Source organism: Pseudomonas sp. PSB11 (assembly GCF_014596605.1).
GTDB lineage: Bacteria > Pseudomonadota > Gammaproteobacteria > Pseudomonadales > Pseudomonadaceae > Aquipseudomonas > Aquipseudomonas umsongensis.
The window spans coordinates 57,672-115,342 of the sequence record NZ_NOIO01000017.1; the positions used below are offsets into that span (position 1 = coordinate 57,672).

General features: G+C 59.2%; 50 protein-coding genes (2 of these 50 cut by a window edge). 19 read left to right on the forward strand and 31 right to left on the reverse strand.

Annotated features, from left to right (window positions below):
- From CGA21_RS19205 to CGA21_RS19235, 7 genes are all read left to right on the forward strand, one after another.
- A protein-coding gene (locus tag CGA21_RS19205; protein ID WP_020797619.1) for a branched-chain amino acid ABC transporter substrate-binding protein crosses the window boundary here: on the forward strand, nt 1-406 show its end. Its footprint begins 728 nt before the window's first position; 406 of the gene's 1,134 nt are visible here — the last part of the coding sequence; the start codon falls outside the window, past its left edge; its stop codon occupies nt 404-406.
- A 239-nt stretch (nt 407-645) separates the two neighbouring features.
- The gene (locus tag CGA21_RS19210) at nt 646-1,560 is read left to right on the forward strand and encodes an ABC transporter permease subunit (protein WP_008058951.1); all 915 of its coding nucleotides are present in this window, start codon (nt 646-648) and stop codon (nt 1,558-1,560) included.
- Nucleotides 1,561-1,563: 3 nt separating this feature from the next.
- A complete protein-coding gene (livM, locus tag CGA21_RS19215) occupies nt 1,564-2,847 on the forward strand; it encodes a high-affinity branched-chain amino acid ABC transporter permease LivM (protein ID WP_110753956.1) in 1,284 nt (427 codons plus the stop codon).
- Nucleotides 2,844-3,716: an ABC transporter ATP-binding protein gene (locus tag CGA21_RS19220; protein WP_020797617.1), complete on the forward strand. Its 873-nt coding sequence runs from the start codon at nt 2,844-2,846 to the stop codon at nt 3,714-3,716. The genes livM and CGA21_RS19220 overlap by 4 nt, the downstream gene beginning before the upstream one ends.
- Nucleotides 3,713-4,429 carry an ABC transporter ATP-binding protein gene (locus CGA21_RS19225; RefSeq protein ID WP_188264805.1) on the forward strand — a complete coding sequence of 239 codons (717 nt, stop codon included), beginning with the start codon at nt 3,713-3,715 and terminating at the stop codon, nt 4,427-4,429. Before CGA21_RS19220 ends, CGA21_RS19225 begins: the two co-directional genes overlap by 4 nt.
- 837 nt (nt 4,430-5,266) lie before the next feature.
- The gene (locus tag CGA21_RS19230; protein ID WP_110753954.1) at nt 5,267-6,037 is read left to right on the forward strand and encodes an SDR family oxidoreductase; all 771 of its coding nucleotides are present in this window, start codon (nt 5,267-5,269) and stop codon (nt 6,035-6,037) included.
- Between the two features lie 171 nt (nt 6,038-6,208).
- Entirely contained in the window at nt 6,209-7,114 is a 906-nt protein-coding gene (locus CGA21_RS19235) for a cation diffusion facilitator family transporter (RefSeq protein WP_188264806.1), read from the forward strand.
- Between the two features lie 74 nt (nt 7,115-7,188).
- Here CGA21_RS19235 and CGA21_RS19240 read toward each other — a convergent pair whose 3' ends face one another.
- From CGA21_RS19240 to CGA21_RS19270, 7 genes are all read right to left on the reverse strand, one after another.
- The gene (locus CGA21_RS19240; protein ID WP_110753950.1) at nt 7,189-8,322 is read right to left on the reverse strand and encodes an AGE family epimerase/isomerase; all 1,134 of its coding nucleotides are present in this window, start codon (nt 8,320-8,322) and stop codon (nt 7,189-7,191) included.
- A 156-nt stretch (nt 8,323-8,478) separates the two neighbouring features.
- Nucleotides 8,479-9,051, reverse strand: a complete 573-nt coding sequence (locus tag CGA21_RS19245) for a HupE/UreJ family protein (RefSeq protein ID WP_188264807.1) — start codon at nt 9,049-9,051, stop codon at nt 8,479-8,481.
- A gap of 29 nt (nt 9,052-9,080) precedes the next feature.
- Nucleotides 9,081-9,695, reverse strand: coding sequence for an urease accessory protein UreG (ureG, locus tag CGA21_RS19250; RefSeq protein WP_008058937.1), 615 nt, complete (start codon nt 9,693-9,695; stop codon nt 9,081-9,083).
- A 23-nt stretch (nt 9,696-9,718) separates the two neighbouring features.
- Complete coding sequence (locus CGA21_RS19255; protein ID WP_188264808.1) at nt 9,719-10,393, reverse strand: urease accessory protein UreF; 675 nt, start codon at nt 10,391-10,393, stop codon at nt 9,719-9,721.
- Nucleotides 10,390-10,890, reverse strand: a complete 501-nt coding sequence (gene ureE, locus CGA21_RS19260; RefSeq protein ID WP_110753291.1) for an urease accessory protein UreE — start codon at nt 10,888-10,890, stop codon at nt 10,390-10,392. Before ureE ends, CGA21_RS19255 begins: the two co-directional genes overlap by 4 nt.
- Before the next feature lie 223 nt (nt 10,891-11,113).
- Nucleotides 11,114-11,746, reverse strand: coding sequence for a TetR family transcriptional regulator (locus CGA21_RS19265; RefSeq protein ID WP_020797609.1), 633 nt, complete (start codon nt 11,744-11,746; stop codon nt 11,114-11,116).
- A 171-nt stretch (nt 11,747-11,917) separates the two neighbouring features.
- Nucleotides 11,918-12,334, reverse strand: a complete 417-nt coding sequence (locus CGA21_RS19270) for a hypothetical protein (protein ID WP_020797608.1) — start codon at nt 12,332-12,334, stop codon at nt 11,918-11,920.
- A gap of 376 nt (nt 12,335-12,710) precedes the next feature.
- Between CGA21_RS19270 and CGA21_RS19275 the strand changes: the two genes are divergently transcribed.
- Nucleotides 12,711-14,780 (forward strand): AsmA family protein, encoded by a 2,070-nt coding sequence (locus tag CGA21_RS19275; protein WP_188264809.1) that lies wholly within the window; start codon nt 12,711-12,713, stop codon nt 14,778-14,780.
- A gap of 76 nt (nt 14,781-14,856) precedes the next feature.
- Here CGA21_RS19275 and CGA21_RS19280 read toward each other — a convergent pair whose 3' ends face one another.
- From CGA21_RS19280 to CGA21_RS19290, 3 genes are all read right to left on the reverse strand, one after another.
- On the reverse strand, nt 14,857-15,564 hold the full coding sequence (locus CGA21_RS19280) for a hypothetical protein (protein WP_188264810.1): 708 nt from the start codon (nt 15,562-15,564) through the stop codon (nt 14,857-14,859).
- Between the two features lie 79 nt (nt 15,565-15,643).
- On the reverse strand, nt 15,644-16,423 hold the full coding sequence (locus tag CGA21_RS19285) for a hypothetical protein (RefSeq protein ID WP_188264811.1): 780 nt from the start codon (nt 16,421-16,423) through the stop codon (nt 15,644-15,646).
- A 229-nt stretch (nt 16,424-16,652) separates the two neighbouring features.
- Nucleotides 16,653-17,555, reverse strand: a complete 903-nt coding sequence (locus CGA21_RS19290) for a LysR substrate-binding domain-containing protein (RefSeq protein ID WP_110753286.1) — start codon at nt 17,553-17,555, stop codon at nt 16,653-16,655.
- Between the two features lie 120 nt (nt 17,556-17,675).
- Between CGA21_RS19290 and CGA21_RS19295 the strand changes: the two genes are divergently transcribed.
- The 3 genes from CGA21_RS19295 to CGA21_RS19305 all read left to right on the forward strand — a co-directional run bounded on the left by CGA21_RS19295 (nt 17,676) and on the right by CGA21_RS19305 (nt 19,618).
- Nucleotides 17,676-18,314 (forward strand): FMN-dependent NADH-azoreductase, encoded by a 639-nt coding sequence (locus CGA21_RS19295; protein WP_188264812.1) that lies wholly within the window; start codon nt 17,676-17,678, stop codon nt 18,312-18,314.
- Nucleotides 18,315-18,620 (forward strand): DMT family transporter, encoded by a 306-nt coding sequence (locus CGA21_RS19300; protein WP_110753284.1) that lies wholly within the window; start codon nt 18,315-18,317, stop codon nt 18,618-18,620.
- 107 nt (nt 18,621-18,727) lie between these two features.
- A complete protein-coding gene (locus tag CGA21_RS19305; RefSeq protein ID WP_188264813.1) occupies nt 18,728-19,618 on the forward strand; it encodes an esterase/lipase family protein in 891 nt (296 codons plus the stop codon).
- A gap of 6 nt (nt 19,619-19,624) precedes the next feature.
- Here CGA21_RS19305 and CGA21_RS19310 read toward each other — a convergent pair whose 3' ends face one another.
- Nucleotides 19,625-20,512 (reverse strand): DMT family transporter, encoded by an 888-nt coding sequence (locus tag CGA21_RS19310; RefSeq protein ID WP_188264814.1) that lies wholly within the window; start codon nt 20,510-20,512, stop codon nt 19,625-19,627.
- 95 nt (nt 20,513-20,607) lie between these two features.
- Between CGA21_RS19310 and CGA21_RS19315 the strand changes: the two genes are divergently transcribed.
- The 4 genes from CGA21_RS19315 to CGA21_RS19330 all read left to right on the forward strand — a co-directional run bounded on the left by CGA21_RS19315 (nt 20,608) and on the right by CGA21_RS19330 (nt 27,619).
- The gene (locus CGA21_RS19315; protein WP_177411663.1) at nt 20,608-21,390 is read left to right on the forward strand and encodes an AraC family transcriptional regulator; all 783 of its coding nucleotides are present in this window, start codon (nt 20,608-20,610) and stop codon (nt 21,388-21,390) included.
- A 205-nt stretch (nt 21,391-21,595) separates the two neighbouring features.
- Entirely contained in the window at nt 21,596-26,023 is a 4,428-nt protein-coding gene (locus CGA21_RS19320; RefSeq protein WP_188264815.1) for a dermonecrotic toxin domain-containing protein, read from the forward strand.
- Between the two features lie 85 nt (nt 26,024-26,108).
- The gene (locus CGA21_RS19325; protein WP_110753279.1) at nt 26,109-26,417 is read left to right on the forward strand and encodes a PsiF family protein; all 309 of its coding nucleotides are present in this window, start codon (nt 26,109-26,111) and stop codon (nt 26,415-26,417) included.
- 188 nt (nt 26,418-26,605) lie between these two features.
- The gene (locus CGA21_RS19330; protein WP_110753278.1) at nt 26,606-27,619 is read left to right on the forward strand and encodes an AI-2E family transporter; all 1,014 of its coding nucleotides are present in this window, start codon (nt 26,606-26,608) and stop codon (nt 27,617-27,619) included.
- A 124-nt stretch (nt 27,620-27,743) separates the two neighbouring features.
- Here CGA21_RS19330 and CGA21_RS19335 read toward each other — a convergent pair whose 3' ends face one another.
- The gene (locus CGA21_RS19335; RefSeq protein WP_110753277.1) at nt 27,744-29,018 is read right to left on the reverse strand and encodes an Hsp70 family protein; all 1,275 of its coding nucleotides are present in this window, start codon (nt 29,016-29,018) and stop codon (nt 27,744-27,746) included.
- 296 nt (nt 29,019-29,314) lie between these two features.
- Between CGA21_RS19335 and CGA21_RS19340 the strand changes: the two genes are divergently transcribed.
- Nucleotides 29,315-30,259, forward strand: coding sequence for a DnaJ C-terminal domain-containing protein (locus CGA21_RS19340; RefSeq protein WP_033040324.1), 945 nt, complete (start codon nt 29,315-29,317; stop codon nt 30,257-30,259).
- Between the two features lie 23 nt (nt 30,260-30,282).
- A complete protein-coding gene (locus CGA21_RS19345; protein ID WP_110753276.1) occupies nt 30,283-30,588 on the forward strand; it encodes a chaperone modulator CbpM in 306 nt (101 codons plus the stop codon).
- On the opposite strand, the gene CGA21_RS19350 is transcribed toward CGA21_RS19345, so the two are convergent.
- A complete protein-coding gene (locus CGA21_RS19350) occupies nt 30,554-31,738 on the reverse strand; it encodes a sensor histidine kinase (RefSeq protein WP_188264816.1) in 1,185 nt (394 codons plus the stop codon). The genes CGA21_RS19345 and CGA21_RS19350 overlap by 35 nt on opposite strands.
- Before the next feature lie 382 nt (nt 31,739-32,120).
- Here CGA21_RS19350 and CGA21_RS19355 point away from each other — a divergent pair, with 382 nt between their 5' ends.
- Nucleotides 32,121-37,253, forward strand: coding sequence for a dermonecrotic toxin domain-containing protein (locus CGA21_RS19355; protein WP_317451696.1), 5,133 nt, complete (start codon nt 32,121-32,123; stop codon nt 37,251-37,253).
- Nucleotides 37,254-37,300: 47 nt separating this feature from the next.
- Here CGA21_RS19355 and ureC read toward each other — a convergent pair whose 3' ends face one another.
- From ureC to urtA, 11 genes are all read right to left on the reverse strand, one after another.
- The gene (gene ureC / locus CGA21_RS19360; protein ID WP_110753273.1) at nt 37,301-39,001 is read right to left on the reverse strand and encodes an urease subunit alpha; all 1,701 of its coding nucleotides are present in this window, start codon (nt 38,999-39,001) and stop codon (nt 37,301-37,303) included.
- Between the two features lie 130 nt (nt 39,002-39,131).
- On the reverse strand, nt 39,132-39,440 hold the full coding sequence (locus CGA21_RS19365; protein ID WP_188264818.1) for an urease subunit beta: 309 nt from the start codon (nt 39,438-39,440) through the stop codon (nt 39,132-39,134).
- Nucleotides 39,440-39,973, reverse strand: a complete 534-nt coding sequence (locus CGA21_RS19370) for a GNAT family N-acetyltransferase (protein ID WP_110753272.1) — start codon at nt 39,971-39,973, stop codon at nt 39,440-39,442. Before CGA21_RS19370 ends, CGA21_RS19365 begins: the two co-directional genes overlap by 1 nt.
- A gap of 6 nt (nt 39,974-39,979) precedes the next feature.
- Nucleotides 39,980-40,513, reverse strand: coding sequence for a GNAT family N-acetyltransferase (locus CGA21_RS19375; RefSeq protein ID WP_033041287.1), 534 nt, complete (start codon nt 40,511-40,513; stop codon nt 39,980-39,982).
- Between the two features lie 9 nt (nt 40,514-40,522).
- Nucleotides 40,523-40,825 (reverse strand): urease subunit gamma, encoded by a 303-nt coding sequence (gene ureA / locus CGA21_RS19380; protein WP_007937143.1) that lies wholly within the window; start codon nt 40,823-40,825, stop codon nt 40,523-40,525.
- A 49-nt stretch (nt 40,826-40,874) separates the two neighbouring features.
- Nucleotides 40,875-41,714, reverse strand: a complete 840-nt coding sequence (locus tag CGA21_RS19385; protein WP_188264819.1) for an urease accessory protein UreD — start codon at nt 41,712-41,714, stop codon at nt 40,875-40,877.
- A gap of 30 nt (nt 41,715-41,744) precedes the next feature.
- On the reverse strand, nt 41,745-42,443 hold the full coding sequence (urtE, locus tag CGA21_RS19390; RefSeq protein WP_188264820.1) for an urea ABC transporter ATP-binding subunit UrtE: 699 nt from the start codon (nt 42,441-42,443) through the stop codon (nt 41,745-41,747).
- Between the two features lie 156 nt (nt 42,444-42,599).
- Complete coding sequence (gene urtD / locus CGA21_RS19395) at nt 42,600-43,472, reverse strand: urea ABC transporter ATP-binding protein UrtD (protein WP_110753269.1); 873 nt, start codon at nt 43,470-43,472, stop codon at nt 42,600-42,602.
- Complete coding sequence (gene urtC / locus CGA21_RS19400; RefSeq protein ID WP_188264821.1) at nt 43,469-44,548, reverse strand: urea ABC transporter permease subunit UrtC; 1,080 nt, start codon at nt 44,546-44,548, stop codon at nt 43,469-43,471. Before urtC ends, urtD begins: the two co-directional genes overlap by 4 nt.
- The gene (urtB, locus tag CGA21_RS19405; protein WP_188264822.1) at nt 44,548-46,050 is read right to left on the reverse strand and encodes an urea ABC transporter permease subunit UrtB; all 1,503 of its coding nucleotides are present in this window, start codon (nt 46,048-46,050) and stop codon (nt 44,548-44,550) included. Before urtB ends, urtC begins: the two co-directional genes overlap by 1 nt.
- A gap of 162 nt (nt 46,051-46,212) precedes the next feature.
- A complete protein-coding gene (urtA, locus tag CGA21_RS19410; protein WP_020797581.1) occupies nt 46,213-47,478 on the reverse strand; it encodes an urea ABC transporter substrate-binding protein in 1,266 nt (421 codons plus the stop codon).
- 285 nt (nt 47,479-47,763) lie between these two features.
- Here urtA and CGA21_RS19415 point away from each other — a divergent pair, with 285 nt between their 5' ends.
- Complete coding sequence (locus tag CGA21_RS19415) at nt 47,764-51,066, forward strand: hypothetical protein (RefSeq protein WP_188264823.1); 3,303 nt, start codon at nt 47,764-47,766, stop codon at nt 51,064-51,066.
- Nucleotides 51,067-51,137: 71 nt separating this feature from the next.
- Here the strand turns inward: CGA21_RS19415 and CGA21_RS19420 are convergent, their stop codons facing one another.
- The 7 genes from CGA21_RS19420 to CGA21_RS19450 form a co-directional block, all read right to left on the reverse strand.
- Nucleotides 51,138-52,514, reverse strand: a complete 1,377-nt coding sequence (locus CGA21_RS19420) for a PepSY-associated TM helix domain-containing protein (protein ID WP_110753265.1) — start codon at nt 52,512-52,514, stop codon at nt 51,138-51,140.
- A gap of 103 nt (nt 52,515-52,617) precedes the next feature.
- A complete protein-coding gene (locus CGA21_RS19425; RefSeq protein ID WP_110753295.1) occupies nt 52,618-54,735 on the reverse strand; it encodes a TonB-dependent copper receptor in 2,118 nt (705 codons plus the stop codon).
- A gap of 73 nt (nt 54,736-54,808) precedes the next feature.
- Nucleotides 54,809-55,267, reverse strand: a complete 459-nt coding sequence (locus CGA21_RS19430; protein WP_110753264.1) for a DUF2946 domain-containing protein — start codon at nt 55,265-55,267, stop codon at nt 54,809-54,811.
- 21 nt (nt 55,268-55,288) lie between these two features.
- Nucleotides 55,289-55,768 carry a copper chaperone PCu(A)C gene (locus CGA21_RS19435; protein ID WP_188264824.1) on the reverse strand — a complete coding sequence of 160 codons (480 nt, stop codon included), beginning with the start codon at nt 55,766-55,768 and terminating at the stop codon, nt 55,289-55,291.
- A gap of 47 nt (nt 55,769-55,815) precedes the next feature.
- Nucleotides 55,816-56,214 carry a DUF2946 domain-containing protein gene (locus CGA21_RS19440; RefSeq protein WP_188264825.1) on the reverse strand — a complete coding sequence of 133 codons (399 nt, stop codon included), beginning with the start codon at nt 56,212-56,214 and terminating at the stop codon, nt 55,816-55,818.
- Between the two features lie 349 nt (nt 56,215-56,563).
- Nucleotides 56,564-57,292: a cobalt-precorrin-6A reductase gene (locus tag CGA21_RS19445; protein WP_110753261.1), complete on the reverse strand. Its 729-nt coding sequence runs from the start codon at nt 57,290-57,292 to the stop codon at nt 56,564-56,566.
- A protein-coding gene (locus tag CGA21_RS19450) for a cobalt-precorrin-5B (C(1))-methyltransferase (protein WP_188264826.1) crosses the window boundary here: on the reverse strand, nt 57,289-57,671 show its 3' portion. The gene runs 715 nt beyond the window's last position; 383 of the gene's 1,098 nt are visible here — the last part of the coding sequence; its start codon lies beyond the right edge, outside the window; it ends in the stop codon at nt 57,289-57,291. Before CGA21_RS19450 ends, CGA21_RS19445 begins: the two co-directional genes overlap by 4 nt.

A 57,671-nucleotide genomic window follows, 5' to 3' on the forward strand; every position in this document is an offset into this window, starting at 1 on the left:
CCTGAAAGACGTCAAGTTCATGTCCGACGACGGCATCGTGACCGACGAACTGGTGACCACCGCTGGCGGTCCGCAATTCGTGGATGGCGTGCTGATGACCTTCGGTGCCGACCCACGCCTGCTGCCAGACAGCAAGACCGTGGTAGACGCTTTCCGCAAGGCCGGTACCGAGCCTGAAGGCTACACCCTGTACGCCTACGCTTCGGTGCAGACCCTGGCGGCTGCCTTCAACGGCGCCAAATCCAACAAGGGCGAAGAAGCGGCTGCGTGGCTGAAGAAAAATCCGGTCAAGACCGTCATGGGCGAGAAGACCTGGGACAGCAAGGGCGACCTGAAAGTCTCCGACTACGTGGTATACCAGTGGGACAAGGATGGCAAATACCACCAGCTGGAAAAACAGAAGTAAGGGCTGACTCAATCACCTGAACCCCACAGATCCTCGTGGGAGCGGGCTTGCCCGCGATGGCGGACTTGCAGGAGACAACTTTGTCGAATGTTCAACCGCTATCGCTGGCAGGCCAGCTCCCACAGGGGACGGTGTGGGACGGGCTGATCGTGACTGACATTGCTCCGACGTATATCTGTATTTTCCTTAGAAGAACCGCACCGGCAGGTGGACAGGTTCTCATTGCGTGAGATTGCGTTATGGATGGTATTTTCCTGCAGCAACTGGTCAACGGCCTGACCCTCGGGTCGGTCTATGGCCTGATCGCCATCGGCTACACAATGGTCTATGGCATCATCGGCATGATCAACTTCGCCCACGGCGAGGTTTACATGATTTCCGCTTACCTCGCGGCAATCAGTCTGGCTCTGCTGGCATACTTCGGTATTGAATCCTTCCCTCTGCTGATGCTCGGCACCCTGATCTTCACCATCGTCGTCACGGCGGTGTATGGCTGGGTCATCGAGCGCGTCGCCTACAAACCCCTGCGTAACTCCACCCGATTGGCACCGCTGATCAGCGCCATCGGTATCTCGCTGATCCTGCAAAACTATGCGCAGATCGCCCAGGGCGCCAAGCAACAAGGTGTTCCAACCTTGCTCAGCGGGGCGTGGCGCGTGGAAGTCGGCACTGGTTTCGTGCAGTTGACCTACACCAAGGTGTTCATCCTGGTCGCAGCGTTTGTCGGGATGGCCCTGCTGACCTACGTCATCAAGTACACCAAGCTCGGCCGCATGTGCCGTGCAACCCAGCAAGACCGCAAGATGGCTTCGATCCTGGGGATCAACACCGACCGGGTGATTTCCTATGTGTTCATCATCGGTGCAGCGATGGCGGCCCTGGCCGGCGTGCTGATCACCATGAACTACGGCACGTTCGACTTCTATGCCGGCTTCATCATTGGCATCAAGGCGTTCACCGCCGCGGTGCTCGGCGGGATCGGCTCACTGCCAGGCGCCATGCTGGGCGGGATCATCCTCGGGATTTCCGAGTCGCTGTTCTCTGGCCTGGTGAACTCGGACTACAAAGACGTTTTCAGCTTCTCGCTGCTGGTTCTCGTACTGGTCTTTCGGCCCCAAGGCCTGCTCGGCCGTCCTCTTGTGTCGAAGGTGTAAGCGATGTCCTCAACCACTAAAAAAACCATTGATATCAAGAAAAGTCTGGTTGACGCGATTCTTGCCGGCCTCATTGCCCTGATCGTGTTCGGGCCGATTGTCGGTGTCGTTCTCGATGGCTACGGCTTCAACCTGGAAACCACCCGCGTGGCGTGGATTGTCGCCATTGTCATGGCCGGTCGCTTTGCCTTGAGCATGTTCCTGCAAACCCCCAAGGGCTTGAGCATCCTCGAAGGTTTTGAAAGCACGGGTTCCGGGGTGCATGTGCTGGCGCCGGATTACAAATCGCGGTTGCGCTGGATCATCCCGTTGATGATCGTCATCGCCGTGGTGTTTCCGTTTTTCTCCAACTCCTACCTGCTGGGCGTGGTCATCCTCGGGCTGATCTATGTGCTGTTGGGGCTTGGGCTGAACATCGTAGTGGGCCTGGCCGGCCTGCTCGACCTCGGTTACGTGGCGTTCTACGCCATCGGCGCCTATGGCCTGGCGCTCGGTTATCAGTACCTGGGGCTGGGCTTCTGGACGGTGCTGCCCCTGGCGGCGATCACCGCCGGGCTGGCGGGTTGCATCCTCGGGTTTCCGGTGCTGCGCCTGCACGGCGACTATCTGGCGATCGTGACCTTGGGTTTCGGTGAAATCATCCGGCTGATCCTCAATAACTGGCTGACCCTGACCGGTGGTCCGAACGGCATGCCGGCACCACTGCCGACCTTCTTCGGCCTGGAATTCGGCAAGCGTGCGAAGGACGGGGGCGTGCCGTTCCATGAGTTCTTCGGCATCGCCTACAACCCGGACGTGAAGTACTACTTCATCTACGCGGTACTGTTCATGGTCGTACTGGCTGTGTTGTACATCAAGCATCGCCTGACTCGCATGCCCGTTGGCCGTGCCTGGGAAGCGCTGCGCGAAGATGAAATCGCTTGCCGTTCCATGGGCCTGAACCACGTGCTGGTCAAGCTCTCGGCATTCACCATCGGCGCTTCGACGGCCGGCCTGGCCGGCGTGTTCTTCGCCACCTACCAGGGCTTCGTCAACCCGACCTCGTTCACCTTCTTCGAATCGGCCCTGATCCTCGCCATCGTGGTGCTCGGCGGCATGGGCTCGACCATCGGCGTGGTGATTGCGGCCTTCGTATTGACCGTTGCCCCGGAACTGCTGCGTGGCTTCGCCGAATACCGCGTATTGCTGTTCGGCATCCTGATGGTGTTGATGATGATTTGGCGACCGCGCGGCCTGATTCGGATCAGCCGTACCGGTGTGGCCCCGCGTAAAGGAGTAGCGCCATGAGCGAAGTCGTACTCTCCGTAGAGAAGCTGATGATGCACTTTGGCGGCATCAAGGCGTTGAATGATGTCAGCCTGAAGGTCAAGCGCAACTCGATTTTCGCCCTGATCGGCCCCAACGGCGCCGGCAAGACCACGGTGTTCAACTGCCTGACCGGGTTCTACAAGGCCTCCGGTGGCAAGATCGAACTGAACGTGCGGGGCCAGCGAACCAACGTCATCAAAATGCTCGGCGAACCGTTCAAGCCTACCGATTTCGTCTCGCCAAAAAGCTTTATCAGTCGCCTGCGCTACAAGATGTTCGGCGGCACCCACTTGGTGAACCGCGCCGGGCTGGCGCGGACTTTCCAGAACATTCGCCTGTTCAAGGAAATGTCGGTGCTGGAAAACCTGCTGGTGGCCCAGCACATGTGGGTCAACCGCAATCTGCTGGCGGGCATCCTCAACACCAAGGGCTACCGCAAGGCCGAAAGCGATGCGCTGGACCACGCCTTCTATTGGCTGGAAGTGGTGGACCTGGTGGACTGCGCCAACCGCCTGGCCGGTGAACTGTCCTACGGCCAGCAACGTCGTCTGGAAATCGCCCGGGCCATGTGCACCCGTCCGCAGATCATCTGCCTCGACGAGCCGGCCGCCGGCCTCAACCCTCAGGAAACCGAAGCGCTGAGCGCGATGATCCGGCTGCTGCGCGACGAGCATGATCTGACCGTGGTGCTGATCGAACACGACATGGGCATGGTAATGAGTATTTCCGACCACATTGTGGTGCTGGACCACGGCGTCGTGATCGCCGAGGGCGGTCCCGATGCGATTCGCAACGACCCGAAAGTGATTGCCGCCTACCTGGGTGCCGATGAAGAGGAGGTGGTATGAGCAAACCCATCCTCGAACTCAAGGACCTGGACGTGTTCTACGGGCCGATCCAGGCCCTGAAGAACGTCTCGCTGCACATCAACGAAGGGGAGACCGTCAGCCTGATTGGCTCCAACGGCGCCGGCAAGTCGACCCTGCTGATGTCGATCTTCGGTCAGCCGCGCGCGGCGGACGGACAGATCCTTTACCAGGGCGTGGACATCACCCACAAGTCGTCGCACTACATTGCCTCCAACGGCATTGCCCAGTCGCCGGAAGGACGGCGGGTGTTCCCCGACATGACCGTCGAGGAAAACTTGCTGATGGGCACCATCCCCATCGGCGACAAGTACGCCAACGAAGACATGCAACGCATGTTCAAGCTGTTCCCGCGCCTTGAGGAGCGGCGCACCCAACGGGCGATGACCATGTCCGGTGGCGAGCAGCAGATGCTGGCCATCGCCAGAGCCCTGATGAGCCGGCCGAAATTGCTGTTGCTCGATGAGCCGAGCCTTGGGTTGGCGCCCATTGTGGTCAAGCAGATCTTCGCGACGCTGCGGGAGCTGGCCAAGACCGGCATGACCATTTTCCTGGTCGAGCAGAACGCCAACCACGCGCTACGGCTGTCGGACCGAGCCTATGTGATGGTCAACGGCGAGATCCGCATGAGCGGTACAGGGAAGGAGTTGTTGGTCAACGAGGATGTGCGTAACGCCTATCTTGGCGGGCACTAAACCTTAGCGTCCAATGAAAACGCCCTGACGAAATCAGGGCGTTTTTTTTCGCCCCTGTAAAAGCAGGTAGGAGCTGTCGAGTGAAACGAGGCTGCGATTTTTTGATCTTGTTTTTTAAGAATCAAGATCAAAAGATTGCAGCCTGCGGCAGCTCCTACAAGAGCGGTGGTGTGAGGTAACTTCAAATTGTGGAAAACAAAATTGTCGAGCTCCTGAAGTGCGACATAAAGCCGCCGCAATTAGTTGTTTTTTCACAGTTTTGACTTGTCCCCGTTTGCTGTGGAACTGGCTGTGAATAACGTGGGAGTAGCTGGCTGAGCGCCTTTGAATCCGTGGCTTGCAGCGCGATGGTTGTTTTTTGATCAGGCGCTTTTTCTTGTCTTCAAGGCAGCGTTGTCAACCTTTTTCTTAGCGTGAAACGTGCGCCTGAATGCAGTGAACAAGCCTGTGGATAAGTCTGTGGTTAAACTCTGGAAAGACCTGGCTGAGGGCCGTAGTTACTGGCTTGGCGCCATCGCAGGATTGACCGCGCGGTCGGGAAATTGACCCTGGGCTACACAGCAGGCCGATTGGGGTCAAGCAAAAAAGTTTCAAATCGGTCCGCAAAGCCTTGTGGATAGCGGCTTTCAGCTTTTCCACTTGCCCCCGGAATGTGTGGATGGGGCTGTGGATAAGGTGCGTGCATATGGCTGCAAGCCACGGCCAGCAAGGCGTTGCAAGTTTTGTTCGTTTTTTGTACAGAAAGCGCGCCGGTTGCCGCTGTGCGCAAGGCCGGGCATGCTGCCTGCTGATTTTCTATTCCAATGGCTGCCGATCAGCCGTAGCAAGGAGAACACCATGTCCAACACCCTGTTTATTACCGGCGCGACTTCCGGTTTTGGTGAAGCCTGTGCCCGTCGTTTTGCCGAGGCTGGCTGGAAACTGGTGCTGACAGGGCGTCGTGAAGAGCGCCTTAACGCCCTGTGCGCCGAACTGTCGAAGCAGACCGAGGTGCACGGCCTGGTGCTTGATGTGCGTGACCGCAAGGCCATGGAAGAAGCCATTGCCAACCTGCCGCCATCCTTCGCCAAGCTGCGTGGACTTATCAACAATGCTGGCCTGGCCTTGGGGGTCGATCCGGCGCCCAAATGCGACCTGGACGATTGGGACACCATGGTCGATACCAACGTCAAAGGCCTGATGTACAGCACCCGCCTGCTGCTGCCACGCCTGATCGCTCACGGTCGCGGCGCCGGTATCGTCAACCTCGGCTCCATTGCCGGCAACTACCCCTACCCGGGCAGCCATGTGTATGGCGCGAGCAAGGCGTTCGTCAAACAGTTCTCCCTGAACCTGCGCTGTGACCTCCAGGGCACCGGCGTGCGGGTCAGCAACATCGAACCGGGCCTGTGCGAAAGCGAGTTCTCGCTGGTGCGCTTTGCCGGTGACCAGGAGCGTTACAACGCCACCTACGCTGGTGCCGACCCGATCCAGCCGCAGGACATTGCCGAGACCATTTTCTGGGTCCTCAATGCCCCGGCGCACATCAACATCAACAGCGTCGAGCTGATGCCGGTGAGCCAGACCTGGGCCGGGTTTGCGATTGAGCGCAGTGGTGGCAAGGCGTAAGACCGCGGTACCGCCCTTCGCGAGCAGGCTCGCTCCCACAGGGACTTTGGTGAACCTGTGGGAGCGAGCCTGCTCGCGAAGGGGCCGGAACTGACAACGCCGGACATCAGCTAGACTCCTCACCCAACAACCTCGCCGCGCCCTGCGGTTCAAGGTTTTCGAGGAGACCATGTGAGCAATCGAGGCGAGCAGGCGCTGCTCAAGCAATCGACCTTCCTGATGCTGGTGGTGACATTCGCCGGGATCATCACCGGGTTTGCCTCGGGTGCCCAATCCATCCTGTTCGATGGCTTCTTTTCGCTGGTAGCAACCTTCATCAAGGTCCTGATGCTGATCACCGCCAGGTTGATCGCCAAGGAAAGCAATCAACGCTTCCAGTTCGGCTCCTGGCACCTGGAACCCATGGTGCTGGTGATCGAAGGCAGTTTCCTGTTGCTGGTGGCCATTTATGCCTTTCTCAACGGCGTGTTCGGCATCATCAGTGGTGGACGCGAGGTCGAGCTTGGCTTGGTGATCGTCTACGCGGCGGTATTCACCATCGTCGAGCTCATTTATTTTTTCTACGTCCGCCATCGCAATCGCACGCTCAAGTCATCGCTGATCCAGTTCGACAACATCAGTTGGCTGGTGGACGCGATGCTCTCGGCCGGCCTGTTGGTGAGCTTTCTTATTGCGCTCTTGCTAAAGACCCAGGGCTACGAAAAATGGGCGTTGTATGTCGACCCGATGATTCTGATTCTGCTGGCCCTGGGCATGCTCCCTCCGGCGTTCAAGATCATCGGCCCCGCGTTACGCGATGTGCTGGGAATCGCCCCGGATCAACTGGATGACAAGGTGCGCCAGGTGATGGAAGAGGCGAAGACCGAGCATGGTTTCGACGACTATGTTTCCTACGTGCAGAAGCACGGTCGGGCGTGTTTTATCGAAATTCACATCGTGTTGCCGACAAATTATCCGCTGCGCAGCGTGGCGCAACTGGATGCGCTACGAGAGGAAATCTCCGCGAAGCTCGGCAAGCCTGATGCGGCGAGGTGGCTGACCATCAGTTTTACCGGGGATCGCAAGTGGATTGCGTGAAACCCGGTGAATTCTTCGCAAGGTAGGCGCGAGCGGTGCGGCGACCTGACTTGCCCGCGAAAGCGACCGTTCAGTCAACCAAGATACGCCGCCAACCCGCGATAACAGGTCGCCAAGTGATAGGGCGTAGTCGACGGCATGTCCCGTCGGCTCACTTCACCGTGTTCGTCACGGCATTCATACCAGCCGCCCGCGTGCAATGAGCGCTGCTGCAACGCCTGCAATTGGCGCAGCACCGAAGCCTCACTGCCCGGACGCAGGGTCAAGGCGCGCAGGTATTCGGCCTGGGCCCAGATCCGTTGAGTCGCGTCCCGTGAGCCGCCATCCGGACCCAGGTCCAGCATGGCCCGCACGGCACCGGTGTGTGGGTCGACGCCCATTTGTTCGGTGAAGGCAAAAGCGCGATCCAGCGAAGCATGTAGTGGTGAACCACGCAGCAGATCGGACGACTCAAGCAGGAAATACCACTCGAACTGATGCCCGGGTTCGAACCAGTTATCCACAGCACCCAGCGGTTTTTCCATCAACACGCCGTGCTGCGGCTCGATAAACCGCAACTGCATCCCTGTGCATAAGTCCACGAGCGCCTGTTGCACAGCGAGGTCTTCACGCACCGACAGCGTGGCAAGGAAGGCTTCAGCCAGGTGCATCAACGGATTTTGCAGCGGTCCGCTGTTCAACGATGACCAGTCACGATCGAGGCTCGCTTCGTAGAGGCCGTCGCCGCTGGCGAAACGTTGCGCGATCACTTCCAGGGCCGCGTTGAGCACCGATTCCACCAGCGGCTCGCGGACTTTGTCCCAGTAATGGGCGCAGGCGAACAGAATGAATGCGTGGGTGTAGAGGTCTTTACGCTGATCCAGTGGCGCGCCCTGCGAGTCGATGCTGTAGAACCAGCCGCCATGCTCGGCATCGTGGAAGTGCCGCTGCAAGGAACGGAACAGCGCTGCCGCGCGCTCTTGAGCGCCTGGCACCTGGCCGATCAGGCTGGCAAACAGATACAACTGCCGCGCGCAGGCCATGGCCCGGTAGCGTTGTGGAGGCAACGGGTGGTGCTCGGCGTCCAGCGCCTCATAGGGCAGCGCCAACTCGGCATTCCAGCCGGGACCTTGCCATAGCGGCACGATCACGTCCTGGAAGTGCTGTTGCACCGAGGCAAACAGGGCGGTCAGTTCAGGCAGGGAGGCGGAGCGGGAAACAGGCGGCATTGGCTGGCGTCGTCACGGCAGGGTTGATTGCGCGACATGTTAGCAGGCCTTAGAGCTGCGTTGTCTCTCAGGCTCGCTCCCACAATGAAACAGTGTACGCAGGGCAAATGTGGGAGCGAGCCCGCTCGCGAAGACGCCATCACGGGCAATAGAGATTTAGCTTGCCAACAACCACACTCCGGTCGCCGCCGAAGCCGCCCCCGCTAGTCGAACCAGCGGAGCAGCAGCTCGCGGCAACACCCGCACCACCGCATAACCTGCGGCATGTAATGCTGCTGTTGCCACTACGAAACCAGCGGCATACGTCCAAGGGCTCGTCATGTCCGGCAACTCCAGGCCATGGGCCACACCATGGAACAGCGCAAACAACGCCGTTGCGGCCATTGCCAGGCTCAAAGGTGGACGCACCGCCAAGGCCACCGCCAGGCCCAGCGCCAACACAGACGCGGCAATGCCACCTTCCAGCGCCGGCAGTTCCAGCCCTTCAAAACCCAGCAGCCCGCCGATCAGCAGGGTGACAACGAAGGTGCACGGCAGCGCCCAACGCGCAGTGCCTTTGTGCTGAGCCGCCCACAGGCCGACCGCGAGCATTGCCAGCAGATGATCGAGTCCACCGAGCGGGTGGCTGATGCCCGCGACCAAGCCATTGTCCCCGTGCCCTGGGTGGGCCAACGCAATGGCCGGTGTCAACAGCAGGGTCATGGCGCCCAGAATGCGTTTCAGTGTCATGCAGTAGCTTCCTTGTTGATAAGTCATGCTCAGGCTGCCGTCAGCAGTCCCTGGCGTTCGATGAAAGCGATGATCGCGTCCAGGCCCTGGCCGGTTTTCTGGTTGCTGAACACGAACGGCTTGCCGTTGCGCATACGCGTGGTATCGCTGTCCATCAGCGTCAGCGAAGCGCCCACCAGGGGGGCCAGGTCAATTTTGTTGATCACCAGCAGATCGGACTTGCAGATTCCCGGCCCGCCTTTGCGCGGCAGCTTGTCGCCAGCGGACACGTCGATCACGTAGATGGTCAGGTCGGACAGCTCCGGGCTGAAGGTGGCCGAGAGATTGTCGCCACCGGACTCCACCAGGATCAGGTCCAGCCCCGGAAAACGGCGGTTCAATTGATCCACGGCTTCAAGATTGATCGAGGCATCCTCGCGGATCGCCGTGTGCGGGCAACCACCGGTTTCCACGCCGATGATGCGTTCCGGCGCCAGCGCTTCGTTGCGCACCAGGAAATCAGCGTCTTCGCGGGTGTAGATGTCGTTGGTCACCACCGCCAGGTTGTAGCGTTCGCGCAGGGCCAGGCACAGGGCCAGCGTCAGGGCGGTTTTACCGGAACCGACCGGGCCGCCGATACCGACGCGCAAGGGTTGTGTGTTCATGTGATTCTCCAAAATAACAGGCCCTAGGAACGGAACAGACGGCTGTACTGGCGCTCGTGGGCCATGCACGCCAGGGACAGGCCAAACGCGGCGCTGCCAAAATGTTCGGGAGTGGTTCGGGTGGCATCCTGCTGGGCCTGCTGCAGCAGCGGCAGCAGTTCACTGGTCAAGCGCTGCGCAGCCTGCTGGCCCAGTGGCAGGGTTTTCATCAGTACCGCCAGTTGGTTTTCCAGCCAGCTCCAGAGCCACGCGGCCAGTGCGTCCTGCGGGCTGATCTGCCAGGCGCGCGCGGCCAGCGCCCAGCCCAGGGCCAGGTGCGGTTCGGGTCGTTGTGCAAGGAGAGCGCGGGCCGCTGAGTCGAGTTCAGGCAGGCCATTGAGCAGTTGCTGCAAGGAGTAGCCCATTTGCCGGCTTTCCTGATGCAGTTCGCGGGTTTCCCGGCTGGCACGGTGTTCTTCGCAGCGCTGCAGCAGTTCGCTCCAGTTCTCCTCGACCGCGGCCACGCAATGGGCGAGCAGCAGCGGCGCCTCGAAGCGGGCGAGATTGAGCAGCAACTGATCGCTTATCCAGCGCCGCGCGCTGTCGGGATCGTGCACTTGGCCGTTGTCCACCGCCATTTCCAGGCCTTGGGAATAGCTGTAGCCGCCAATCGGCAATTGCGGACTGGCCAGGCGCAGCAGGGCCCATGCAGGGTTCATGGGCGCACGCCGAACTGATGCAGTTTTGGCGGGTAGTTGAAATCTTCGTCGCCGTGGCGGGAGTGGTGGTGACCGCCGCCGTAGGCGCCGTGTTCAGGTTGAAAGGCCGCTTCGATGGGTTCGGCTTGCGCGCCAAGTTGTTCGAGCATGGCCTTGAGCACATAGTCGTCGAGCAGGCGCAACCAGCCGTCGCCCACTTGCAGGGCAACATGGCGATTACCCAGGTGATAGGCGGCACGGGTCAATTCGTAGGCATTGGCGCAGGTGACGTGCAGCAATTGCTCGGGGCGGGCACAGACGCGCACCACGCGGCCGTCTTCGGCTTGCAGACATTCGCCGTCATACAAAGGCGGTTGACCGCGCTCCAAAAACAAACCGACGTCCTCACCTTCGGCACTGAAACAGCGCAAGCGGCTTTTGCTCCGGGCCTCGAAGGTCAAGTGCAACTCGGCGGCCCAGTCGGGTTGAGGGTCGATTCTGCGATGAATCACCAGCATCGGAAAGCTTCCAGCAGTGGACAATACTCAGGCTAGAGCAAGGGGCTTGCCAATCTGGGAGCGTGTAGGAAATACCTGTAGGCAGCGTAGGAAAAGTTTCGAGGTGCTCAGGATTTTGACTGAAATTGGTGCGCAGCTTTTTCAAACTGCACCAATTTGCGGCGAACAGGGCATGGCGGCGCTGCCCGTGAGGAGCTGCCGACGACTGCGATCTTTTTAAGCGTTACTCGGTACTTCCAAGCCCCTGCCAATGCTTGAGGCCGATAAAGATGAACCGCAGCTGCTGGGTGATCTTTGCTTGCGGCGTCAAATGTTCAGGAAGCGCGTCGGCTGGCGGGTCGATGATGTCCGGCAAAGTGGCGAACACGCTCTTGACGATCAGGTCGGCCATGACGCTCAAGCCGGCCATGTCCAGGTGTTGCAGTTTCGGCATCAAGGACAGGTCGGCAGCCAGGTCCGAACTGATGTTCTCGCGCAAGCGACCAATGGCCAGTCGTACCGGCAACGAGCCGCCGTACTGTTCTCTGGCGAGGAACAGGAATTGCGAACGATTGGCCGACACCACATCGAGAAATATCCGCACGGACGCGTCGATAATGCCGCCCATGACAAACTCGTTGTGCCGCACCAGGCGAATGGTTTCACGGAAGGTCTGGCCGACCTCGCTCACCAGCACCAGGCCGAGTTCATCCATGTCGGCGAAATGCCGATAGAAGCCGGTGGGGACGATTCCAGCGGTTTTTGCGACTTCACGCAGGCTCAGGCTGCCAAATCCTCGGCCGCCCTCCATCAAGTGGCGGGCCGCGTCCATCAAGGCGTTGCGGGTTTGTTGTTTCTGTTCGGCGCGGGGCAGCATCGCAATGACGTTTTCTGAAAAGGACTGCGGCGCACTCTAGCAAATCGGCTTTGCCGGCGTCGAACGACATAGGCGGGATCTGGCGGGGCGGTGCGACTTCTACAAAAGGCAATGACCAGAAAATCAAAAGCCCAATCTGTTGATTGGGCTTTTTTCAAGGCCGCCATGGGCTTAGCTCATAGCGCTGTTGCGTTCGATGACACGGTCACCACCGCCTTCAGCAATGGTTTGACCTGGAGTGCGGTCGGAACCGTCAGCGGCAACCGTTTGACCTTGTGGAGTCTGGTCGTAGCCGTCTTCAGCGATCAGGCCTTTTTCTCTCAGGCGATCGTTACCACCTTCGGCGACGGTTTGCCCTGGGGTGCGGTCGGAGCCATCAGCGGCGATGGTTTGACCCGGAGTGCGGTCGGAGCCATCAGCAGCGACGGTTTGACCTGGGGTACGGTCGGAGCCATCAGCGGCAACGGTTTGGCTGAACACCGAGTGAGTGTCTTTCACTTGCGGAGTGGCCTGGTCAGCGGCCGGCAGCGCAAAAGCGGTGCTGGCCAGCATTGAAAGTGTGAGGCTAAGCAGAAGTTGGCGTTTCATGATGGGTGCTCCGTAGGAGTGCGATAAATTGGGTACGAAGGCAATGCTACTCTTGATAAGTCGATATAAAAGTTCATAAACGCAATGTTAATAATCAACGGAATTGATTGTTCTCTACAGCCCTTCTAAACCGGGCCTTTGCGGCGCACCGAGGTGGGTATTTTCGACTCAACCGCGCCACGCAAAAGTGCGGCCCCGGTAACGCTGTCCGGGAGGAGGGGCGCCATGTTCAATCGCCAACGGCGGCAAAATCGGATTTTCAATTAAACCTGCGGGCCATTTGCCAGTCGTAGATTCCATGACGGGCCGGTTCTGGCCCCGCGTTTCCACTGAGCATCGCGATCGTGACGCTCAGTCGTATCAGGAGCTCTGTGCAATGACGCGCACTCGTAAAATTCTCGCCTGGATCGTGACCAGCCTTGTTGTCCTGCTGGCCGTGCTGGTGCTGGTCATCGTGTTCTTCGACTGGAACCGGATCAAACCGTCCCTCAATGCCAAAGTATCCGAAGAACTGCACCGCCCATTCGCGATCAACGGCAATCTGGCGGTGGTTTGGCAGCGCGAGCGCGACGAGGGTGGCTGGCGTGCCTGGGTGCCCTGGCCGCATGTGGTGGCCGAGGATCTGAGCCTGGGCAACCCGGACTGGTCGAAGGCGCCGCAGATGGCCAGCCTCAAGCGCGTCGAATTGCGCATTTCGCCGCTGGCCTTGTTGGCGCAGCGTGTGGTAATCCCGCGCATCGACCTCACCGAACCCAACGCCGCGTTGCAGCGCCTGGCCGACGGTCGTGCCAACTGGACCTTCAAGTTCGACCCGAAAGACCCGAACGCCGAGCCTTCGTCCTGGGTAGTGGATATCGGGACGATCGGCTTCGACAAAGGACATGTCACTCTTGACGACCAGAACCTGAAGACACAACTGGACCTACTGATCGACCCCTTGGGCAAGCCGATTCCCTTCAGCGAAATCGTTGGCGACAAAACGGCGAAAACAGCCTCCGGGCAGGGCAGTGCGCCGCAGGATTACGCGTTTGCACTAAAGGTCAAAGGCCAGTACCACGCTCAGAAACTCACGGGACAAGGCAAAATCGGTGGGCTGCTGGCGCTGCAGGACGCGGCTCGGCCGTTTCCGCTGCAGGCGCAAGCGAAGATCGGCGACACCAGCGTGGAGTTGGCCGGCACGCTGACCGATCCGATGAATCTGGGCGCCCTGGATCTACGCCTGAAACTGGCTGGCACTAGCCTGGGCAACCTCTATCCCCTGACCGGCGTGACCCTGCCGGATACGCCGCCGTATGCCACCGACGGCCATCTGATTGCCAAGCTGCATGAGCCGGGCGGTGCGGTATTTCGTTATGAAGCGTTCAACGGTACGATCGGCTCGAGCGACATTCATGGCAGCCTGGCTTACGTCGCCGGCCAGCCCCGCCCTAAACTCAGCGGGTCGCTGCTATCCAATCAATTGCTGTTCGCCGACCTGGCCCCATTGATTGGTGCCGACTCCAACGCCAAGCAAAAAGCCCGCGGCGGCGAGAGCAAGCAGCCGGCGGACAAGGTACTGCCGGTCGAGGAGTTCAAGACCGATCGCTGGCGCGATATGGATGCGGATGTCGAATTCACTGGAAAGCGCATCGTTCATAGCGAAAAGTTGCCGTTCAACGACCTCTACACCCACCTGGTGCTCACCGATGGCGTGCTCAGTCTCGAACCGTTGCGCTTCGGCGTGGCCGGCGGCAAGCTGGATGCACAGATTCGCCTCAACGGGCGCACCGAACCGCTGGAAGGTCAGGCGAAACTGACCGCTCGGGGTTTCAAGCTCAAGCAGTTGTTCCCGACCTTCGAACCGATGAAAACCAGCTTCGGCGAACTCAATGGCGATGCCGACATCACCGGGCGCGGCAATTCGGTGGCCAAGTTGCTGGGCAGCGCCAACGGCAGGTTGAAAATGCTGATCAACGACGGCGCCATCAGTCGCGAGCTGATGGAACTGGCGGGCCTGAACGTGGGCAACTATGTGGTCGGCAAGATATTTGGCGACAAGGAAGTGAAAATCAACTGCGCCGCTGCCGACTTCGATATCAAGGCCGGCCTGGCCACTACGCAACTGTTTGTCTTCGATACCGAGAACGCGATCGTCTACATCGATGGCACGGCGAACATGGCCACCGAGCAACTGGACCTGACTATCACGCCGGAATCCAAGGGCTGGCGGTTGATCTCGCTGCGTTCGCCGCTGTATGTGCGGGGTAAATTCATCAAGCCAGACGCCGGGGTGAAAGCCGTCCCCTTGATGTTGCGTGGGGCCGGAATGGTTGCGCTCGGTGTGATTGCGGCGCCGGCGGCGGGGCTGTTGGCGCTGGTGGCGCCGAGCGGGGGAGAGCCGAACCAGTGCGCGCCGTTACTGGAGCAGATGAAGGCGGGCAAGGCCCCCAAGACGGTAAAGAACTGAGTTGACGCTGAAATTGCTCTAATCGCTCACGACTCGGACTTCGGGAGCGATTAGAACAACGGGTTGTTCCACTCTTTCAATTCGCGCTGGGTGAAGCGTTGAAATGAAACAAGTCGGTTTGCAATTTGTTGCCCAATTTGTTGATGAGGGGCTCTCTGAACTGACTGTATTGACGTTCATCCAGTGAACTGCGTAACAGACGAATATTACTGTTCCCATTCTTGATTGTCGTGAGTACAGGTTGATTCAAAATGTCAGTTGTAATTTCCTCTCCGGCCTCGAAGGAGATTTGCACGGTCAACAAGGTTTTATTGCTACGCACGATGGTCAACAAGACTGCAGTTGAGACGAGTTGGTCTTTGCTGTCAGCGTCTTTAATATGACAGGTACTATCGTAAGCGTTGGCCTGAAGCCTGGCGATGAGAGCCTCAATCGCCGAGGCGTTTGCCGGGAGTGTTTCCAAATCAGAAAAGAAGCTGAGCAGCGCTTGCTCTTCCTTTTCCGAGAGAGCGTTTCCCGTGCATTCAATGACGATGCTGGACAAACGTGCGGCACGGAAATCAAGATGCCGAACTTCCCGGCTGTTGAGGGTCCAGCCAAACCTGTTCAGGGTTTGAGTGTATGTTTGCCACCACGCCTCCTGGTCCTTGCCTGCCCTTGTCGCCAAGAGACTCGCGTACAGCGTGGAGTGCAAGATATCGTTTTTGAAACTGTCAGAGTGCATGCCGCAGAATAAAATTATGTTGCCGTTGCTCAGATAAGCGTCAAGGTTATTTTTGTTCATGGTGAATTCTGCTGAGAGGATAGCGCGCGAATAGATGTTTAAATCGGCAGTGTATTGCCGATTTAAACATCATGAAATATTAAAAGTCCGGAAGGTCAATAATGTATTTTTTTCCTGCCTCGGTGAATTTGTCATACAGCGAGTCACTCAGGCGGGAGAAAACCTTTCTGTCCAGATAGGCGCGCGTCGCGCCTGATTTAATGGAGGTGGACTGACTCGTCGATTTCCAGAACAGAATGCCCCGGGTGCTTTCCTGTGCGTTCATGGACACGTAGTTAAGGACCATGTTCGGCTGCCCGCTAGCGTCCAGGAAGACGGGAGCAATTTCGAATTTGTTCGTTTTGCCGGTATCTTTATTACTATTGAAGATCTCTATTGTCCGTTGGCCTTTCTTCACCTCTACCAGCGCTTTTTGTGCGACATATGCCAGTGTGGACGCGGCTTGTGGACCCAGCAAGCCTGCTACGATCTCCACGGCAATCTGGTCCATCGTGAGGCCGATTCTTTTGATAGTGACATCCTTTAATTGCTTGTTTTGAATGACCCAGCCCAGTTTGCTCAAACCATCAACATAATATTTATACCAATCCGAAAGTTGCTCCTCCTTAGGGTATTTCTTGGAGGCAGCATTCTGCATGACTAGCTTGCAGAGGTTGACATCGTCAATAATCTCTGTGGATATACCAGGGAAAAACGTATTAATTGTATCCGGCATGACGCTTGCGGTTGGTTTGCTTTCATCATGTTTGACCGCGCCTTGCTCATTTTCAAGGTTGGCGAAGGACCGTGTTGTCAGGGTTGGCAGGGGTGCGAGGGGGGCCAGGGATTCGATGAATTCTAGCCGCTCTTCAATGTACATAAGTATTCCTTTACTTGGGTTATATAAGCAACCGATGGGTTGTAGTTGTTATAATAGTTGCGTCCTTGGCGAAGTCTATCGACTCATTGTAACTTCTGGTTTTGAGGGTGGACTAAAACGGTGGTGCTGAAAGGAAGGCGCTATATTTCCAGCTTTTGTGTGAGGCTGTTTGTATTAGGTGCTGCAAACTATGAAGTTCTTGGTAATTTGCAACAGCGCTTGACGTTACTTACGACAAGGCATATCCGGATACCATTGCCTCTTCCCGCAACCACGCAAAAAACGCCCGGACTGGCGGATGTCGCTCACGCCCCGGCACGCACAGGGCGCTGTAACCGGCGCCGTCCACCTGCACGTCGCCCCGATAAGGCAAAAGCAACCCACTGGCGACACTTTCCGACACCAGAATATTGCTCGCCAGCACCAGCCCCTGACCGGCAATCGCCGCTTGCAGGGCGTAATGCTCTTCATCGTATTCGCGCACGATGGGCTGGCCCGCCAGCCAGTTTTCGCCGGACTGTGCACACCAGGCCTCCCAGCCATGGGCGTAGAGTTTGGAATTATGCCAGTGCACGCTGATCAGCGTGGGCGTGTGCCGGGCAGCGAGGGCCACTTGCTCGGGCGAGCCGTAAACGCCGAAAGACTCGTCGAACAGGCAAACGCCGTACAGGTTCGGATAGTCATCGAGGCTGTAGCGCACCACCAGGTCGACACTGGCGTCCTGATGCAAATCGATGACCTCGCAATGGGTGTCCAGGCGCAGGCTGATGTTGGGGTGTCGGGCATAGAAACGCCCCAGACGCGGCACCAGCCACAAGGCGGCAAAGGCGGCGGTGGTGGAGATCGTCAGGCTCGTGCCGCTGCGATGGGGGCGCAGGGTGTCGACGCTTTGCGCCACTTCCAGGAAGGCGCCATGCAGGCTGTGGAACAAACGCTCGCCGCCTTCGGTCAGTCGTACCTGGCGTGGCAGCCGCTCGAACAGTTGCACGCCGAGCCAGGTTTCCAGCGAGCGGATCTGATGGGACACCGCCGTCGGAGTGACTGACAGTTCTTCAGCGGCGGCCTTGAAACTCAACAGGCGTGAGGCGGATTCAAATGCGCGCAGGGCGGTTAATGGCAACGAGGCAAACATGCAATCTCCATGGATGAAATGGATTCATCCAGACTGATTTTTGTTCAGTTGATCGGGTGCGGCTGTAAGCGCCAAGCTGCGAGCCACATGCAGTTTGAGTTTAATCCCAAGGAGAGTCAGATGAGTACAGTTCTTGCGATTCATGCCAGTCCACGGGGTGATCGTTCGCACTCCCGGCGTTTGGCGGAAGTCTTTCTATCGGCCTGGCAGGCCCGTCACCCCCAATCGAAACTGACCCGCCGCGAAGTCGGCCGAGCGTTGATTCCACCGGTCAACGAGGCGTTCGTGGCCGCCGCGTTCTACCCCGAACCCGACGCGCGTCCCTTGTCGATGCAAGCGGACCTGGCGCTTAGCGATACGCTGGTCGAGGAGTTGCTCGGGCACGACGTGCTGGTGATTTCCACGCCCATGCACAATTTCAGCGTGCCCAGCGGCCTGAAAGCCTGGATCGACCAGATCGTGCGGCTGGGGCTGACCTTCAATCACACCCTGGATAACGGTATCGCGCAGTATGAGCCATTGGTGCAGGGCAAAAAGGCCTTGATCGTGACCAGTCGCGGCGGATTTGGCTTTGGCCCGGGCGGCGAGCTGGAGGCGATGAACCATGCAGATACGCTTCTACGCACGGCGTTGGGTTTCATCGGCATCACCGATGTCACCGTGATCGCTGTCGAAGGCGAGGAGTCCGAGGCGCGCACGTTCGAAGTCTCTGCCGCCGAAGCGGAGCAGCGCTTGCTGGCCCTGGCCAGGGAGTTCTAGATGGCCTGGCTGTTTTTGCTGATCGCCGCCGGGTTCGAAGTCACCTTCGCCATGGGCATGAAGTACGCCGAGGGCTTCACCCGGCCCTGGCCATCGCTGATGACTGTTGTGGCGGCAGTGGGCGGGATTTATTTCCTGACCCTGGCCATGCGCGAATTGCCGGTGAGCATCGCCTACCCGATCTGGACCGCCATCGGTTCGCTGGGCACGGTGTTTCTCGGCTTTGTCTTGCTGGGTGAGAGCCTGACAGCGGTCAAACTGCTGTCGGTCGGGCTGATCGTGGCCGGCGTGGTGGGGCTGAAGTAGGGCGGATGACCTAGACTGGTCGTCGGTTTGTCATGTTCGCTGGCGAAGCTTGGCGGAAGTCTTGCAATCGCCAGGCGTCACCTCACCGATCACAAGGATGTTCGCCCATGTCGCAAGATTCGGCCACGCGTTACCCGCTGGTGCTGGTCCCGGGAATGCTCGGGTTTATCCGTTTGGTGTTCTATCCGTATTGGTACGGGATCGCCGAGGCTTTGCGCCAGGGTGGTGCGGTGGTGTTTGCGGTGCAGGTCTCGCCGCTCAATTCCAGCGAAGTGTGCGGCGAGCAATTGTTGGCGCGCATTGAAGAGATTCTGCGTGAGACCGGAGCTGAAAAGGTAAATTTGCTAGGGCACAGCCAGGGCTCGTTGACCGCGCGCTACGCGGCAGCCAAACGCCCGGATCTGGTCGCCTCGGTGACCTCGGTGGCCGGGCCTAATCATGGTTCGGAACTGGCCGACTATCTGCACAAACACTATCCCCATGACAGCGTCGGAGGGCGTCTGGTGATCTTTCTGGTACGGTGCGTTGCAACGCTGATGAGCCTGCTGGAGACCGGCTATCGCGGACCGAAGTTGCCGGTGGATATCCTTGCGTCCCATCATTCGCTCACTACTGCAGGCGTGGCACGGTTCAATCAACGTTTTCCACAGGGGCTGCCAGATACCTGGGGCGGGCACGGACCGGAAGAGGTGAACGGTGTGCGTTACTACTCCTGGTCCGGCACTTTGCAGCCGGGCAAGACCAATCGTGGGCTGAACCTGTTCGATGGCACCAACCGCAGTTGCCGGTTGTTTGCCAAAACCTTCGTACGCGAGGCCGGGCATTGCGACGGGATGGTCGGGCGTTACAGCTCGCACCTCGGGACCGTGATTGGCGACGAGTACCCGCTGGACCACTTCGACATCGTCAACCAGTCGTTGGGGCTGGTGGGCAAGGGGGCAGAGCCGATCCGGCTGTTTGTCGAACATGCGGCCCGCTTGAAAGCCGCCGGGGTCTAGACGGCGTCAGGCCACACTGGCCTTACGACCCAATACCGTCGTCCAGCGCTCGGAAAGAATCACCCCGCCCAGCGTCAACATCCCGCCCACCAGGTGGTACAGCGCCAACTGCTCATGCAGCACCACCGCTGCAATGAGCGCGGTAATCAGCGGCAGCAAATTGAAGAACAGCGTGGTCCGGCTGGGTCCCAGACGCACCACGGCTTGCATCCACGCCAGCGGTGCGACCATCGAGGCCAGCAAGCAGGCGTAAAGCACCAGGGGAATATTGTGCAGGGTCGGGCCGATTTTCGGTGAGGCGAGAAACATCGGAAACAACACCACCACCGCGACCAGTACCTGCAAATACAGCAACACCAATGGCGGCAAGCGCAGCTGCCATTTTTTCAGCAACGTGCTGTAGATCGCGTAGGCCAGGGTGGCGATCAGCATCATCGCGTCCCCCAGGTTCACCCCATGTTCCAGCAGCACACCCAGGCTGCCGGACGAGACGACCACCAACACGCCGGCAAACGACAACACCGCACCCGCCAGTGCGCCGATGGTCAGGCGCTGGCCAAGGCTGATGATCGCCATGGCCAGCGACATCAGAGGCATCAATGACAGGATGATGCCCATGTTGGTCGCGGAGGTCAGGCTCGCGGCGAAGTACGCCAGGCTTTGGTACACCGCCATGCCGAGCACGCCGAGGACAAAGATCTTGCCCAGGTTCGGGCGAATCGAGGGCCAGTGGGCAATGACAGGTTTGAGCATGAAGGGCGTGAACAGCAAGCCGGCCAGCAGCCAGCGGTAGAAACCGATCTCGGCAGGGTAAATCGCCCCGGCCGACATTTTGGTGATCACGGTATTGCCGGCCCAGATGAAAATGGCCAGCAGGGGATAAGCGTATTGCATGGGAAAAACCAGAACGTTGATGAGGGGGCATTATCCTCTGTCTGGCTAACTGCCTATACTTCAATCCAGACAACCTGCCCCTCATGACGGACAGCATGAACAGTAAACCCATCGATCTACTGGATTTCAGTGAGCTGCCTGCCCCGGTGTATTTCCGCTACGCCGACTTTGATGCTCATCGCTACGCCTCGGCTCACCGTCATCCTTGGGGCACCCTGGAGTATTCGGCCCATGGCGTACTGCGCATGGACATCGGCGGCAGCCGCTTCATGTCACCGCCACAATACGCGATATGGGTGCCGCCGCAGACCGAGCACAGTTTCTACAGTCATCAGCCGATCAACTACCGTGCGGTCTGCCTGGCTGCGCCCGTATGCCGTGATCTGCCGGCGCAAGCCTGCACGCTGGCGATCAGCGACATTCTCAAAGCGATCCTCAAAGACTTTGCCGCTCGCGATGTAAAGATCCCCGAGCATCAAGCCGACAAACGCCTGGCCCAAGTGTTGGTGGATCAACTTCGACAGGCGCCGGTGCATGAGCGCTACTTGCCGTACGCCAGCAGTCCTGGCTTGCACGGCATTCTGGAGGCCTTGCAGGCAGGGCCGGGAGACAACCGGCCATTAGCGCATTGGGCCGCGACCATCCATGTCAGCGAACGCACCCTGGCGCGGCAATTCATCCGGGAGTTGGGCATGAGTTTTGGCGAGTGGCGGCAGCGGTTACGATTTCTGGCGTCGATCGAAGCGCTGGACAGCCACCGCAGCATTCAGGAAATCGCATTCGACATGGGTTACAGCACCGGCTCGGCATTTATCGCAATGTTTCAACGCCAGGCAGGTTGCACGCCGGAACATTATCGCAGGCACCGGGGGTTTTGATGGTCGGAACGGTGGTTTTACGTGAAGGTTATGCATGTAAGTTTTCCAGGTATTTCTGCGTGATCAACTAATCGTAGTTGTTTGCTGGTACGGACTTACTTGCGGGGCGTTACACATGTTTTGTCTGAAATGTACGCCATGAAGCTTTTTGGTCTCGCGGTATGCTCCAGCCTGAATTGACTAGATCGTAATGGAGTGATCAGGCATGGAGCATTCAGTTCTGGTTCGCGAGCAGGCAGAACCCATCAGGCAAGAAAAAAGTATCCATCATGATTTTATAAAAAGGGCTGTGCCAACATGGGTGGCCGGCGCTTCGTTGAAAAGAGTGAGTGCGCTGAAGCGGGGTCTTTGCGGTATTCCTCAGTGGAGCAAGGACGCGCCTGCGGTATTACACAGCAGTTTGAAAAATTCCATGACAACAAGCTGGCATGCGCAAAATGATGTCGACCGCATGCTGGCGCAATTGCAGGATGTTTACGAGTTTGCCGAGCCGTTGCTGATTCAGGCCTTGAAAACACAATACGGAATTGATGTCGATGTCAGGCGTACATATCTGAAGTTGTTCGCTCCGACAAGTGTGCCCCTGTGGGCGACCAGCGTTGTGCGGGGGGCCGGCTCTCGCACGGTCTCAATGCTGGATGCGGCTTTGCATAACTTTGCACATCATGAAGTGCTGCTTCCTGACTCGCAGTTTATTTCAAAGCCGGATGAGCTGGGTCGTTTCGAAATACTGAATATCAGAAACAGGATGTCTATTGAGCAGTTCAAGACCCTGAGTCGGGAACTGGATCTTGGCGCGCAATACCAAAAACATCTCGAACAGTATTTGCGCCCCACCGATGGCCTGGCCCAAGGGGTGTTGCAGCACAAAATCATCAAGAGCCAGAAGGCCGCGCTGAACGCCGCCACCGACCTGGCCTTGATGCGCAAAGATATTTCAGCCCACGGCTATCGGGTGGTCAAGGGCATGCTTGAAGGGCTTCAAGGCATGAAGCTGCAAGGCCTGCCGGTTCGTTACTATCACCTGACGGTGCTGGACACCCGCATGCACGGCATCGTGCTGATCGCCGGTGATCTGGATGCGCCCGTTGTCGGGAGGCGACTCATTGCCTATGTACCTCACGACCCTGAGCATCCATTGAAAGAATATGCGTCGATGCAAGAGTTCGTGCTTGAGCTGACCCGCCAGTTGCGCGACGCCAGCTCGACCCCTACGCGTGATGGCCTTCCCTCCAAACGCAGTTACCAGGAATTTTTCAGCCGCTTCGTTGCTCATCAGCAACGCGGACATTTCTTTGCCGAGCTCAACAGTCGCCTCGTCGAGATCAGGCAGCATGAAAAGGAATGGGGCGTGGATCGGCCCGTCTGGCGTGAAACTGCGGTGGAAAACCCGCGCCTTCATCTTGGTACGCTGAAATTTCAGGACGATACCGAAACCCGCTTCAATGGCGACCTGTGGGTGTATCTCTACCAGGTGCAGCAAAACAAAATCCTCAACGACGCACGGGAGATGGTGATTTCCACTGCCGATGCCGATCGAATAGAGCGTCAAGCCTGGTTCGATAACCTGACAAAGATGCTGGCCGATATCTTCAACGCCGCGTTGCTGGTGGTGACGCCGTTCGTGCCATTTCTGGGCGAAGTCATGATGGCCTACATGGTCTATCAGCTGGCAAGCGAAGTGATTGAAGGCGTCGTCGATCTGGCTGAGGGGATTTATCTGGAAGGCGCCGAGCACCTGATAGGCTTCGTTGAAAGTCTGATCCAGCTGGGTACGTTCGGTGCCGGTATGAACCTTGTTTCAGAGGTGGCGCTGCCCAAGCTCTCATCATTCATCGAAGGGGCCAAGCCTGTCACTTTGGCCAACGGTGACAAGCGGCTGTGGGGACAGAACCTTGAACCCTATCAGCGCAATCCGGCGTTGTCCGCCGATTCAAAGCCCGACGAACACTGGCTGCATCGGCAAGAAGGCAAGTCAATTCTCAATCTCGATACGCGCTACTTCGAACTCAAGAAAGACCCGAAGACCGGCAAGCATCGAGTGCAGCACCCAACCCGGCCGGACGCCTATCAACCCATGGTCGAGAGTAATGGAGAAGGTGCCTTCGTCATCGAGGGTGAGCAGCCTCACTTGTGGGATGACCATACCTTGATGGCCCGACTCGGCCAGCCAATGGCAAAGTTGATCGACGCGTTCGATGACATTCGCACGGTGAGTCGCTGCGATGTCAATGCGATCCGTCGAATGTATGTCGACAAGGAGCGCGCTTTACCTTTGTTGAGCGATACGGTGACGCGTTTCCAGATCGACCAGGATATCCAGGCATTTATCCGACAGATTGGCAGTGATCATCCGCAGGATTATTTACAGGCCGACCCTGCCTTTCAGTTTGAGCTGCTGGACGGCCTGTGGCCCGGCTCGGCAATCGAACTGACAGGGGCCGATGGCGAAGTTCTGAGGGTTATAGGTCAGGCCGACGCTGCACCCGTAACGATACGAAAGGATCGCTTGATCGAAGGCGACTTGCTTAAAACGCTGTTATCCCATCTTGATCAGGCTGATACAAAATTGCTGATGGGCCAGGCCCCAGGCGCATCGGAATCTACCATCGACGCGAATGCCCGACAGTTGAGGCTTGAACTGGCGAAACAGGCAAAAAACAGGCAAACATCGCTATTCGACGTACGTTACCGTCAGCTCGAAAAGGCCCGAAGCGCCAAGAGTGACTCGGTTAGAAATATCCAGGACCGAGTGCCAGGTCTGCCGGGCACCGTTGCGCAAGAGTTACTGGCGATTGCCACTGACTCGGAATTGCGGGATATCGCGCAAGCAAAGCTGTCCGACAGGCTTGAAAACCTCGCGCAATGGGCTCTTCGGGATGTGCGCAGCGCCCGTGCTTATGAAGGGTTGTATCTGGATTCGGTCGACAATCCCGATACCCGCAGGCTGGTCTTGCACTCACTGGAAAACCTCCCCGGCTGGAATCCCGATGTGCAAATAGATGTTTGCCGGTTCGATTTTGGGGGAGCCTTGCTCGACAGCATCGGCAAGGAAAGCGCCACGATTCGACGCACCCTCGTCGAGCGCGAAGACTTGACCTTCCAGGCTTATGACGATGAAGGCAACCTGTTGGGCACTGCTGCAGACTTCTACTCGTCGATTTTGCAAGCGCTTCCGAATGCCGAGCGCAACGCCCTGAATATGGGCGTAGGACAAGGGCGGCAACTGAAAGAGGCAATTGGCAACCGGGCACTCAAGCCGTATCGACTAAGCCAGATACTTTCAGAGCTGCCCGTTCTTGCCCCATCCACTTTCGACCCCCGGGTCATGCGCCTGCGTGGCGGCGCTCCGACTGGAGAAGGCGAGGCCGCCACGTTGCAGGAGGTCGCGGATCTGTATCCGGAACTCGTCGTGGGAGCCTTTCATCCTTCCGTTTCGGCGTTCGAAAGGTATGACTACTTGCGTGGCTTGAAGCTGATGCACGACACCTTTCCTGATGAATACTTTCATTCATTGTGGCAGGCGTTATTCGAGGCCAACACAGCCGGGGACGCACAAGCCAATGCCAACGTGGTGCAGAGCATCGAAGCCTTGCCGGACCTGGAAAAGCTGATGACGGACGAGCAATTCACGCCATTGATCGAGCAGATGTTCACCCGGGAGGGCCTGATCCCGCTGCAAGAATCCAGGCGCAACCTGGCCATGAATGCGAGAAATCTGGAGCGCACCGGACGGGCCGACGAGTATCAGGCGCTGTTGCGTTCGGTTCAGCAAAGCGCGCAAGCGCTAACCCCGAAACTGGCGGACTTGCGAAGCTATGGCAACCAACTGTCGAAAAACGTAGCGACGTCCGACGAACCGATCCAGGTTTCGCCGCGAACCATGGGCGACTTGAAGTTGGCGCAACAGGCTATCTGCCGCGCCAAGGAGCTCATCCCATTATCCGGCAACCAATTGCCGAGCATGTGGGAGAAGGGTGGTTCGGCAATAGCGAAGATCAAGGGGCTGCGGGAGATGAACCTGCAGGAAGGCGGTTTCACCGCGAAGCTGACTGTCGCTGAAGCCGCGCGTAAAGCCATTGAGATCAAGGGCGGTAATTGCTCGGAAAACTCCAAGGTGACGTTTTCGATACTTGCCAGCCAGCCCCGGACCTCCAGTATTCACATCGTCAAGGCCACCGAGCTTGACCATCAATATGTGGTCATTGGCGATGACTTGAGCAATCCCGAAGCACTGGTCGTCGCCGATTCCTGGCCGGAATTCCCTTCGGCGCATCTGGCCAGCAAGGGCTGCTTCGAGTTTGAAATGCCGCCAATGCAGACACTGGAGCCCGGTCCGGCCATCGCCGAATACGCGTTTGTCAATGACATCCCGCCCGGTCCGACGCCGTTACCCGCTGTTTCCGAGCCGAACACGTTCAGGCAGATAAAAATCAACAAGCTCTATAAAACAGGAGCCTTTGCCCAGTGGACGTCAGTGAATGAGTTGGGCCTGACCTACCGTGTCGAAGGCGGTACTCCGGTTTCGTTCGAGCGGTTGCCCGCGTCGGTGATCGAAAATCGGGTTGATGCTTACAACCGCTACTTGAACGCATTCAAAGGTCTTCTGCCTGAGCAGGCGGATGCTGATTGAGCACTGGCGGGTGAAGGTGTAACAGCTCTTGTCTACACTGGCCTTGAGGCCGCGCCGCTCGGCGCGGCAACAAGGAGCAAACGCCATGAAGATGTTGCGAGTCCCTTTGTTGATGATCGGTTTGCTGTTGTGTTCCCAAGGCTTCGCCGCCACTGAACAACAGAACAAGATGACCAGCTGTAACGCCGATGCTACCGCCAAAAGCCTCAAGGGCGATGAGCGCAAGGCCTTCATGAGCAATTGCCTCAAGGCGACTCCGGCAGCCAATGATGCCGGCAAGGTCTTGACGCCTCAGCAGGAGAAAATGAAAACCTGCAATGCCGATGCGGCAACCAAGGCCCTCAAGGGCGATGAGCGCAAGGCGTTCATGAGCGATTGCCTGAAGAAAAAATAGACACTCCCCTGTAGAAGCAAGGTTTGCCGGAAACGTACGACGTGATCTGGCAGGCAGGATGCCTTCGCCGGTGAACCAGTCCTGGGTTTGCCTCGACGCGGGTCCATACAGGTATGCACAATCCCTAGTGCTGCCATCGGATCGCTGGCAGACTGCCAATCCTTCTACGCCGTTCGTTTTGAGGCTGTATGCCAACGTTTTCCCAACGTCATGTTTTGCTGGTCATTAGTTGGATCATCATTTTTGGTGGGCTGCTGCTGGTGCTCCCTCTGCGGTTGCTGCCCAGCCTGCTGGCCGGGTTGCTGGTGTTCGAACTGGTCAACATGCTCACCCCGCAATTGCAGCGCCTGATCGAAGGCCGGCGTGCGCGGTGGCTGGCGGTGGCATTGCTGGGGACATTGGTGGTTAGCGTCCTGACGCTGATTTTCGCCGGAGCCATCAGCTTTCTGCTGCATGAAGCGGAAAATCCCGGTGCTTCCCTGGACAAGTTCATGGGGGTGGTCGATCGCGCGCGCGGGCAATTGCCGCCGTTCATCGATGCCTATCTGCCCGCCAGTGCCGCCGAGTTTCGCGTGGCAATTGGCGAATGGATGAGCAAGCACCTCAGCGACTTGCAGCTGGTGGGCAAGGATGCGGCGCACATGTTTGTGACGTTGCTGATCGGCATGGTGCTGGGGGCGATCATTGCCCTGCAGCGAATACCTGACCTGACCAAACGCAAGCCATTGGCCGCCGCCCTGTTCGATCGCCTGCACTTGCTGGTCCAGGCGTTTCGCAACATCGTGTTCGCCCAGATCAAGATTTCCCTGCTCAACACGTTCTTTACCGGGATATTCCTGGCGGTGGTGCTGCCGATGTTCGGCATCAAGCTGCCCCTGACCAAGACCCTGATCGTGCTGACCTTCCTGCTTGGCCTGTTGCCGGTGATCGGCAACCTGATGTCGAACACCCTGATCACGATTGTCGGCCTGTCGCTGTCGATCTGGGTGGCGCTGGCCGCGCTGGGTTACCTGATTGTCATCCACAAGCTCGAGTATTTTCTCAATGCGCGGATCGTCGGCGGGCAGATCAGTGCCAAGTCGTGGGAGTTGCTCCTGGCAATGCTGGTGTTCGAAGCCGCGTTCGGCCTGCCGGGGGTGGTGGCAGGGCCGATTTATTACGCGTACCTGAAGAGTGAGCTGAAGCAGGTGGGGATGGTTTGAAGCAGATCAAATTGTGGCGAGGGGATTCATCCCCGTTCGGCTGCGTAGCAGTCGCCGCTTTTCTGTTTCTTGGGGGCGCTATGCGCCCCAACGGGGATGAATCCCCTCGCCACAGGGTTCTGAATCAGTCCATCGACCCGTAACGCTTGGCCGCTTCAATCGCCAGACCACTGCCGATGCTGCCAAAGATATTCCCTTCCACATGCCGCGCATTCGGCAACATCGCCGAAACGCTGTTGCGCAGGGCTGGAATACCACTCGACCCCCCGGTGAAGAACACCGTGTCCACCTGATCGACCCGCACGTCGGCCTGGGTCAGCAACTGGGTGACGCTATTGCGCACGCGCTCCAGCAGGTTATCGATGGCCGATTCGAACAGTGCACGGCTCAGCTCCACGCTCAAGCCGGCTTCGATACGGTCCAGCGGCACGTGGCGGTGGTCGGCGTGGGTCAATTGGATCTTGGTTTCTTCCACCTCCATGGCCAGCCAGTGCCCGGCGCGCTGTTCGATCAGTTTGAACAGGCGGTCGATACCACCGGTGTCCTCGATGTCGTAGCGCATGCTGCCCAGAGCCAGTTGCGACTTCTGCGAATACACCGAGTTGATGGTGTGCCAGGTCGCCAGGTTCATGTGATGGCTGGTCGGCATGTAGGCGCCGCTTTTCATCCGGCTGCCATAGCCGAACAGCGGCATCAGGCCTTGCAAGCTCAATTGCTTGTCGAAGTCGGTCCCGCCGATGTGCACGCCGCCCGTGGCGAGAATGTCATCCTGACGGTTATCCATACCTCGACGCTGCGGCGACAGGCGCACCAGCGAGAAATCGGAGGTACCACCGCCGATGTCGACGATCAGTACCAGCTCTTCCTTCTCGATGGTCGACTCGTAGTCGAACGCGGCGGCAATCGGTTCGAACTGGAACGAGACTTCCTTGAAGCCGATCTTGCGCGCCACGTCCACCAGGGTGTCTTCGGCCTCTTTGTCGGCCATTGGGTCATCGTCGACAAAAAACACCGGACGGCCAAGCACCACTTCTTCGAATTCCCGACCGGCGGCGGCTTCGGCACGGCTCTTGAGCTGACCGATGAACAGGCCCAGCAGGTCCTTGAAAGGCATCGCCGTGCCAAGAACACTGGTGTCGTGCTTGATCAGCTTGGAGCCCAGCAGGCTCTTGAGCGAGCGCATCAACCGGCCTTCGTAACCTTCCAGGTACTCGTGCAGCGCCAACCGGCCGTACACCGGGCGACGCTCTTCGATGTTGAAGAAGACCACAGAGGGCAAGGTGATCTTGTCATCCTCCAGCGCAATCAGCGTTTCCATGCCAGGGCGCAGCCAACCGACGGTGGAGTTGGACGTGCCAAAGTCGATGCCCACGGCACGGGCTGGAGATGCGTTGTTCATGTCTTTGCGGTTCCGGTTAAAAAACGGCCGCGCAGTGTATGTCAGTGCGCGACAGATTCGAAGGCCGACTATCTGCTAATTCCTGGAAACAATGTCTTGAAAGATGGCCCGTGACCCCCAAACTACCCTGCATCAAGCCGGTAGCCGCGTAGCGCTCGAAAGTCGCACCGCCTGCTGCCGATAAACTTCTCACGCGCTGCCCGGTCACAACCTTGAGATCGGTCAACGTCTATGCTGCAAACAGGCGCATGCTGTGGCAGGTGGCGCGATTTCGATAACGGATGGTGATTCCCGCGATGGACTTCAAAGACTATTACAAGATTCTCGGTGTGGAACCGACGGCAGACGACAAGGCGATCAAGGCCGCCTATCGTAAGCTGGCGCGCAAATACCACCCTGACGTCAGCAAGGAAAAGGACGCCGAGGCCAAGTTCAAGGACGCCTCTGAAGCCTATGAAGCGCTGAAAAGTGCTGACAAACGCGCCGAATACGACGAATTGCGCCGTTATGGCCAGCATGGCCAACCATTCCAGGGACCTCCGGGTTGGCAAAGCCGTGGCGGCTTTGGCGGTGGCCAGGACACTGGCGATTTCTCGGACTTCTTCAGTTCGATCTTCGGTAATCGCGGCCCCGGTTTCGGCGGTGGCGAACATTCGCGTCGCAGCACCGGACGTCGAGGGCAAGACGTGGAAATGGAACTGGGAGTTTTTCTGGAAGAAACCCTGTCGACCGAGTCGAAGAAGGTTACCTTTCAGGTGCCGCAGTACAACGCGGCTGGCCAGCATGTGAGCAACACCAGCAAAAGCCTGAACGTGAAGATCCCGGCGGGCGTGGCCGATGGCGAGCGCATTCGCCTGAAGGGCCAGGGTGCTCCTGGTGTTGGCGGCGGAGCCAATGGCGACCTGTACCTGATCATTCGTTTTGCGCCACATCCGAAATTCGACGTCGAAGGCGAGAACCTGATCATCACGCTGCCGCTGGCACCGTGGGAACTGGCATTGGGCACCGAAGTCGCCGTGCCGACCCTGACCGGCAAGATCAACCTCAAGGTCCCTGCAGGCAGCCAGAACGGCCAACGCATGCGTGCCAAGGGCCATGGCCTGATGAACAAGGCGGGTGAACGCGGTTATCTGTTCATCCAGTTCAAGGCCGTAATGCCCAAGGCCGCAGATGATGAAGTCAAGGCGCTATGGCAGGAACTGGCGAAAAAAGCCGCCTTCAATCCACGAGAAAATTTCTGAACCCAGCGACGGAGTAGCCCATCATGAGCAGCCCCCTGACCGTTCAACTGGACCTGGCAGAATTCTGTGAGGCGACCGACCTGTCGGACGTCTACGTGATCGAAATCGTCGAACACGGCATCCTCGAACCTCAGGGAGGGCAGCCCAAGGATTGGCGTTTCACCGATTACGAACTGACCCTGGCCAAACGCGCCGCCAAGCTGCGGCGCGATCTGGAGCTGGAGTGGGAAGGGGTTGCGTTGGCGCTGGACTTGCTGGAAGAGGTTCAGCAGCTGCGCGCCGAGAACCGGATGCTCAGGCAACGGCTGGGTCGGTTGGTGGTGGAGTAGGCGCTGGCGCAGGCGGCGCCTGCAGGCAATTGCGCGGCAACACCACCGTAAACAGGGTGCCATCGGTTTCGTTTGAACTCACTTCGATCGTGCCGGCGTGGGCATCCACCACTTCCTTGACGATAAACAACCCCAAGCCGAGGCTGGTCGATGGCTGGCCCAGTTCTTCCTCTGCGCTTCGCACCAGCGGATCGAAGATCGTGCCGATAGCATTCGCGGAAATCGGCGTTCCGTAGTTATGGACCGTCAGGCGAACCGTGTCGGATTCACCATGGAGCGTCATTGTCACATCGCGTTTGTTGAGGCCATGCTGCAGTGCGTTGCCGATCAGGTTTTGCAGTAACTGACCCAGCCGTCCGGCATCCCAGACGCCTCGAGTGTCACCTTCCACCCTGACCGTCGGATCGCACTCCGGGTTGCCGGCGCAGGCTTCGGCAATCGCCGCGTGTGCGGCATCGGCAAGGTCCATGGGTTTCGGTTCAATCGGCAGGCTCTTACCCAGGCGACTGCGTACCAACTCCAGCAAGTCGCTAACCATCACCGCCATGTGTCGAGCGCTGCGTTTGATGTTGTTCGCGCAGGCCAACGCATCGCCTTCCAGGGTGGTTTTACGCATCAGCAATTCGGTCGACATGCTCATCGCTTGCAGCGGCGCGCGCAGATCGTGTCCGAGTATCGCCAGGAAGATATCTCGTGAGCGGTTCATCTGTTCGGCGTAGGCCGACGTGGATTCTGCGAGTGCTTCGTCGATGGCTTCATTGAAGCGCACCATGTCCTGGAAGTAGGCCAGGTCCGGCGACTCCAGGCTGTCGACCCACAGGCGAATCACGCAGGCCCGCAAATGGCGGAATTCGCTGGTCATCTGCACCAGGTCGAAACCTACCGTATGGCGCAATTCACCATGGCTGGCACCGGCTTCGTCCAGGCTCGGGGTTTTCTCCGGGCCTTCGCCCCTGGCCTTGGCCAGTTGTTCGCTGGCGGACTGGGGTTTGCTCATGTCCCGAGCGGCTGCCAGCAGAATCTCCCTGGCATGGTCGCGCAAGGCTGTTCGATCCATGTTTTCGGCGGCCGGGGTGATGGTTCTGGCGAACTTCTCCCATTCATCGACGATACGGTCCACGTGTTGCCTGATGAATTCGGGGAGGCGCATGACCAGGTTCCTGCTTGAATGATCGGGTGATCTTAGCCTTTTTAACCCTGGGGTAAAAACTACCGCTGGGAATCCGGATCACCTCCCGGGGGCAGAAGGGTGGTAATTAATTATGTTTCCTGTTCTCAAGTTCAATGTTGATTCGGCTTTTTCGCCTGCTTCCCAACAGTTTTTTAAGCTTTTGTTATTGGTGAGGATGAATAAGCTGAGTGTTCTGTTCATCGCATAGGGAATTGCGAAAATGACTGCAGCATCAGTAGGCGCCATATCGGATTCTGTTCCGAAGGTGGCGGGTTTGACCGACAACATTCATGCGAATTATTTCGCGGAACATATTCCGGCGCTGATTAAAAATGCGTCTGTTTCAGGACTGAAATCGATAATGTCGCTCAATCCTGTTTTTCCGGATTGGTACATCCAGGCTTCGCAGATTGATCGTCGATATTTGCACGAGCTCATAGAGGAGCGCTGTCGTCTGCAAGATGCTGTTTCTGACCGGGTCGATAAGCTGCAAACGGACATCAAGGATTTCGCCAAACCCTTACTGGCTAAGGCCATCAAGGATGAGTTGAATATCGAGTTGGACGTTGATACGACCTCGTTGCGTCTCTATGTTCCCGCCCCATTGGGGTTCGGCATCGATACCCAGGCCAGTCGGGTAAGGCAATCGACCCTGCTGGAGGCCTCGCTGCATAACTTCGAGCCGTCCGAAACAGTGCATGGCGCTTTTAGCGACGGATCCGGTATTTTTGTCAAAGACGCTGAGGGGGAACTCCAGCGCGATGAATTAACTGTCGAAAAATTTGCCACGTTATGTCGCAAACTCGATATCGGCGCGCAATATCAGCAACATATCAGGTCTTTGTTGGTACCCGCTGACAACGCAGTGCGCGAAAGACTTGAGCAGGACTACATGGCCCATGAGAAGGCGGCTTTCAATGAGGCCATGCTCATCGCGTTATTGAAAAACGACCTGGATTCCCATGCCTACGGCGTATTGAGAGAAGTGCGCGATGGCCAGGAAAACATCCTGTATAAAAACCGTCCATTAAAGGCGCATCGGCTTTCACTGTTAGGCACGCGGCTGACAGGTATCGTCCTGTTCAGTGCAGTGGCCGACCCTTCGAAAATAAAAGAAGCAATCGACCAACTGCTGCCAGAACACTTGCAAGTCCTGCTGGACTGGTCTCGCCGCCTGGCGGTCTTGCCGGGGCAGGAATTTGACCAGTTCAAGATACTCCAGGCCTTTTTTGCCAATGGCCCGACCGGTGTGGTCGAGGAAATGCTTCGTCGAAACGATATCCATGAACAAAGTCGTCTGGACGGCACATTGATCGCCTACATCCCCGATGACCCGGATCATCCCCTCAAGCAATACGCCTCGTTCACCGACTTCATGAAGGCCCTGACGAGCCAGTTGCGTTCTACGCAGTACCAGGCGTTTTTCAGTCGGTTCGTGCCGCACAAAGATAAGGGGCGCTTCTTCGCACGCGTCAACGAGCGCTTTACCAGGTTCACCTGGAGGCAGCGCGAGCCTCTGGACATGGGCCCGTGGTGGCGCGAGACCGCGGTCGAGAACCCTGATGCCGAACCGATCAGCAACGTGATCGAGGGTGATTTCTGGCAACAGTTCTGTCTCTGGCGCCGAGACAAGGCGATTGCCGATGCGCGACACATCGCCGTACCCACTGGCGATGAAGACGCCACTGAGCGCTGGAAACGCCTGACCAGTTATCTGAACATCGGTTGGAACGTCTTCAACTTCGGCGCCATGCTGGTTCCGGGATTAGGAGAAGCCGTGCTGGCGGTGATGGTTGGCCAAATGATGCTTGAGACCCTGGAGGGCATCGAAGACTGGAGCAAAGGCGACAAGGAAGAGGCCTCGGCGCATATCACCGGGGTACTGATCAACTTCGCCCAACTGGCCCTCATGGGAGCCGGGCATGTGTTGCCCGGCGGGGGGCCGGTGGCGGTCAAGGCTTCCCCCTTCATCGACCAACTGAAAAAGGTCGAGTTGCCCGATGGCAACGCCCGCCTGTGGAATCCAGACCTGGCTCCCTACGACCATAAAGTGGTTTTGCCCAAAGACTCGAAACCCAACGGTCGGGGACTTCATCGACATGACGATCGGGACATCCTGGTGCTGGGTGACAAGCATTTTGAGGTAACGGAAAACGCGCAGACCGGACAACCACGCCTCAGGCACCCGTCCCGGCCGACGGCCTATCAACCAAGGGTGGAACATAACAGTGCCGGTGCCTGGCATACCGAACTCGATCGTCCACTCGAGTGGGATAAAACCAGTCTGATGCGGCGCCTGGGCCCTTCTGTCGATGCATTCTCCGATGAAACACTGGAACAGATCCGTATCGCCAGCGGTGTCAGAGAGGATGTGCTGCGTAAGCTGCAAGTGGACACACAGCCATCACCGGCGTTGTTGGCCGACACCCTCAAGCGTTTCAAGGCCTATGCCGATGTAAATAAGCTGGTGGACCAGATACGCCTCAATCAAGTCGCGCAGCAATGGGCGGATCACCTGCCACCCTTGATGACAGAGTTTCGACGGTGGCCTGATTACAAGGCTATCGAGCTTTTTCGCGGGCCGGAGTTGTGGGGCGATTCCATTGTGCACGGCAATCAGGACGCTGTGCCCGCACACCGAGTGAAGGTGACCTTCGCTGAACTGAAGGCCGGCAAATTGGCTGATCGCGTGCTGGAGGCTTTCAGCGAAGAGGAGATCCGGCAAATACTCGGGCGCGATATCGGCACAGACAGGCAGGTACGCATCGATGCGCTGCAGGAGCGCCTGGCCCTGCACGCAGAGGCGCAGAAAAAACGCCTTGTCGAGTCGTTCTACAGGCACGCAGAGGTCGAGACCGATCCTGACGTGGTCTGGCTTCAAGACGCGTTCCCGCAGCTGCCGACCAGTGTCGCCAGAGAATTGCTGGCGGGCGCCTCGCCAGAGGAACTGTCGGTAATGGCCGAACGCGTGCGCGTTCCGTTGCATCTGCGGCAGCAGGCCCGTGCGGCGTTGCTGGAGGTGCGGCTTAACCGCGCTTATGAGGGGTTGTTTCTCGAAGAACTGCACAACCCGGACACCGGGCGGCTGCTGCTGCGAACCCTTGAGTCGCTGCCAGGCTGGTCCAAAGAGGTGCGTATCGAAGTGCGTAACCGCGCCATCACAGGCGCGCTCGATGACAGCATCGGTGCGGTTGACGCGCCGATCCGCAAGGTGCTGATCAAGAACGAAGACGGCTTGTATGAGGCGCGCGACGAAGACGACCGGGAACTGCATGGGCCCGACAACCTTTTTGCCGCTGTCCTGCATGCCTTGCCCAATGCAGAGCGCGATGCACTGGGTTACCAGATCAATCAATGGCAAACCCTCAGGCAAGCCGTTCAACGCTCTCCACTGAACCACGACAGTTTCAGGCCCAGCCTGGTGGACAATCCTCTGCGAAAACCGCAGTACGACCCGCAAACCATGAAGCTGCGTGGCGGCATGGAGGGCTTTTCCCAGCTTCGACGCGTCGCCGGTCAACTGACCGAGCAGGAGCGCGTGCAGTCGCTTCGCCCCGGCTGGAGCGAAACCGATATCCAGACCTTTCTGGAGCACAGCGACAGCGGGTCTACGCCCGAGGAGCGGGCAGGGGCTCTCGAAGCCGAGTTCAACCATCTCAACAGCAGCTTTCGGCGCTGGCTGGATTCACCCCTCGACTCATTCAGCCTCAGCCCGGAAGGCGTTTCACAATGGCAGTCGCGAAACAGTGTCTACAGGGCTATCAGAAACTGCTGGCAACGCACCGGCCCGCGGGAGCTGGATGCCCTGGGAAATCCGCGAGGCTGGGTGCTCGATCTGAGCGACATCCCCATGGGCTGGCACCTGGAGACGATGCCGAAGCTGGAAGCCAACTTCGAGCATGTCACCCGGCTGAAGTTGCCAGCTACCGGCCTGACTGACGACAGCGCCGCGTTCCTCGACCATTTCCCCAGGTTGCGCTCCTTGAACATGAACAACAATGGGTTGACCCGTCTGCCAGCTGCTGTGGGGCGAATGCGATTTCTGACCGAACTGTACCTGGCCAACAACCGGGTCGTATTGACGGTAGAGGCGGTTGACGACCTACGTGATCTCATTCAGCTCGAATCCGTGGATCTGCGCGGCAATCCCCTGGGCCAGATGCCAGACATCGGTCGTATGCCCATGCTGCACACCTTGATTCTGTCGGACACCGGGATCAATACCTGGCCCAACGGCCTGTTTTCCGTGCAGCGTTTACGGCACTTCTATCTGGACCTGCAGCGCAATGTCATCACCGATGTGCCTCAGGTGGTGCCCGGTTCCGTAGACGCCGAGCTGCTCGCCAGAACGTTGATCAGTCGTGAGCCACAGTGGCTGTCGGAGGCGAACCTGGAGCAGTTCAGAGACTACACTCGCTCCGTTGGCCTGGACCCTGACCGGCCTTATCCGTCCCGTGGCGTGCGTGACAGTCTCGACTGGGAGGAAGGCATGACGCGAGCACAATGGGTAGACCGGCAGCCCATCTGGAACGAGGTGGAAGATGAGATCGGTTCAGTGCCGTTTTTTGATCACGTCAGACGGCTTACCCAATCGAGTCACTTTAAAAATGACCGGGCCTTCAGGGTGGATATGACCGCCAAGCTCTGGCGGATGCTGGAAGCCATGGAAAAGAACAGCGAACTGCGCAACGAGCTTTTCAAGCTGGCGCGCGAGCCGGTCAACTGCGTCGACGGCGGGGCGTCGCTGTTCAATACCATGGGCCTTGAAGTGCTGATTCACGAAGCCTACGAGCTGGCCAACCCGAGTCTGGTCGAAGCCGAACTGGTGTTGCTGGCCAGGGGTAAATCCCGCCTGGATGAATTGAGCCGGATCGCCCACAAGGAAATTGCCAGGCGACTGGAGGGTGGCGAGGATTTCATGCGGATTGACGAGCAAGGGGATGCCAGCGGATCGATCGATGAAATCGAGACTCACCTGGCCTATATGACAGACCTTGCCGACCGACTGGATTTGCCGTGGCAATCGCGGGACTTGCAGTTCAGAGCGCATTCGGGCGTCACCGCGCAGATGATCGAAGATGCGTATACACGCGTGCTGGCGCTGGAAGAGGGCGATTTGCTGCGCGATTCGATCAGCGAGCAGCCCTTCTGGGAGTCTTACATTCAGGGTTCCCACCGCAGTGAGTTCAAGGCCATCAGGCGTCAACTCGATGCGACGACCGAGTTCTACATGGCGTTGGAAAGGCGGGCGACCGAGTCGCTGTCCGTGGAGGAAAAAGCGCAGTTGAAAGAAGAGATCAGGGTGCTCGGCGCAGAGCTTGGCAAACCGGAAAGCGAGTTCGCTCCCGGTCGCGTCATGACCGGCCAGGAGTATGAAGCCGAGATGAACGTGCTCAACGACCGCAAACAGACGTTGCTCAAGACATTGACCCAGCAGGCGATGGACCGGGCAAAACTGCAGCGGGTGGAAATCCCCTTCACCGTGCAGCCTTGACTGTCAGGCCGGCACGAAGACTGACGACCTTCGTGCCGGCATACCGGTCAGAAGAGAAAATAGCGCTGGGCCATCGGCAGCACATCCGCCGGTTCACACCACAGTAAAACGCCGTCAGCCTTGACCTGATACGTCTGCGGGTCGACCTCGATGTCCGGCAGATAGTCGTTGTGGATCAAGTCGGTTTTCTGCACCTCGCGGCAACCTTTGACCACAGCGATTTTCTTCTTCAAACCCAGCGCCTCGGGAAGACCTCCCTCCTGCGCCGCCTGGCTGATAAACGTCAGGCTGGTGGCATGCAGCGAACCTCCGTAGCTGGCAAACATCGGACGGTAATGTACCGGTTGAGGTGTCGGTATCGACGCGTTGGCATCGCCCATCAGGCTGGCCGCGATGGCACCCCCCTTGAGGATCAGCGTTGGTTTGACCCCGAAGAACGCGGGTCGCCATAGCACCAGGTCCGCCCATTTGCCCACTTCGATCGAGCCCACTTCATGGCTGATGCCATGGGTGATTGCCGGGTTGATGGTGTACTTGGCAATGTAGCGTTTGGCGCGGAAGTTGTCGTTGCCTTCGCCGTCCTGGGGCAGCGGGCCGCGTTGCTTTTTCATCTTGTCGGCGGTTTGCCAGGTGCGCGTGATCACTTCACCGACGCGGCCCATGGCCTGGCTGTCGGAGCTGATCATCGAGAATGCGCCGAGATCGTGAAGGATGTCCTCGGCAGCGATGGTCTCGCGGCGGATTCGGCTTTCGGCGAAGGCTACGTCTTCGGCAATGCTCGGGTCCAGGTGGTGACAGACCATCAGCATGTCGAGATGTTCGTCGATGGTGTTACGGGTGAACGGTCGGGTCGGGTTGGTCGAGCTCGGCAGAACGTTGGCGGAGCCGCAGGCCTTGATAATGTCCGGGGCATGGCCGCCACCGGCGCCCTCGGTGTGGTAGGTGTGGATGGTGCGGCCCTTGAACGCGGCCAAGGTGGTTTCCACGAAGCCCGATTCGTTGAGGGTGTCGGTGTGAATGGCCACTTGTACGTCGTACTGGTCGGCGACGGTGAGGCAGTTGTCGATGCTCGCCGGGGTGGTGCCCCAGTCTTCGTGGAGCTTGAGGCCAATGGCGCCGGCCTTGACCTGTTCGATCAGCGGCTCGGGCAGGCTCGCGTTGCCCTTACCGGTCAAGCCGATGTTCATCGGGAAGGCGTCGGCGGCCTGGAGCATGCGCGCCAGGTGCCACGGCCCGGAGGTGCAGGTCGTGGCATTGGTGCCGGTGGCCGGTCCGGTGCCGCCGCCGATCATGGTGGTGACACCGCTCATCAGCGCTTCTTCGATCTGCTGTGGGCAGATGAAGTGGATGTGGGTATCGATGCCACCGGCGGTCAGGATCATGCCTTCACCGGCAATGACTTCGGTGCTGGCACCGATGGCGATGGTCACGTTGGGTTGCACGTCCGGGTTGCCGGCCTTGCCGATGGCGGCAATGCGACCGTCCTTGAGGCCGACATCGGCCTTGACGATGCCCCAGTGGTCGATGATCAGTGCATTGGTGATCAGGGTGTCGACGACCTCGGCGGCGAGCAGCTGGCTCTGGCCTTGACCATCGCGGATCACTTTACCGCCACCGAATTTCACCTCTTCGCCGTAAGTGGTGAAGTCCTTTTCCACTTCGATCCACAGCTCGGTGTCGGCCAGGCGAACCTTGTCGCCGACAGTGGGGCCGTACATGTCGGCGTAGGCTTGACGGGAAATTTTCATCACAGTTCCTTGCACAAATTGATCGTTCCCACGCTCTGCGTGGGAATGCCGCCATGGACGCTCTGCGTCCGCTTTGTGTGACGCGAAGCGTCACGGGATGCATTCCCACGCAGAGCGTGGGAACGATCGGTTAACCAAGGTCACCCATGATCCTGCCGGCGAAGCCAAACACCCGGCGGTGCCCGGCCAGATCGACAAGCTCGACCTCGCGGCTCTGTCCCGGCTCGAAGCGCACGGCGGTGCCGGCGGGGATGTTCAGGCGCATGCCGCGACTGGCGGCGCGGTCGAAGGTCAGGGCGTCGTTGGTTTCGAAAAAGTGGTAGTGCGAGCCGACCTGGATCGGACGGTCGCCGCTGTTGGCTACTTTCAAACTGAGGGTCCGTCGACCCACATTGAGTTCGATGTCGCCGGACTGGATCTGGTATTCACCGGGAATCATCAATGGGCTCCCTGGAGAATCTTGTAGTAGAGGGCGGTGGGTTTGTAGCAGCCGCTTGGGTCGCAGGCGTAGTCGGGGATTTCACCGACGCGGGTGTAGCCCAATGCCTTGTAGAAGTCTTCAGCCGGGGAGCCTGCCTCGGTATCGAGGTAGAGCATGCCGCGTTTGTGTTGCAGGGCAGCCTGCTCCAAAGCCGTCATCAATTGCTGGCCCAGGCCTCGACGACGCGCATGCTCGCGCACCAGCAATTTCTGCACCTCGGCGCGGTTCAGGCCATTGGCCTTCTGGCATAGGGTCAGTTGTACGCTGGCCTGCACTTGTTCGTCCTTGACCACTACCCACAACAACACGTTGCCCTTGTTCAGGTTCTCCTGAACTTCATCGAAATACGCGCGGGCCTGCGTAGCATCGAGGTCGGCCATGAAGCCGACGCTGGCGCCATATCCGACGGCGTCGAGCAGCAGGTCAATCAATCCCTGGCGATAGTGCGCAAAGCTTTCAACGTTGACGCGTCGCAGTTGAGCGGGGTTCATCGGGTATCACTCCTTGTTGGCGGCCGGAGGCTGCGCGCCAGGATTGAGGGTCAGTTGCATGAAGGTCAGGTCCAGCCAGCGACCGAACTTGGTGCCCACCTGAGGCATCTGCCCGGTGGTCACGAATCCGATGCGCTCATGCAGGCGAATCGAGGCGGCGTTGCCGCTTTCGATGGCTGCGACCATCACGTGTTTGCCGCAGGCCCTGGCGCGCTCGACCAGGGCATCCATCAGTTGCGGCCCAAGGCCGTTGCCGCGCTGGTCACTACGCACGTAGACCGAATGCTCGACGGTATGTCGGAAACCATCGAACGGTCGCCAGTCACCAAACGAAGCGTAGCCCAACACGTTGTTCTCGCTGTCGACGATGACCAGGATCGGATACCCCTGGGATTGCCGGGCGCTGAACCAGGCCTGGCGGTTGCCGAGGTCGACCGCCTGTTCGTTCCAGATCGCCGTGGTGTTGAGCACCGCATCGTTGTAGATATCACGGATGGCCGGCAGGTCGGCATGCACGGCATCGCGAATGGTGTAGGTCATGGTGAAGCCTCAAGCGATCGGTTGATGGACGGTGACCAGTTTGGTGCCGTCGGGGAAGGTCGCTTCGACCTGGATCTCCGGGATCATTTCCGGGATGCCTTCCATCACTTGTTCGCGGCTGAGCAGGGTGGTGCCGTAGTGCATCAGCTCGGCCACGGTCTGGCCGTCGCGGGCGCCTTCGAGCAACGCGGCGGAGATGTAGGCCATGGCTTCCGGGTAGTTGAGTTTCACGCCGCGGGCCAAACGCCGCTCGGCGACGAGGCCGGCGGTGAAGATCAGCAGCTTGTCTTTTTCACGTGGGGTCAGGTCCATCGTAGACATCCAGTTTCGGCAGTTAAAAAGGTTTTTGCAGGAGCGCTGTTCAGGTGCTCCATATTCTCGGTGGCACGGCTTCGCGGCCAAGCAACGCAGGCCTGAGCAACCGCCATAATTCAATCAACCAGCCGCGCGCCAACAGCGCCTCGCTGGCCAGGCAGCGGGCTACGAGCAACCCCGGCAACTGAGTCAAATCCCCGCGCACGTCATTGGGCAGCGAACGGCACCGCTCCAGCAATTGGCTATCAATCTCGCCAGTCACCAGTAACGTGGCGAAGACCGGTTGCCCGTCCAAGCCAATCGGCGAATCGAGCAACCCGTCACCCCCGACGATGCGCTGGCGTTCATGCCAGAGCAACTCGCCGTCGCGGCGGATATCCAGTTGTGCCTGGAAGTGGCCGAGATCGAAGCGTTCGCCACTGGCCGGGCGACCCAGTGCCACCACGTCCCAGTAGAACAGCCGGGCATCGCCTTGCAGATCAATGGATGTGCTCAGCTCGGCGCGGGCATCGCTGAAGATGATCGTCTCTTGCGGCAGCCACTCCAGTGTCGCCCCTTGGGCCACTTTCAGGTCGAGTTTCTGATAAGCCGGCGCTGCTGCGCGATACCACTTGGCGGCGCCGGGACTGGTGATTTGTGCCCACGCCGCGTGGCCGACGCTGGCGCTGATGTCCAGCCGGTCTCCACCGGCAATCCCGCCCGGCGGATGCACAATGATGTGCTGGCACACCTCGGGGCCTTCTGCATACAGGTGCTTCTGCACGCGCAGCGGGCCTTTGTGCCGTCTATGGACCGGACGCGTGTTGTCGCCGAATCGGGCGTAGCCCAGCTCCAGCTCGGCATGCCAGCTCGGGGTAAACAGGGCAGCAGGAAGAGGTAAATTCATATTTTCTGATTATCGTCGGGACGCCACAGATTAGATCGTAACCAGGCCGCGTACACCCTCGGCTTCCATGTTTTCTCCACGGCCCTGCTGCACGATCTCGCCACGGGACATCACCAGGTAGTGATCGGCCAGTTCGGCCGCGAAATCGTAGAACTGCTCTACCAGCAGAATCGCCATGTCGCCGCGCGCCGCGAGTTTCTTGATCACAGCGCCAATCTCCTTGATCACCGACGGCTGGATGCCTTCGGTGGGTTCGTCGAGGATCAGCAGCCGTGGACGGCTGGCCAAGGCTCTCCCGATTGCAAGCTGCTGCTGTTGGCCACCGGACAAATCACCGCCGCGTCGTTGCTTCATTTGCAGCAACACCGGAAACAGCTCGTAGATGAACGCCGGGACCTCCTTGGCCTCGGAGCCTGAGAATCGCGACAAACCCATCAGCAGGTTTTCCTCCACGGTCAGGCGGCCGAAGATTTCCCGGCCCTGCGGTACGTAGGCGATGCCGGCATGCACCCGTTGGTGCGGCTTGAACGTGGTGATTGGCTTACCCTCCCAATTGACCGCGCCTTCCTTGGCCGGCAACAACCCCATCAGGCATTTGAGCAGGGTAGTCTTGCCCACGCCGTTACGGCCGAGCAGGCAGGTAACTTCACCGACCTTCACGTCAAACGTCAGGCCGCGCAGGATGTGGCTACCGCCGTAGTACTGGTGCAGTTTATCCACTTGCAACATGTTCAAATTCTCCCGGTGATCGTTCCCACGCTCTGCGCGGGAATGCATACCGTGACGCTGCGCGTCACCCTAGCGCAGGAATTGAACCCTGCATTGTCAGTGGGACGCGGAGCGTCCCGGGCGGCATCCCCACGCGGAGCGTGGGAACGATCAAGCCTAGCGACCGAGATACACGTCGATCACCCGTTCGTTCTCCTGCACCTGTTCCAGCGACCCTTCGGCCAGCACGCTGCCCTGGTGCAACACGGTGACGTGGTCGGCGATCGAGCCGACGAAGCCCATGTCGTGTTCCACCACCATCAGCGAATGCTTGCCGGCCAGGGTCTTGAAGAGTTCGGCGGTGAACTCGGTTTCCGCGTCGGTCATGCCGGCCACCGGCTCGTCGAGCAGCAGTAATTGCGGGTCTTGCATCAACAACATGCCGATTTCCAGGAACTGCTTCTGGCCGTGGGACAGCAAGCCGGCGGGGCGATTGACGGAGGAGGTCAGGCGAATGGTGTCGAGCACCTCGGCGATACGGTCTTTCTGCTCACCGCTCAAGCGCGCCCGCAGACTGGCCCACACCGATTTGTCGGTTTTTTGCGCCAACTCCAGGTTCTCGAACACGCTCAGGGCTTCGAACACCGTCGGTTTCTGGAACTTTCGGCCGATACCGGCCTGGGCAATCTGTACTTCGCTCATTTGCGTCAGGTCCAGGGTTTCGCCGAACCAGGCCTTGCCGTGGGTGGGGCGGGTCTTGCCGGTGATCACGTCCATGAGCGTGGTCTTGCCTGCGCCATTGGGGCCGATGATGCAGCGCAACTCGCCGACCCCGATGTACAGGTTCAAGTTGTTCAACGCCTTGAAGCCATCGAAGCTTACGCTGATGTCTTCCAGGGTCAGGATGGTGCCGTGGCGGGTGTTCAGGCCTTTTCCGGCACGTTGGCCGAGGCCAATGGCATCACGGCTGCTGCCCGCGTCCCTGTTGGGTTCCAAGGGCGGAAAAAACGCCGGTTCGAGCATGAACTCAGCCGTTGCAGTGACTCTCATTGTTCACCTCTTTTCTTCAGCAAACCGATCACGCCCTTGGGCAGGTACAGGGTGACGATGATGAACAGCGCGCCAAGGAAAAACAGCCAGTATTCCGGGAAAGCCACGGTGAACCAGCTCTTCATGCCATTGACCACGCCCGCGCCCAGCAATGGGCCGATCAAGGTGCCGCGACCACCGAGGGCTACCCAGACTGCCGCTTCGATCGAGTTGGTCGGCGACATTTCACTCGGGTTGATGATGCCCACCTGCGGCACGTACAACGCACCGGCGAGGCCGCACAACACCGCGCTCAACACCCACACGAACAACTTGAATCCGCGCGGGTCATAGCCGCAGAACATCAAGCGATTTTCCGCGTCGCGCAGTGCGGTCAGCACTCGGCCAAACTTGCTCTGCGCCAGGCGCCAACCGATGTACAGACTCGCCACCAGCAACAGCACCGTGGCGAAAAACAGCACCGCACGGGTGCCAGGTTCCGTGATGCCAAAGCCAAGAATGGTGCGGAAGTTGGTGAAGCCGTTGTTGCCGCCAAAACCGGTTTCGTTGCGGAAAAACAGGAGCATGCCGGCGAAGGTCAGGGCCTGGGTCATGATCGAGAAATACACGCCCTTGATCCGTGAGCGAAAGGCGAAGAAGCCGAACACCAACGCCAGCAATCCCGGGGCCAGCACCACCAGGCACATGGCCCAGAGGAAGCTTTCGGTGCCGGTCCAGTACCAGGGCAATTCGGTCCACGACAGGAACGTCATGAAGGCTGGCAAGCCATCGCCCGAGGCCTGGCGCATCAGGTACATGCCCATGGCGTAACCGCCGAGCGCGAAGAACAGGCCATGGCCGAGGGACAACAGGCCGGCATAACCCCAGACCAGATCAAGGGCGAGGGCGACGATGGCGTAGCAAAGAATCTTGCCAACCAACGTCAGTGTGTAGGCCGAGACATGGAAGACGCTGTCCGGCGACAACAACGACAGCAACGGCAACGCCAACAGTAAAACAAGGATTACCGCACCGACGGCAATCGTGACTTTGGGACCGGCCTTTTGGCTGGCAGTGAGCATCAGGGGCTGGTTCATCAGTCGATCACCCGTCCTTTCAGTGCGAAGAGGCCTTGCGGACGTTTCTGGATGAACAGAATGATCAGCGCGAGGATGAGGATCTTGCCGAGCACGGCACCGATTTGCGGTTCGAGGATCTTGTTGGCGATCCCCAGGCCGAACGCGGCCAACACGCTGCCTGCCAGTTGCCCGACACCGCCGAGCACCACCACCAGGAACGAGTCGATGATGTAGCTCTGGCCGAGGTCCGGCCCGACGTTGCCGATCTGGCTCAGCGCCACGCCGCCGAGTCCGGCAATGCCCGAGCCGAGACCGAAGGCGAGCATGTCGACGCGCCCGGTGGGCACGCCGCAGCAGGCCGCCATGTTGCGATTCTGGGTGACGGCGCGCACGTTCAGGCCCAGGCGCGTCTTGTTCAGCAGCAGCCAGGTGAGTACCACCACAAACAACGCGAACGCGATGATCACGATTCGGTTGTACGGCAGCACAAGATTGGGCAGCACTTGAATCCCGCCGGATAACCACGCCGGGTTGGCCACCTCGACGTTTTGCGCGCCGAACACCAGGCGCACCAACTGGATCAGCATCAGGCTGATGCCCCAGGTAGCGAGCAGGGTTTCCAGCGGGCGGCCGTAGAGGTGGCGAATGACCGTGCGCTCCAGCGCCATGCCGATGGCGGCGGTAACGAAGAACGCCACCGGCAGCGCGATCAGCGGATAGAACTCGATGGCCTGCGGTGCGTAACGTTGGAACATCAACTGCACGACGTAGGTCGAGTAGGCGCCAAGCATCAGCATTTCGCCGTGGGCCATATTGATCACACCCAGCAGGCCGAAGGTGATCGCCAGGCCGAGCGCGGCGAGCAACAGGATCGAGCCCAGGGACATGCCGCTGAACGCCTGGCCCAACAGTTCGCCAATCAGCAGTTTGCGCTTGACTTGGGCGAGGCTGGTTTCAGCAGCGGTGCGCACGTTGGCATCGGTTTCGACGCCGGGCTCAAGCAATCTTTCGAGGCGGGTGCGGGCCAATGGGTCGCCGGTTTCGCCGAGCAGTCTTACGGCCGCGAGGCGCACCGTCGGGTCGGTGTCGACCAGTTGCAGGTTGGCCAGCGCCAGGCTAAGTGCGGCGTGAACGCCTTCATCTTTTTCGCCAGCGAGTTGCTGGTCGAGGAATTTCAGCTGCGCGGGTTTGGCGCTTTTCTGCAATTGCTGCGCAGCGCCCAGACGAGTTTTGGCATCGGCGGCGAGCAATTGATGGCTGGCCAGGGCGGTGTCGATCAGACCCCGCAGGCGGTTATTCAAACGCAGTGTTTTCGGTTGGCCATCGACCGTCAACACCCCTTGTTGCAGGGCGTGGATCAGCTCGATACGCACCGGATCGGGTTGCGCCGCCCAGGCTTCCAGCAGTTTTGCCTGTTGCACGGGATTGGCGGCAACGAAGTCTTCGGCATCGCCGGCGAAAGTGGCCATGGGCAGTAAAAGTGCGATGGCGAGGATAAAACGGTAAAGGGCAGTGGGCATATCGTTAGCCTTACTCGGTCAATGTGGGAGCGAGCCTGCTCGCGAAAGCGGTCTGACATTCACCATCAATGTCGACTGTCAGGACATCTTCGCGAGCAGGCTCGCTCCCACAGGGAACTGTGCCGGGCCTGAGCTGTACGGTCAGGCCCGGCATCCATTGGCTCAGTTGCTCTTCACCGCATACTCCGGCTTCTTGTCGTTGCCCGGGATGAACGGGCTCCACGGCTGGGCGCGGATCGGCCCTTCGGTCTGCCATACCACGTTGAACTGACCGTCGGCCTGGATCTCGCCGATCATCACCGGCTTGTGCAGGTGGTGGTTGGTCTTGTCCATGGTCAGGGTGTAGCCGGACGGCGCCGCAAAGGTCTGGCCGGCCAGCGCTTCGCGAACCTTGTCGACGTCGGTGGACTTGGCTTTTTCGGCGGCCTGCGCCCACATGTGGATGCCGACGTAGGTGGCTTCCATCGGGTCGTTGGTCACGGCTTTATCGGCGCCTGGCAGGTTGTGTTTCTTCGCATAGGCTTTCCAGTCGGCGACGAATTTCTTGTTCGCCGGGTTCTCCACCGACTCAAAGTAATTCCATGCCGCGAGGTTGCCCACCAGTGGCTTGGTGTCGATGCCGCGCAGTTCTTCTTCGCCCACCGAGAAGGCCACGACCGGCACGTCAGTGGCTTTCAGTCCCTGGTTCGCCAGTTCCTTGTAGAACGGCACGTTGGAATCGCCATTGACCGTCGAGATGACCGCCGTCTTGCCACCCGCCGAGAATTTCTTGATGTTAGCGACGATGGTCTGGTAGTCGCTGTGACCGAACGGCGTGTAGACCTCTTCGATGTCCTTGTCGGCCACGCCTTTGGAATGCAGGAACGAGCGCAGGATCTTGTTGGTGGTCCGCGGGTAGACATAGTCGGTGCCGAGCAGGAAGTAGCGCTTGGCACTGCCACCTTCTTCGCTCATCAGGTATTCCACCGCCGGGATCGCCTGCTGGTTTGGCGCGGCACCGGTGTAGAACACGTTCGGCGACATCTCTTCACCTTCGTATTGCACCGGATAGAACAGCAGGCCATTGAGCTCTTCGAACACCGGCAGCACCGATTTACGCGACACCGAGGTCCAGCAACCGAATACCACGGCGACCTTGTCCTGGGTCAGCAGCTGCCGGCCCTTTTCAGCGAACAGAGGCCAGTTCGACGCCGGGTCCACCACCACCGCTTCAAGCATCTTGCCGTTCACGCCGCCCTTGGCGTTGATCTCGTCGATGGTCATCAGTGCCATGTCCTTGAGCGATGTTTCCGAGATCGCCATGGTGCCGGACAACGAATGCAGGATACCGACCTTGATGGTCTCGGCGGCCTGGACAGTCCAGGTCATGCCCATCGCGGCAATGCTTGCCGTGAGTGTGAAAGCCTTGATCAAACTGCGACGCTTCATTGTGCGATCTCCATGAACGTTGGATATTTTTCTTGGTTGGCAGATGCGGACTACTGAAGGGTCTTTAGCAAAGGCTGTGCCTAACGCCAGAAGTGCTTTACCTGAGGAGGAAAACCGTTCGGCGAGTGCTCCGCCTGCACCGTGAACGAGCACGACAGCGCAGGCGGGGCATGGCCATGCGCCCAACTGGTGCCGAGCGTGGCAAGTAGTAACTATGTACCGCCCGGGCAATGTGTTCCGGTGCAAGAGTGGGGCTCTATCAATGAATCAAAGGAGTACCACTTCATGGATGAACAATCACAACAGCCTTACACGGCAGGTGCGGGATCTGCACTGCATGTGCTGGCCAGGGAGTTCCTGTCGGCTGACGATGCCGCGCGTTATGCCCATGAGCGAGTCGGTCGCCGCCGCGACAGCGGGTATTTCGGCTATATCCTTCAGCGAAGCGATCGGCGATTTGTCATAACCGAACCGGCAGAGCAGCCCGTCAGTGTCGTCTCTCATCACCAGGTGATTCCCGACGACCACGTCTTGCACGGTCGCTTCTATTCTCACCCTGCGCTTTCGACGCTCGACGCCGGCAAGGTCGCGCAGCTGAAATGGTCCGTCGAGGACGCAACGACGAGCTTGCTGATGTTCAGCGTCACGCAGTTGCGCAACATCCTGGCGAGCGACTATCCGGCCTATCTTTCGGGGGCCGAGGACAGCCTGATAGCTTTCACCCCTGGCGGACCGCGCACGTTGAGCTTGCTTGGGCAACTGGGGACCGCGCTGGCACCGGGCGAACTTGCCCGAGGGATCGAGACGGGGGCCGTCAAACCGGAACAATTGGTCGTGGAGGCCGCGGCTGCCGGCGATTTGCAGGTCCTCATCAGCAACGGCCGTTGGCGACCACGGGGTAAAGTCACCGGTGAGCGCGTCCCCGGCCCCTGGGAACGTACCGTGCCGGAACGGGTGTCCTTTGGGGCGGTGTTCCCGTCAGCCGATGAGGCAGCCCTCGATCGCTATTCCAGGGACGCGGGACACCACGACGAGGAACAGACCTGGTTCGGGTTCATCCTCAAGCAACAGGGCAAGGAGGAATACGTCGCCACCGAACTGGTCCCGGTCGGTGGTGTGCGGGACAAACTTTATTCATTGCGCAGTTTGTTCAGCGAGTCCAGAACCCTGGAGACTATCTACCCCGAGTCATTTATACCGCATTCCTATTTTTACTCGCGTCAGCGCGTCAAGCATGCGCGAGACGAATCCAGGCGCTGGTTGGCCCAGCACTTCATCGTGCCGCGCGATCTTTATGTTGTGGTTTACAACTCAAGAAGACGTCCGGTAGTGGAGGGGAACACACCTATTCCGCTCTACCTTTCGACCCAGGATGGGGCGCTGCTCAAATATGTCCCGCGCAAGGGCACCAAGCTGTTCGACAACGACGTCCCGAACATGGGCCTGGAAGATATTCAGGGTAACCTGGCCAGCGGCAAGCTCACTTCGACCGACTACGTCAGAGTGGTCGCGAACAGCGGCGCCTTGCAAGTCATGCGCACCAGTCTGTGCTGGGACAGGAAAGGGGTGATCGGCGCCTACTGGACACCCAGTCAGTACCTGGAGCGCCGAGCGTTGAGTCCGGTTTTCCTCTCAGCCGATGACGCTGCGCTGCATGCCCGCTCGCAAATACCGCAAGGCAAGACAGGCGCATACGGCGGCCTGGTCCTGAAGCGTGCCGACGGGTTCTTTGTTGCGACCGATCCTGTCGAAATCCCCCAGGAGGACTTTGACATCAATTGGATATTCCCCGATGAGTCAGTCACTTCCGGGCAGTTTCCGGCGGGCTGCACGATCGTTGCACGCTACCGCTCAAGGGTAGCGCGTGCGCTGCCTGTCGTCATGTCGCCGGTTGATAAGACGCTTTATCTCAACATGTTGTCGGTTGATGTGGTCTACACGGCTTTCACCCGCAAGGAACAAACGCTCGACGAGTACTTATTTGCACCCGAAGGATCGACCATTCGTTATCGAGTCGGAACGTGGGAGCGAATCCGCGCCGACCTGAGCCAGGTATTGAGTGCATCAGGTAAACCGGCTCGCGACCTGGATGGGGCCTGGATCAAGGAGCAGATCCATCTGGGCCTGTTGTCACCGACAGACTGGGTAAACAAACTGGCCAAGTCCGGTTACCTGCAAGTGGTCGTGGGGAGCCGACTGTGGGGCTATCCGCGTGCGGTGTTGGAGTTTGTGCCATTTGCAACGGCGATTCGCCCAAGCGGTCGCAGGGATGCCGTGGCCGAACCGGCCTACAGTCCCCTGCATATTCGCGAGCAGGATGCCGCGCGCTTCGCTCATGAGCAGGCGGGCAATCGTTCCGCGCTGAGTTTTGGATTCCTGCTCAGGAATGTTCGCGACGGTTCTTTCATGGCAACCTTGCCCGTCGAAGCGCTGAACGCCAGGTTCGACTACCAACGTATCTTTCCCGGTGCATTACCTTACCGCTTCGTCTCCAGCGGAATGTTCATGTGTGGTGCACAAGCGCCTCAGAATTTGCCGGACGAAGATTATCGGCATTTCTTTTCACCCATGGATGTGAACCTGGCACGTGTTGTTGCCTACACCGCCCAAGGCTACCGGTCGATCTACTTCTCCTGTGCCGACGGTGCCTTGTTACATTTGCAGCTAGACGCCTTCGATCCCGTTGAGACACTGGATAAGTTCGGGCAGGTCGAGTTCAGGGACAATCCGTTCGCATCACTGGCGCAGGCGCAGGATGACTGGCGCGATATCGAGCAGGGCAAGTTCAGCCTGACCCGTTACATTCGGCGCATGGCGGTGGCGGGGCGACTGGAGGTCCTGGTGACAAGTCCCTACTGGTCGTGTCCGGGGATTGTGGGCAATGACTGGGTTCCACGCATGCCTGCTGGTTCCGACGAAGAACGCTGGGCAAGCAATCCGGTCCTGCCTATAGGGCCCGTGTTTCACCATCCCGACGATGCGGCTCGCCATGCTCACCTTCGAGCGGCGAATGTCGGTGGGCAGCCAGCGGTGCTGGCCAGCGCGGTGCTAGGCAAAATCGCGACCCGTTCATACGTCGGCCTGGAGCCGGTAGTGGATTCGCCTTCCTCCTATGAGGCGCTGCAGCGAATCTTCCGCATCGCGAGCGACCCATCGACCACGCCCAGGAACAAAGCACCGCACTTTCCTGACGGTTATTCGCTGATGGCCAGCCACGAGATGGTCCTGTCGACCGCCATCCCCACCGTCCCGGTGGAGGTGGACTATGCATCCGCTGCGTCGGTCTATGCACACACACATGCCTTGAAAGCCAAAGGGTTTGATATTGACGCGTTCTACTATTCGACGCGCCATGGTGCGCTGCTCAAATACGCACCCAGCCACACCCCGGAAGAAGGCCGGTTTTTACTCACCGGTCGTTTTGTTTCATCCGAAGACTTTGTTCTAAGGTTGGCGGTCGTCGGCGTGCTTAGAGTGCTCAAAACGGCAGCTGACTGGCACCAGCCGGGTCGACTTGGACGAGACTGGAAAATCGCTCGCCAACAGGCGCCCGACGCCTCCGACAAACCCACCCGGGATGAGTTGTAGTTTTTTGCTGGACACCGATGTGCCCCTTCAGCGACTGACGCCGAAGGGGCTTCACGCTTGCCCGGGTATCCTCAAGTGGCGGAGTCGGGTTCGGCTTGCCGATTGAGGCGTGCCAACAGCAGCTTGTCCAACACCCACACCACCACCAATGAAGCACCCACCAACGGAAACGCCACCGCCAGGGCGAACATGATCACCATCGCGGTTTTCCATTTCGGCAGGTCGTGGCGCAGCGGTGGGACACCTAGCTTGCCTTGCGGACGGCGCTTCCACCAGATCACCACGCCGCTGACCGCACTGAGCAGAATCATCAGGCAGATCAGCAGGACAATGATCTGGTTGAGCGTGCCGAACATCTTGCCTTCGTGCAGCATCACGCCGATTTCCGTGGCGCGGGCGACGGCGCCGTAGTGCTCGTAGCGGACGTCGGCGAGGACGTCGCCGGTGTATTGATCGACATGCAGGGTGGCATCGTTGCGTGGGTCATCGGCGAACACGGCGATGGTGAACACGCCGGTGGCCGTGGTCGGGAACGTGATGCTGTAGCCCGGTTCAACCTTGCGTTGCACGGCGATGTCCTGCACGTCCTGCAGGCTGATGGTCGGCGCGGCCGGACCGGCTGGCGCTGCATCGTGGGCCATGTGTTCGGCGTGATCGCCGGACATCGGCATCGGTGTATTTTCCATGGCCCACGGCACAGTCTGGCGGGTGGCGCTGTTGAGGCTGCGCGCTTCGACGTCGGACTTTGGCACGTTGTCCCACATTGCCGCCGGAAAGATGTTCCAGACGGCGGCGTATTGCTGGCCCCAGAAGCCGGTCCAGGTCATGCCGCTGAGCAGCATCACCAGCAGCAACGAGGCGCCCCAGAAGCCGGTGACGGCATGCAGGTCACGCCACAACACCCGGCCTCGACTGTTCAGGCGAGGCCAGAGAATGCCCGCGGCCTGACCACGGGGCCACCACAGGAACACCCCGGACACCACCAGCACCACCCCCCAACCAGCGGCCAGTTCCACCAGTCGGTCACCGACGGTGCCGATCATCAGTTCGCCGTGAATCGCTCGCGCGACCGCCTGCAGGTTCTTCTTGGCGTCTTGTTCGCCGAGAATGTCACCGTGATACGGGTCGACGAACACATTCAGCTCGTTACCACCGTTGAGCACGACAAACTGGGCACTGCGCTGGGGGTTTACCGGCGGCAGGTATTGTTTGATCGTGCCTTGTGGATAGGCGGCCTTGACCCGGTTGAGCAGGTCATCGGCCGGCACCGTGTGGTGTCCGGCTGGGACGTTGATCAGGCTGCTGTACATCAGTGAGTCGAGTTGCGGTTTGAACAGGTAAATGGTGCCGGTCAGGGCCAGCATCACCATGAATGGCGCAACGAACAATCCGGCATAGAAATGCCAGCGCCAGGCCAGGTTGTAGAAATTCACTTTGGGCTGTTTCATCACGTGTGCTCCGCATTGGCGAAATCATTTGTCTGTAAAAAGATCGCAGCCTCGTTTCACTCGACAGCTCCTACAGGGGGCTGCGATCTTTTGACTTTTGTTGTTAGAAACTCATATCAATCCTGGTCCAGAGCGTGCGCCCCGGTTCCTTGATAGCTTGCGGGTCATTGGCCGGGTAACCGAAACCGGCGTTGCCGGCCAGGTTCAAATGTTCGGCGTAGGCCTTGCCGAACAGGTTGTCGACACCGCTGCTGACCTTCCAGTGCTGGTTGATCCGATAGGCACCGTTGAGCGAGAACACGGCAAACCCCGGGGTCTTGTCGAAATCCTTGCCGACCACGTTGCCTTTGTTCAGGTCGATACGGTTTTGCGCGGCAACCAGTCTCCACAGCGCGCCGGCGCTCCAGTTGTCTTCGCTGTAGGTCAAGCCGAAGCGGGCATCCAGCGGCGGCATTTGTGGCAAGGCATTGCCATCGCTGCTGTTCTTGCCCCAGGCGTAGGCCAGGGTGGCGTCGGCTTTCCAGTGTTCGGTGAACCGGTAGGCAGCCCCCAGTTCACCCCCCATGATCCGCGCGTCGATGTTCTGCGCTTGCGAGGTCATCCCCATCATGCCGGGCGTGTAGTCGAACAGGATGTAGTCACGCACCTGGCCGATGTAGGCCGAGGCCCAGGCCTCGAGATCTTCGGCTTTGTATTGCAGGCCGAAGTCGATCTGGGTGGTTTTCTCAGGCTTGATCGAATCGAAGGCATTCACCGATCCGGCGGGGCCGGAGTTGGGTGAAAACAGTTCCCAGTAGTCCGGGAAGCGCTGGGTGTGGCCCAGGCCCGCATACAGTGTGGTCGGGCTGTCGGCCAGGTCGTGTTCGTAGCGAATGAAGCCACTGGGCAGCGTATCGGCACGCGTGTCGTCGGCGGTTGGGTTGGGGCGGGTCATCATCCCCGAACTGATGGTTTGCCGGTAATCCTTGGCCGAAGCGCGGTCCAGGCGTGCGCCGGTAATGAGTCGGTCACGCTCGGCGGCGTGCCAGGTCAGTTCGCTGAACACTCCGTAATTGTGGAAGTCGGCATCCTTGGTGTACGGCTGGTCCTTGTAGGTGTCGATGCCCATGGCGTTGCGTTGACGGTGTTCGTTGGTCTGCGCATCAATGCCGCTGATCAACTGTACGTCGGCCCAACGCCAGGTGGCCTTGACTCGCGCGCCGAGGGTGCGCCGGTCCACATTGGAGGCCATGGGGCTGGCCATCATCCCGGTGCCGGAAGGCGTGCGCAGCGTGTAGTTGTCCATCACATGGTCGGCGTAGTTGTAGTAGACCTGCGCCTCGAGCTGTTCCAGCACGTCGCTGATGTTGGACTTTTCGAAGCGCAGGCCGAGGCTCTCGCGCTTGAACTGCGAACCGTCCATGCTGCGTCCTGCGTATCGTGCCTCGCCGTCACCCTTGCCAGCGGTCAACTCCAGCAGGGTATCGGTGTCTGGGGTCCAGCCGAGCGCAACGTCGCCGTTCCATTTGTCATAACGCGATGCCACGGTGTCGTTGTTGCCATCTTTATAGTCGTCAGCTTGGGCGGTGTTGCCGATAACCCGCACATAACCCAGTGGCCCGCCGGCGGCTGCGTCCACCAGCTTGTCAAAGCGGCCATTGGAGCCGGCCAGCACACTGGCGTTCACCCGGTTGCCGAGCTGGCCGAAATTTTCCGGTTCGCGGTCGAACAGGATGGTGCCGGCCGAGGCACCCGGTCCCCAAAGCACGGTCTGCGGACCTTTGATGACGGTCAGCTGGTCGTAGGTTTCTGGGGAGATGTACGAGGTCGGTGCGTCCATCCGACCGGGGCACGCGCCGAGCATCATGCCGCCGTTGGTGAGGATATTCAGGCGCGAGCCAAACATGCCGCGCAATACCGGGTCGCCGTTGGTACCGCCATTGCGTACCTGGGCAAAGCCCGGAATGGTTTTCAGATAGTCCGACCCGTCGCTGGCTGGCACGGGTTGGCGCGGCTCCCTGGGGTTGGTGACGATGGTCAGTGGCGAGTTCGGGGCAATGGCGGTGATGACCGTCGGGGTCAATTCTTCACTATGACCTGCGTGTTCATCGGCCAGCGCGCAAGGCGCGAGCAAGGCACCGCACAGGAGGGCGGTGGCGTGCCTGAAGCGAATGCTGGATGCGTTCGGGGCAAGGGGGGCTTGGGCAGCGCTCAAGCAGGGGACAGCAGCAAACCTGGACATGACAATTTCCATCGAACAGTCGTAAACGACACGGTCGCTCCTGGAGGACCGTGTGACACCTGAGGTGGGTTGTTTACGCGACGACGGGCGGGGCGCGGGTGCGGGCGCCGGGGAAGAAGGCTTGCCGGGCATGGCCCTGGCGAGGAGATGGCGTGGTGTACGTGTTGGCGGGCGGGGTATCGAACGCTGTGAATGCAGCGCCACCGGTGAGCGCCGGGCAATTGAACAGCAGGCTGCAATAGCCGCATTTTTCCCAGATTGCGTGGTGCCCGGACGCTGGCGGGCAATGCTCGGCCGTTGGTTGAGCGGCGTGATCGGCGTGATCCATCGCCGACATGTCCATGCTCATGTCCATCGACATGTTCATGCCCATGTCCAGGGGCATGGAGGTACGCTGATCCATCGGCATCGACTGAGAAATCAGTGGGCCGATAAAGATCATCAACATGGCGAACAGGCTGATCCAGCTGCCGCGCGTCAGGCTCAAGGGCTGACGACGGTGGGCGGATGACCTGGTGCCTGGCGGGCGCATGGGCGGCCTCAGCTCAGCGGATTATTGAGCGTGAGCGTGCTTTTGCGTGGTCTCGGGCGCCTGCTTCTGCACCGCCACTTCGACCGTCACGTCACCGGACTTCTCGAAGTGCAGGGTCAGCGCAAAGCGCTTGCCATCGCTAAGCAGGCTTCGGTCTTTCAGCCCCAGCAACATGACGTGGTAGGCCATCGGTGCAAAGGTGACATCGCCACCCGCGGGGATTTCGACGCTCGGTACCGGCTGCATTTTCATCAGGTCGTTTTGCATCACATGCTCATGCAATTGCGCTTCACCCGAGATCGGCGAGTCGACACTGAGCAGGCGGTCGGCGGTCTTGCCTGCATTGTGGATCACGAAATAGGCCGCGATGGTCGGCGCATTGGGCGGCAATTCCTGCGACCAGGGATGAGCGATCTGCAGATCGCCGAGCGTGTATTCGTGGGCATTGGCAAAGCAGGCAGGCAGCAGCAACGCGGCCAGAACGATAAGTCTGTTCAACATGGCAGTTCTCCAGGCGATTCAAAACGCAGATCAATTGCGAGATGTCATCACACCAGAGGCGAGGCACGGGGGTTGAGGCTGGGCCATTGCTGGCGGGGTGTCGGGATATTGAATGCGGCGGGAGGCAGGCTTCGATTCGCTTCGAACTGCGTGTAATACAACCGTGGCTCATGTCCGGGCAACGCCACCAATGGCGCGGAGCCGCTGCAGCACCAGCAATGTTGCATGTTGGAATGATCGTCGTTTTGCGGGGCTTTTTGTTCGATATCGCCCAGGGAGATCGCCACCATCCGGGTGCCGCTGGACGAGCAGAAACTGCCCCACAACACTTGTTCGGCTGGCGCCTTCGCCGTCTGCGCCATCGCTCCGGACATCGGCATGGCGAGCATGTTGAACAGCACTGCGAAGCAGGCGATCCAGGCAATTGCGAGCCGATGTCGGGACATGGGACAAATCCGGTGGGTGGGCGATCAGGCGCAGCTATTTAGCCTGATCAGGGCCGATAAGTAAAAACACCGCGTGCGGTGTGGTGTCGCAGCACGAAGTTCTCATATCCATCATGATAGCTGCGAATAGCGAAATGCCAGTGTCACTTAAACTTGTCTGTCGTCTTTTAAATGGGTGTAAGTAAATGCTGGTGGATTTTTAGACTTTAACTTTTGCATCGCTATCAATGACGCCATCGCGGGCAAGCCCGCTCCCACAATTATCGGCATCGGACACATAATCAATGCCAGACAGAAAACCTGTGGGAGCGGGCTTGCTCGCGAAGACGTACTAAGGCGTTCACAATTCTCAGATAAAAACCTGTTCTGTCATTGCTCGCAACACCTCGACCACCGACCCAAACTCGCGCTCTACCACCGGCGACACCGGCCGCTTCAACACCAGCACCGGCACCCCCCGCTCGCGCGCCACCTCCAGCTTCGGCTCAGTGGCGGTGCTGCCGCTGTTCTTGCTGATCAGCACGTCGATCTGCCGACGTTCGAACAAGGCGCGTTCCTCGTCGATCAGGAACGGTCCGCGTGCACCGATCACTTCGCAACGATCATTGCCGGGGTAAACGTCCAGCGCGCGCAAGGTCCAGAACTGCTCCGGCGGGATTTCATCCAGGTGTTGCAAGGGCTCGCGACCCAGGGTGAACAGCGGTCGACGGAAGGGTTTCAGCGCTTCGATCAACTCGGCCCAATCACTGACTTCGCGCCAGTCATCGCCGGCCTGCGGTTGCCACGCCGGACGTCGCAACGCCCAGCAGGCGATAGCGCTCAACCGAGACGCCGTCGCGGCGTTTTGACTGATCCGGGCGGCGTAGGGATGGGTAGCGTCGAGCAGCAGATCAATCCCTTCATCGCGTATGAATTGCGCCAGCCCTTCGGCACCGCCATAGCCGCCGACCCGAACCTGGCAGGTCAGGTCCGTCGGCACTCGACCGACACCCGCCAGGCTATAGATGTGTTGCGGGCCGAGGGTTCGGGCAATGGCCAGCGCCTCGGTCACGCCGCCCAGCAACAGAATGCGCTTCATTGAAAAGCTCCTGCATGGCCAACAATTGCGCCCTGGCGATCGATGGCAAACACTTCGACCTGAACCTGCGCCGGCACCACGCTGCGGGCGAAGTCCAGGGCGTGCTGGCAGACCGCGTCACCGAGGGCGATGCCGGCGGCGCTGGCCATCGCCAGGGCCTGTTGACTGGTATTGGCTTCACGGATGCCTTGCTGCAGCGCCGTATCGGCGCCGACCGCGGCCGCCCATTCGGCCAGTTGCGGCAGATCGATGCTTGAATGCCGACTGTGCAGGTCCATGTGCCCGGCCGCCAGCTTGCTGATCTTGCCGAAGCCGCCGCACAGGCTGAGTTTTTCAACCGGGACCTTGCGCAGGTGTTTGAGCACGGCACCGACAAAAT

Bases quoted from the DNA above. Each gene is read 5' to 3' on its own strand.
- CGA21_RS19285 (WP_188264811.1), bottom strand. From the start codon at position 16,423: ATGTACATTGAAGAGCGGCTAGAATTCATCGAATCCCTGGCCCCCCTC.
- CGA21_RS19355 (WP_317451696.1), top strand. From the start codon at position 32,121: ATGTCGCTCAATCCTGTTTTTCCGGATTGGTACATCCAGGCTTCGCAG.
- CGA21_RS19245 (WP_188264807.1), bottom strand. From the start codon at position 9,051: ATGACACTGAAACGCATTCTGGGCGCCATGACCCTGCTGTTGACACCG.
- CGA21_RS19325 (WP_110753279.1), top strand. From the start codon at position 26,109: ATGAAGATGTTGCGAGTCCCTTTGTTGATGATCGGTTTGCTGTTGTGT.
- CGA21_RS19255 (WP_188264808.1), bottom strand. From the start codon at position 10,393: ATGAACCCTGCATGGGCCCTGCTGCGCCTGGCCAGTCCGCAATTGCCG.
- CGA21_RS19265 (WP_020797609.1), bottom strand. From the start codon at position 11,746: ATGCTGCCCCGCGCCGAACAGAAACAACAAACCCGCAACGCCTTGATG.
- CGA21_RS19415 (WP_188264823.1), top strand. From the start codon at position 47,764: ATGGATGAACAATCACAACAGCCTTACACGGCAGGTGCGGGATCTGCA.
- urtA (WP_020797581.1), bottom strand. From the start codon at position 47,478: ATGAAGCGTCGCAGTTTGATCAAGGCTTTCACACTCACGGCAAGCATT.
- ureG (WP_008058937.1), bottom strand. From the start codon at position 9,695: ATGAACACACAACCCTTGCGCGTCGGTATCGGCGGCCCGGTCGGTTCC.
- CGA21_RS19300 (WP_110753284.1), top strand. From the start codon at position 18,315: ATGGCCTGGCTGTTTTTGCTGATCGCCGCCGGGTTCGAAGTCACCTTC.
- CGA21_RS19305 (WP_188264813.1), top strand. From the start codon at position 18,728: ATGTCGCAAGATTCGGCCACGCGTTACCCGCTGGTGCTGGTCCCGGGA.
- CGA21_RS19220 (WP_020797617.1), top strand. From the start codon at position 2,844: ATGAGCGAAGTCGTACTCTCCGTAGAGAAGCTGATGATGCACTTTGGC.
- CGA21_RS19425 (WP_110753295.1), bottom strand. From the start codon at position 54,735: ATGTCCAGGTTTGCTGCTGTCCCCTGCTTGAGCGCTGCCCAAGCCCCC.
- CGA21_RS19280 (WP_188264810.1), bottom strand. From the start codon at position 15,564: ATGAACAAAAATAACCTTGACGCTTATCTGAGCAACGGCAACATAATT.
- livM (WP_110753956.1), top strand. From the start codon at position 1,564: ATGTCCTCAACCACTAAAAAAACCATTGATATCAAGAAAAGTCTGGTT.
- CGA21_RS19375 (WP_033041287.1), bottom strand. From the start codon at position 40,513: ATGACCTACACCATTCGCGATGCCGTGCATGCCGACCTGCCGGCCATC.
- CGA21_RS19385 (WP_188264819.1), bottom strand. From the start codon at position 41,714: ATGAATTTACCTCTTCCTGCTGCCCTGTTTACCCCGAGCTGGCATGCC.
- urtB (WP_188264822.1), bottom strand. From the start codon at position 46,050: ATGCCCACTGCCCTTTACCGTTTTATCCTCGCCATCGCACTTTTACTG.
- CGA21_RS19330 (WP_110753278.1), top strand. From the start codon at position 26,606: ATGCCAACGTTTTCCCAACGTCATGTTTTGCTGGTCATTAGTTGGATC.
- CGA21_RS19365 (WP_188264818.1), bottom strand. From the start codon at position 39,440: ATGATTCCCGGTGAATACCAGATCCAGTCCGGCGACATCGAACTCAAT.
- CGA21_RS19210 (WP_008058951.1), top strand. From the start codon at position 646: ATGGATGGTATTTTCCTGCAGCAACTGGTCAACGGCCTGACCCTCGGG.
- CGA21_RS19435 (WP_188264824.1), bottom strand. From the start codon at position 55,768: ATGTTGAACAGACTTATCGTTCTGGCCGCGTTGCTGCTGCCTGCCTGC.
- CGA21_RS19315 (WP_177411663.1), top strand. From the start codon at position 20,608: ATGAACAGTAAACCCATCGATCTACTGGATTTCAGTGAGCTGCCTGCC.
- ureC (WP_110753273.1), bottom strand. From the start codon at position 39,001: ATGAAAATTTCCCGTCAAGCCTACGCCGACATGTACGGCCCCACTGTC.
- CGA21_RS19225 (WP_188264805.1), top strand. From the start codon at position 3,713: ATGAGCAAACCCATCCTCGAACTCAAGGACCTGGACGTGTTCTACGGG.
- CGA21_RS19345 (WP_110753276.1), top strand. From the start codon at position 30,283: ATGAGCAGCCCCCTGACCGTTCAACTGGACCTGGCAGAATTCTGTGAG.
- CGA21_RS19320 (WP_188264815.1), top strand. From the start codon at position 21,596: ATGGAGCATTCAGTTCTGGTTCGCGAGCAGGCAGAACCCATCAGGCAA.
- CGA21_RS19230 (WP_110753954.1), top strand. From the start codon at position 5,267: ATGTCCAACACCCTGTTTATTACCGGCGCGACTTCCGGTTTTGGTGAA.
- CGA21_RS19295 (WP_188264812.1), top strand. From the start codon at position 17,676: ATGAGTACAGTTCTTGCGATTCATGCCAGTCCACGGGGTGATCGTTCG.
- CGA21_RS19420 (WP_110753265.1), bottom strand. From the start codon at position 52,514: ATGAAACAGCCCAAAGTGAATTTCTACAACCTGGCCTGGCGCTGGCAT.
- CGA21_RS19310 (WP_188264814.1), bottom strand. From the start codon at position 20,512: ATGCAATACGCTTATCCCCTGCTGGCCATTTTCATCTGGGCCGGCAAT.
- CGA21_RS19270 (WP_020797608.1), bottom strand. From the start codon at position 12,334: ATGAAACGCCAACTTCTGCTTAGCCTCACACTTTCAATGCTGGCCAGC.
- CGA21_RS19240 (WP_110753950.1), bottom strand. From the start codon at position 8,322: ATGCCGCCTGTTTCCCGCTCCGCCTCCCTGCCTGAACTGACCGCCCTG.
- CGA21_RS19340 (WP_033040324.1), top strand. From the start codon at position 29,315: ATGGACTTCAAAGACTATTACAAGATTCTCGGTGTGGAACCGACGGCA.
- ureA (WP_007937143.1), bottom strand. From the start codon at position 40,825: ATGGACCTGACCCCACGTGAAAAAGACAAGCTGCTGATCTTCACCGCC.
- CGA21_RS19275 (WP_188264809.1), top strand. From the start codon at position 12,711: ATGACGCGCACTCGTAAAATTCTCGCCTGGATCGTGACCAGCCTTGTT.
- CGA21_RS19440 (WP_188264825.1), bottom strand. From the start codon at position 56,214: ATGTCCCGACATCGGCTCGCAATTGCCTGGATCGCCTGCTTCGCAGTG.
- CGA21_RS19290 (WP_110753286.1), bottom strand. From the start codon at position 17,555: ATGTTTGCCTCGTTGCCATTAACCGCCCTGCGCGCATTTGAATCCGCC.
- CGA21_RS19370 (WP_110753272.1), bottom strand. From the start codon at position 39,973: ATGAACCCCGCTCAACTGCGACGCGTCAACGTTGAAAGCTTTGCGCAC.
- urtD (WP_110753269.1), bottom strand. From the start codon at position 43,472: ATGAGAGTCACTGCAACGGCTGAGTTCATGCTCGAACCGGCGTTTTTT.
- urtE (WP_188264820.1), bottom strand. From the start codon at position 42,443: ATGTTGCAAGTGGATAAACTGCACCAGTACTACGGCGGTAGCCACATC.
- CGA21_RS19445 (WP_110753261.1), bottom strand. From the start codon at position 57,292: ATGAAGCGCATTCTGTTGCTGGGCGGCGTGACCGAGGCGCTGGCCATT.
- CGA21_RS19430 (WP_110753264.1), bottom strand. From the start codon at position 55,267: ATGCGCCCGCCAGGCACCAGGTCATCCGCCCACCGTCGTCAGCCCTTG.
- CGA21_RS19335 (WP_110753277.1), bottom strand. From the start codon at position 29,018: ATGAACAACGCATCTCCAGCCCGTGCCGTGGGCATCGACTTTGGCACG.
- ureE (WP_110753291.1), bottom strand. From the start codon at position 10,890: ATGCTGGTGATTCATCGCAGAATCGACCCTCAACCCGACTGGGCCGCC.
- CGA21_RS19350 (WP_188264816.1), bottom strand. From the start codon at position 31,738: ATGCGCCTCCCCGAATTCATCAGGCAACACGTGGACCGTATCGTCGAT.
- urtC (WP_188264821.1), bottom strand. From the start codon at position 44,548: ATGAACCAGCCCCTGATGCTCACTGCCAGCCAAAAGGCCGGTCCCAAA.